This window comes from Streptomyces sp. NPDC088766 (assembly GCF_044750845.1).
GTDB lineage: Bacteria > Actinomycetota > Actinomycetes > Streptomycetales > Streptomycetaceae > Streptomyces.
The window spans coordinates 1-56,189 of sequence record NZ_JBIVKQ010000022.1; the positions used below are offsets into that span (position 1 = coordinate 1).

The following is a 56,189-nucleotide window of genomic DNA, read 5'->3' on the forward strand; positions in this document are numbered from 1 at the left end:
CTCATCCTTACGGTGGAGCCGCCGATCTCCAGGGCGACCTTCTGCGCGGTCGGCGCCCAGACGGCCAGGGTGGGACGGCCGTCGCGGAACGTCGGACCCAGGCCGGCCCTGGTCGCGCCCGCGTAGAGGTCGTCGAGGACGCCCGCGGTCTGCACGCCCGTGGCGGCGAGCACCGCGCCGTTCACCGCCCGCTGGGAGGCGACGACCTGGCCGCGCAGGGCCTCGCGGACGCGGTCGCGGTCACGTGGGTCGACGGTCCAGGCGGTGTAGTCCTTCAGGTGCGGGAACTTCGCCTTCTGGGCGTCGGTGAGGGTGCTCTTCGCAAGCCGCAGCCAGCGCTGGTCGGCGCCGGTGAGCGCGCCGTCCTTCACCGTGACCGAGCCGGTGCGCGAGTACAGCAGCTGAGTGGAGGCGGCGGCGTCGGAGCCGTTCCAGGCGACCGTGTTCCGGTCGATCCAGACCGCCTTGGAGGTGGTGAGGTCGAGGGCTGCGGCGGAGCCGGCCGGCTGCGGAAGGAGGTACTTCTCCTGGCCGTTCAGCAGCCACACCTCGTGGCCGTTCGCCGTGAGGTCGAGCGACCGGTCGGTGGGCAGGTCCTTCTCGTCGCCCTTGTGGAGGATGTAGCTGAGGCTGGTGGCGCCCTCGGTGAGCGGCACCTCGAAGACCGCGCCGTAGCTGTCGGTCCGCGCCGGCTTCAGCGGGTTCGACCACTCGGTGGGGTTCGCGGCGCCCGTCCAGGTGTGCAGGCCCCAGCCGTCGTAGTTCCCGTCGGCCCGGTGGTAGTGCAGGACGGCCTTGCTCCTGTCCTGCGCCGGGTACGCGGGCCGTTCGGTGAGGACGGTCTCCTTGCCCTGCTCGATCCAGATCTCACCGGTCTTCGTGACGTCGATCGTGCGGTCGGCGGAGACGTCCTTGTTGCCCTGTCCGTCGATGACGAGGAAGCCCACGCCGGACGCGCCCGGCTTCAGCTTGACGTAGGCGAAGGCGCCGTACGCGTCGCGGCCGGTGAAGGGGTGGCTGTCGGGCCAGTTCGTGGACTCGCCGTCGGCGAGGTCGCCCCAGGCGTACAGGCCCCAGTCCGCGTAGTCGCCGTCGGTGCGCTTGTAGTGGACGACCGCGTAGTCGCGGGAGGAGGCGGTGGGGATCTCGGGGGCGGGCGGGGTGCCGGTGGCGGAGGCGGCGGTCGCGCTCGCCGTGCGACCGGCGGAGTCGATCACCACGGCCTTGTAGCGCAGGGCGGTGCCGGGGGGCACGTCCTCGCCGACGACCTGGGTGACCTTGTAGGGGGCGTGGTCGGCGGAGCCCAGCGTCCGCCACTTCCCGTTGCCCACCTGGGCGGCGAAGACGACGCGGTTGAGCCCGCCGCCGTCCACGTCGGCGCTCAGCTCGACCGTGCCGGTGGCGCCGGCGGCCGGGGCCCGGAGGGTGACGGTGGGCTTCGTGGCCGGCGCGGCGGGCTTCCCGGCCGCCTTGAGGACGATCGCCGAGCCGGCCGGGACGGTCACGGTGATCTTCTTGCCGGCGTCGGAGGTGACGGTCGCGGAGGTGCCGTGGATCCCGTGGAAGGCCGTGCCCGCCGAACCGGTCGCGAAGGTCGCCGACTCGGCCTCGTCCGCGTTGTTGAAGGCGACGACGTACTCGGTGCCGGTCTTCGCGTCCGTGCGGGAGAAGGCGTAGACGCCCGCGCCGTCGGCGGCGTACCGCTCGGTCTGGATGCCGTCGGTGAGGGCCGGGTTGGCCTTGCGGAGCGCCGCGAGGGTGCTGATCTGCCGGTAGAGCGGGGCGCCGGTGTCGTAGGCGTCGCTCGCGTGGGTGCGGTCGGTGCCGATCCGGTCGTCGTCGAGGTAGTCGGCGGTCTTCGAGGCGAACATCGTCTGGCGGGCGTCCTTGTCGCCGCCGGCGCCGGTGAAGCCCTGCTCGTCGCCGTAGTAGACGACGGGGTTGCCGCGGCTGAGGAACATCAGCTCGTTGGCGAGCTTGTCCTTGGCGAGGAGTTCGGCGTCCGTGGCCTTCGGGTCGTCCTGGGTCAGGAAGGTGCCGAAGCGGCCCATGTCGTGGTTGCCGAGGAAGGTCACCTGCTCGTAGGCGTTGGCCTTGTCGGTGGTGTACCGGTAGTCGTCACCGAAGACGGAGGCGAGCTTCTTCGCGCTGCCGCCCTGGGAGGCGTACTGGCGGGCCGCCTCCTGGAAGGGGAAGTCGAGGGTGGCGTCGAGGCGGCCCTGGGTGACGTAGGGGGCGGTGACGGCGGTGTCGGCGGAGTAGACCTCGCCGAACATGAAGAAGTCGTCGCGGCCCCGCTTCGCGGCGTAGGCGTCGAGGGCCGTGGCCCACTGCGTCCAGAACTCCATGTTCACGTGCTTGACGGTGTCGATGCGGAAGCCGTCGACACCGAAGTCGCGCACCCAGCGCTGGTAGATCCTCTCCATGCCCCGGACGACCTCGGGACGCTCGGTCCACAGGTCGTCGAGGCCGGAGAAGTCGCCGTACGTCGAGCTCTCGCCGGCGAAGGTCGAGTCACCCCGGTTGTGGTACATCGTGGGGTCGTTGAGCCAGGAGGGGACCTTGAGGTTCTTCTTCGCCGAGGGCACGACGGGCGTGCGGGGGAAGGAACCGGCGTCGGTCCCGGGGAAGTCACCGGTGTCCGCGTGGTCGGCGTCGTCGAAGGGCTCGCCGTCCTTCGTCAGGTACGGGAAGGCACCCTTGGCGAGGTAGCCGTAGGACTTCTCCTCGTAGTCGACGACGTCGGCGGTGTGGTTGGTGATGACGTCGAAGAAGACCTTCATCCCCTTGGCGTGCGCCTTGTCGATGAGGGTCTCCAGGTCCTCGTTGGTGCCGAAGTGCGGGTCGACCTGGGTGAAGTCGGTGATCCAGTAGCCGTGGTAGCCGGCCGAGGCGTCCTTCCCGGTGCCCTGGACGGGCTGGTTCTTGAAGATGGGCGCCATCCACAGGGCGGTGGTGCCGAGCCCCTTGATGTAGTCGAGGCGCTGGGTGAGGCCCTTGAGGTCGCCGCCCTGGTAGAAGCCCTTGTCGGTGGGGTCGTAGCCGGTGGCGAGACGGGAACCGGTCAGGCCGCCCTTGTCGTTGGCGGTGTCGCCGTTGGCGAAACGGTCCGGCAGGACGAAGTAGAACTGCTCGCGGGTGAGGTCGTGCCGGGCGGCGGTCTTCGCCAGCGCCGCGTCGGAGGGCGGCGGGGGCGGGGTGGCGGCGCGGGCCGCGAGCGGCTGCACGAGGGCTGCGGCGAGGGCTGCCGCGGTGACCGCGGCGACCCGTCCGGCACGGTGGGTGCGGCGCGTCCCGGGCGCCGGCCATCTCGGTGTCACAGGTGTGAACTCCTTGCGATTACGGCTCATTGGGTCCGACCCCTGCGCCACGGGACGGCTGCGTCGCCGGGCGCCGGCGTGACCGTAACCCTGACGAAAGGCTTACAGCAAGGGTCGTGAAAGACTCGGCAAGAAATTTCACGACCCGTGCTGTCACACGGTCAGGTCACACGGTCAGCAGCTGGACTTGCCCGCGTAGACGGCCAACGCGGTGTTCGCGCCCAGGGTGGCGGTGAGCCGGCCGCTCGAGTCGACCGTCACCGTCGTGTTGTTCTGCACGTTGCAGTACGTCCCGGCAGGCAGCGAGGTCTGGTAGGTCCGGCTCAGGGAACCGCTCTCGTGGTTGATCGCGACGAAGCCCTTGGAGCCCCGGCCGAAGGCGATCGCGTCACCGCCGTTGTCCCACCAGTTCGTCACCGACTGGCCGCGGGTGGCGTTGCGGAAGGCGACCATGCGCTGGATCTCCGGCCAGGCGTGCTGGCACTTCCAGCCGTTCTGCCAGCAGGCGGTCACGGAGCCGCCGTTCGGCGGGCCGGCGTCCGTGTCGGAGAACTCGTAACCGGAGTTGATGTCCGGGGCGCCGTAGGGCCAGGCCAGCATGAAGACGTTGGCCAGGGTGTAGTTGGCGCCGTCCTTGTAGCTGAGCGTGGAGCCGTTGCGCTCGGTGTCGTGGTTGTCGACGAAGACACCGGAGACACCGCTGCTCATGTAGCCCCAGCCCTCGCCGTAGTTCTTCAGGTAGGCGAGGTTCTCGTTGTTGAAGACCCGCTTGAGGTCGTAGGCGTAGCGGAACTCCTGGACGTCGCCGTTGCCGGTGTACTCGGTGGGCTGGACGGCCTCGCCGCTGCCGTAGATGACCTCCTGCTTCCAGTACACCGACGGGTTGCTCAGCCGGGACTTGATGTTCGCGAGGTCGGCGGCCGCGATGTGCTTGGCCCCGTCGACGCGGAAGCCGTCGACGCCGAGGGAGAGCAGGTCGTTCAGGTATTTGGCGATGGCCCCGCGGACGTAGTCCTCGCCGGTGTCGAGGTCGGCGAGACCGACCAGTTCGCAGTTCTGGACGTTCCAGCGGTCCTGGTAGTTGGTGACCTGCGAGGTGCAGTTGTCGAAGTCGTACGAGGAGTACAGGCCGGGGTAGTTGTACTTCGTGTACGACGAGCCGCCGGTGCCGGTGCCGCTGCCCGCGGACATGTGGTTGACGACCGCGTCGGCGACGACCTTCACACCGGCGGCGTGGCAGGTGTTCACCATGTTCTGGAAGGCCGTGCGGTCGCCGAGGCGTCCCGCGATCTTGTAGCTGACCGGCTGGTACGACGTCCACCACTGCGCGCCCTGTATGTGCTCGGCGGGCGGGGAGACCTGCACGTACCCGTAGCCGGCGGGGCCGAGGGTGTTGGTGCACTCCTTGGCGACGGAGGCGAAGTTCCACTCGAAGAGGACGGCGGTGACGTCCTTGGTGCCGGGCGGGGAGGCCTGCGCCAAGGACGGGGTCATGACAAGGGCGGCGGCCGAGAGGGCGAGCGCCCCGGAGAGGGTTCTGCGTGCCATGTGGGGTTCCTTCGACGTTGAAGGTCGCTGAAAGCCGCTGAAGGTTCTTGCTGAAATATTCCAGCAACCTTGCGGTGACGCAGATGTTAAAGGCCCGCTGCCTGAAAAGGCAGCGGGCCGGGAGAAGTTGATGCAAGAAGTTTCACGGGGCCGTCGGGCCGTGGCGGTCCGGACCGCCGGAACGGGGCGGACCGGACCGTCAGGTCGTGCCGGACCGCCAGGTCATGTCGGACCGCAGGCCGTGCCGGACCGTCAGGCCGTGGTGAACCACACCGTCGTGTCCGCCGGAAGCCTCGTCCCGCCGTCCGCCTCGGTCGGCTCACCGCTGGCGAGCAGGACACGGCCGTACGCCGGGACCGTCACCGGCTCACCGGTGGTGTTGGCGACGCACACGAACTCCCCGCGCCGGAACGCCAGGACGCCCTCGGGGGCGCGCAGCCACTCCACCGAGTCGCCCGCGCCGAGGTCAGGCCGGGACCGGCGCAGCGCCAGCGCCGAGCGGTACAGCTCCAGCGTCGAGCCGGGCACGCCCTGCTGCGCCTCGACGCTCAGCTCGCCCCAGCCCCCGGGCTGCGGCAGCCAGCTGCCGCCACCGCCGAAGCCGTACGACGAACCCTCGCGGGTCCACGGGATCGGGACCCGGCAGCCGTCGCGGAAGCCGTCCTGGCCGGCGCCGCGGAAGTACGCCGGGTCCTGGCGGACCTCGTCGGGCAGGTCGACGACGTCCGGCAGCCCCAGTTCCTCGCCCTGGTAGACGTACGCCGAGCCGGGCAGCGCCAGCATCAGCAGGCTGGCCGCGCGGGCGCGCCTGAGCCCCAGGGCGCGGTCGCCCGCCGTGCGGATCTGGGTGCCGAGGCCGGGCGGGTTGGCGAAGCGGGTGGCGTGCCGGGTGACGTCGTGGTTGGAGAGCACCCAGGTGGCCGGGGCACCGACCGGACGCATGGCCTCCAGGGTGCGGTCGACGACCTGGCGCAGCTCCTTGGCGTCCCACTCCGTGGCCAGGTACTGGAAGTTGAAGGCCTGGTGCAGTTCGTCGGGGCGGACGTAGTTGGCGGTCCGCTCGACGGTCGGGGTCCACGCCTCGGCCACGAAGATGCGCTCACCGGCGTACTCGTCGAGGACCAGGCGCCACTGCCGGTAGACCTCGTGCACGCCGTCCTGGTCGAAGAACGGCATGACATCGTTGCCCAGCAGCTTGAGCTGGTCGTGGGAGCCCAGGTCGGGCAGGCCCTCCGCCTTCACCAGACCGTGCGCCACGTCGATGCGGAAGCCGTCGACGCCCATGTCGAGCCAGAACCGCAGGATGGAGCGGAACTCGTCGCCGACGGCCGGGTGTTCCCAGTTGAAGTCGGGCTGTTCGGGCGCGAAGAGGTGCAGGTACCACTCGCCGGGCGTGCCGTCGGGCTCGGTCACCCGGGTCCAGGCCGGGCCGCCGAAGATGGACTCCCAGTCGTTGGGCGGCAGTTCACCGTCCGCGCCCTTGCCGGGGCGGAAGTGGTAGCGGTCGCGCAGTGCGGAACCGGGTCCCTCGGCGAGCGCCCGCTTGAACCACTCGTGCTGGTCGGAGGAGTGGTTGGGGACCAGGTCGACGATGATCCTCAGGCCCAGGCCGTGGGCGTCGCGGATCAGGGCGTCGGCGTCCAGGAGGTTGCCGAACATCGGGTCGACGGCACGGTAGTCGGCGACGTCGTAGCCGGCGTCGGCCTGCGGCGAGGCGTAGAAGGGGCTCAGCCACACGGCGTCCACGCCGAGGTCGCGCAGGTACGGGAGGCGGGAGCGTACACCCTCCAGGTCGCCCATGCCGTCGCCGTTGCTGTCGGCGAAGCTGCGCGGGTACACCTGGTAGATGACCGCGTCCCGCCACCAGTCGCCGCGCTGCGCGACGGTGGCGACGGCCGGGACGGGCCGGGTGGTCGGGGCCGGGGCGGCGGAGTGCTGCTGGCTCATGGCTTCCTCGAGGCGGTGGGGGTCCCCCGCCCGGGCGAGGCCGGGCGGGGGGAGGAGTCGTCGGGTTCGGGCGGTTGTACGGCGGTGGCTGACGAGGCGGCCGCGGTCACAGCGGGGTCGGATGGTGACCGCGGCCGCCTCGGGTCTTCGGTGGGCACGCCCCCCAAGGGGCGCGGGGACGCCGGCCCGCGGCTCTCGCCACGTGGTCCGGCGCCGCGCGGGAGCGGCCGCGAGTGTGCGGCCGGCGGTCGCACGACCGCCCTCCCGGCGCGACGTCACCCCTTCGTGCCGCCCGCGGTCAGACCGGTCACCAGGTTCTTCTGCACGAGGTAGAAGAACGCGGAGACCGGTATCGCGATCAGCACCGCGGTGGCGGCCATCAGGTTGCGCTGTGCGTCGTGCTCGCTGACGAAGCTCTGGAGTCCGACGGCGAGGGTGTACTTCTCGTCGTCCAGCAGGAACGTGGTGGCGAAGGCGACCTCGCCGAAGGCCGTGATGAAGCTGTAGAACGCGGCCACCGCGAGGCCCGGCTTGGCGAGCGGCAGGATCAGCCGCGCGAAGGTGCCGAAGGGGGTCAGCCCGTCGACCCGGCCGGCCTCGTCGATCTCGAACGGGATGGTGTCGAAGTAGCCCTTGAGCAGCCAGGCGCAGTACGGCACCGCGGTCGAGCAGTAGACCAGGATCAGACCGAGGTAGGTGTCGATGAGCTGGAGGTCCGACAGGATCTGGTACATCGGCACCATCAGCACGGCGACCGGGAACATCTGGGTCACCAGCAGCACCCACATGAACTTCCGGTAGCCGGGGAAGCGCATGCGGGAGACCGCGTAGCCGGTGGTGGCGGCGATCAGCACGCCGATCACCGTGGTGCCCAGCGACACGATCAGCGAACTCTTCAGCCAGTCGAAGAAGTTCGTGTCCTGGAGGACGAACGTGTAGTTGTCGAAGGTCATCTTCGACCAGATGCGCCCGGGGTGGAGGTAGTCGTCCTTGTCCGGGCCGAGCGAGAGGTAGACCAGCCAGGCGATCGGGAAGAGCGCGATCAGCGAGGCGGTGACCAGCACGCCGTGCGAGGCGAGCGAGGCGAGGACACCCCGCTTCTCGCGTCCCCGGGCCTTGCCGGGGGCGGCCGCGGGCCGCTCGGTCACGTCGGCGGAGGTCTCGACGGTGGTGGTGCTCATGGGAACTCCTGCCTCAGATCGCGAGCTGCTGCTCGTTGCGGTTCAGCCAGCGGCGGTAGAAAGAGGTGAAGACGATCAGGATGGCCAGCAGCAGGATGCCGTAGGCCGCCGACTGGGCGAAGTCACGCGGCTGCTGTCCGAAGCCGAGGTAGTACGCCCAGGTGACGAGGATCTGGGCGTCCGGCGCGGTGTTGCCGAACAGCAGGAAGATCACGGCGAACTGGTTGAAGGTCCAGATGATGCCGAGGAGGACGACGGTCGAGCTGACCGAGCGCAGGCCGGGCAGGGTGACGTAGCGGAACCGCTGCCAGGCGTTCGCGCCGTCCATCTCGGCGGCCTCGTAGAGCGAGGAGTCGATGGACTGCAGGCCGCCGAGCAGGGAGACCATCATGAACGGCACGCCGCACCAGGTGTTGACCATGATCGCGGCGAACCGCTGCCAGAAGCTGTCCTCCAGCCACAGCGGCGTCGGCAGGTGCAGGCTCTCCAGGGCGGAGTTGATGATGCCGCCGTCGGAGAGCATGAACCGCCAGCCGAAGACGGTGACGAAGGTCGGCACGGCCCAGGGCAGGACCAGGATCAGCCGGTAGAAGGTGCGTCCGCGCAGCTTCTGGTTGAGCAGGAGGGCGAGGCCGAGACCGATGGTGTAGTGCAGGGCGACACAGGCCGCCGTCCAGACGATCGTCCAGATGAAGTGCGACCAGAAGCGGTCGTAGGCGGTCTCGCCCCACAGGATGTCGGCGTAGTTGTCCAGGCCGATGAACTTGTAGGTGGCCTCGATCTCGTTGACGCCGATCGTGCGGGCCGTGTTGAGGCTGTTGGCGTCGGTGAGGGTGAGGTACATGCCGTACCCGAGGGGGTACAGCACGAGGACGCCGAGGACGACCACCACGGGGGCGATCATGACGTAGGCGTACCAGTGCTTCTGGTAACCGTGCTTCAGACGCTGGCCCAGCCCGGGGCGCGGGGCGTCACCGCGGCGCTTGCCGGTCGCGCGGTCGATGGCGACTGTCATGGTTCGACACCTTCTGGAAATTCGAAGATCAGGGGCGGGCTGGGACACAGGCCGGTGGCCGCCGGATCACTCCCCCGTGTTCAGGGTGATCCGGCGGCCACGCGGGGCTCACTTGCTGAAGTCCGGCACCAGCTTGGCGATGGCGGTCTCAGCGGTGCTCAGGCCCTTGTCGAGGGACTCCTTGCCGCCCGCGATCTTGGGCAGTTCGGTGTCCAGGGGGCCCCACAGGGAGCTGTACTCCGGCAGCGCCGGGCGCGGCTGGGCGGCGGACAGCACGGTCTGGTAGCCGGCGATGCCCGGGTCGGCCTTGACCTCGGCGGTGTAGGCGTCGTCGCGCGTCGGCAGCGTGGAGTTCTTCTGCGCGACGGTCGCCTGGGCCTTCGCGGAGGTCATGAACTTGACGAACTTCAGCGCGGCCTTCTGGTGGGCGGCGTCCGAGCCGGCGTAGACCGAGAGGTTGTGGCCGCCGGTCGGGGCGCCGGCCTTGCCGGTGGAGCCGGCCGGGACGGTGGCGATGCCCAGGTTGTTCTTGTCCGTGAAGGCCGAACCCTTGTAGAAGTTCGTGATCTCCCACGGGCCCTGGACGATGGCCGCGACCTTGCCGTTGACGAACGCGTCCTGGATGTGGGCGTAGGCGTCCGCGGTGGTGTCCGCCTTGTGCAGGCCCTTGCCGTCGAACATGCCGAGCCAGGTGCCGTACGCCTTCTTCGCCGCCGCCGAGTTGACGGTGATCTTCTTGGCGTCGACGTCGACGGTGTCGGTGCCCTCGCCGTAGAGGAAGGACTGGGCGTAGTAGGCCTGGGTGGAGCCCCAGTAGCCGTCGACGCCGGTCTTGTCCTTGATCGTGGCGGCGGCCTTCTTCAGGTCGTCCCAGCTCTTGGGCGCCTCGGTGATGCCGGCCTTGGTGAAGAGCGCCTTGTTGTAGACGAGCGCGAGGGTGTCGGTGACGATCGGCACGCCGTACGTCTTGCCCTCGTACTTCGCCTGCTCGATCAGGTTCGACTTGAACTTGTCCTGCTCGGCGAGGGCCTCGGTGCCGTCCAGCGGCAGGAAGAAGCCCTTCTTGGCGAAGGCGGGGGTCCAGCCGACCTCGGAGCGCAGCACGTCCGGGGCGCCCTTGGAACCGGCGGCGGTGTCGAACTTGTTCTGCGCCTGGTCGAACTGGACGTTGACGTACTTGACCTTGACGTCCTTGTTGGCGGCCTCGAACTCCTTGACCAAGGCCTGGTACGTCGGCGCCTCATTGGTGGCGTTGGAGGTGTCCCACCAGGTGATGGTGACCGGACCGTCGGCCGAGTCGCCGCTGTCGTCACTTCCGCCGCAGGCCGTCGCCGCGAGGGCGAGGGACGCCACCAGCGCGGTGGCCGCTATGCCACGCCGCATTGAGTTCTCCTTGAGGGTGAAAGCCCGTGAAGCTCAGGGAGCGGCCCCGTCCGCCGCCCCTGTCGACTTGCCGACCGCGCCATTGCTGCCGTCGGGCGTCCAGAACGTAACAGCGATGTAAGCGTTGCGAAAGACCTTGCAGAAAAGAAGTGCAAGAGATCTCCGAAGTTATTCGGGCGTGACCTCTTGGCGACCGTCATGAGACGCTTGTTTCCTACGGCGGAGCGGCCGAAGACGGCTTGTGCAAGACTCTGCAAGCTCTTGCCATCACTTTCACGAGGGAGCGCGATGACGCAGCAGCCCGGCCGGGGCCGTCCAACAGGTCGCCCACGGCGCCCGTTTGGTGTGCAAGGGGACACCTGGCCGGTACAGTCCAATCCTGTGACCACACGGCTTGCCGACATCGCTGCGCAGGCGGGGGTGAGCGAAGCGACCGTCAGCCGCGTCCTCAACGGGAAGCCCGGCGTCGCCGCCACCACCCGCCAGTCCGTGCTCGCTGCTCTGGACGTCCTGGGCTACGAGCGCCCCGTCCGCCTGCGCCAGCGCAGCGCCGGCCTGGTCGGCCTGATCACGCCCGAGCTGGAGAACCCCATCTTCCCGGCCCTGGCCCAGGTCATCGGCCAGGCGCTGACCCGCCAGGGCTACACCCCGGTGCTCGCCACCCAGACCCCGGGCGGCTCCACCGAGGACGAGCTGACCGAGATGCTGGTGGACCGCGGGGTCGCCGGCATCATCTACGTCTCCGGCCTGCACGCGGACACCACCGCCGACATGCAGCGCTACGAGCAGTTGCGCGCGCAGGGCGTCCCCTTCGTGCTCGTCGACGGCTTCTCCCCCAAGGTGCAGGCGCCGTTCATCTCCCCCGACGACCGGGCGGCGATGGCGCTGGCCGTCACCCACCTCGCGTCCCTGGGCCACACCCGGATCGGCCTGGCCCTCGGCCCGAAGCGCTTCGTGCCGGTGCAGCGCAAGATCGAGGGCTTCGTCCGCGCCATGCAGGAGACCCTCGGGCTGAACGCGGAGACGGTCGAGCAGGACCTGGTCCAGCACTCCCTCTACACCCTGGAGGGCGGCCAGGCCGCCACCATGGCCCTCATCGACCGCGGCTGCACGGCGGTGGTCTGCGCCAGCGACATGATGGCCCTCGGCGCGATAAGGGCGGCCCGCCAGCGCGGCCTGTCCGTCCCCCAGGACATCTCCGTCGTCGGATTCGACGACTCCCCCCTGATCGCCTTCACCGACCCGCCGCTGACGACGGTCCGCAAGCCGGTCCCCGCGATGGGGCAGGCCGCGGTGCGCACCCTGCTGGAGGAGATCGGCGGTACGCCGGCCCCGCACAGCGAGTTCGTGTTCATGCCGGAGCTGGTGGTCCGCGGCTCGACGGCCTCGGCACCCGGGGAGCGAACTCGCCCACAGGACACATGAGTCCGCTTTCGGGGCGGTATGTCCGCCGTGTCCCCGGAGAGGGTTCGAGGTGGGAGAACATGCGGGCCGCATCGGACCAGGGGATGATCGGGGGAGAAGGCTTTTCTGGCAGACTCTGTGTCCATGGGTGAATCGACCGTGACGTCTCTGGAAGGCCATGACCAGGCCGTCCCGGAGCCTGTCACGGCCCCGCAAAGCCCTGGCCGGCTGCAGCGGCTGCGCACTCCGCGCCGTCCGCGCCTCTGGTTCGAGATCCTGTTGATCGCGGTGAGTTACTGGACGTACTCACAGATCCGCAACGCGGTGCCGGAGCAGCGGACCGAGGCCCTGCGCAACGCCAATTGGATCTGGCGGATGGAGCACCACCTGGCCATCGCCGTCGAGGAGTCCGTCAACCACACGGTCAACTCGGTCACCTGGCTCATCGTCGGCATGAACTACTACTACGCCACGCTGCACTTCGTGCTGACCCTGGGCGTCCTGGTCTGGCTCTACCGCCTCCATCCCGGCCGCTACGCGGCCACGCGCCTCGCCCTGTTCGCCACCACGGCCGTGGCCCTGGTCGGCTACTACCTGTATCCGCTGGCCCCGCCCCGCCTGATGAACGGCGGCGTCTTCATCGACACGGTGGTCGTCCACCAGACCTGGGGCTCGATGGCCTCCGGCGACCTCAAGAACATGTCGAACCAGTACGCCGCGATGCCCTCCATGCACATCGGCTGGTCCCTGTGGTGCGGTCTGACACTCTTCGCCCTGGCCACACTCCCCTGGGTGCGCATCCTGGGCCTGCTCTACCCGGTGGCCACCCTGGTCGTCATCGTCGCCACCGCCAACCACTTCTGGCTGGACGCCGTGGGCGGGCTCGTCTGCCTGGCCTTCGGCTACGCGGTGGCCCGCCTCTGGTACGGCGCCCTGCCGCACGCCCTGCCGCGGCACCCACCGCCGAGACCGTAGTCACACGGCGGACACCGTCTCCGCGGTCCGCCGCCCGACGGCACCCGTGCACCGGGCGGGCGGCCCGACGGCCGCCGCCGTGGCCCGGCCCCCGCCCGGCCCGCTCCGGCGGCGTGGTCCCGGCCGTCCCGTTCTCGTCCTCTGCGGCGTCCTCGTCCTCTGCGGCGCCGGGTGACCGCGCAAGCCGTCACCCGCCGTAGAACAGCGCGTCCACGACCTGCCGGGCCAGCCGCCCGGTCCGCCGGTAGTCGTCCAGCATGTCCCCCACATGACCGGGCCCGTACCCCAGGTACCGCCCCACGGCGGCCAGCTCGCGGGGATCGGACGGGAAGGTGTCCCCCGCCCGCCCCCGCACCAGCATCACCGCGTTGCGCACCCTGGTGGCCAGCACCCAGGCCTCGTCCAGCGTCGCCGCGTCCTCCTCCGACAGCAGCCCGCAGTCCCGGGCGGCGGCCAGCGCCCCGCGGGTACGCGTGGTCCGCAGCCCCGCCTCCCGGGCCCCGTACCGCAGCTGCAGCAACTGCACGGTCCACTCGACGTCCGACAGGCCGCCCGGCCCCAGCTTGGTGTGCAGCTTGGGATCGGCCCCTCGCGGCATCCGCTCCGACTCCATCCGCGCCTTCAGCCGCCGGATCTCCCGCACCGCGTCGTCCCCGAGTCCGGCCGGCGGATACCGCAGCGGGTCGATCAGCTCGACGAACCGCCGCCCCAGCTCCTCGTCCCCGGCCACCGGTTCGGCCCGCAGCAGCGCCTGCGACTCCCATCCCAGCGACCACCGCCGGTAGTAGGCCGCGTACGAGTTCAGCGTCCGCACGAGTGGCCCGGACTTGCCCTCCGGGCGCAGGTCGGCGTCGACGAGCAGCGGCGGATCGGCACTGGGCACCTGCAGCAGCCGCCGCATCTCGGCGACGACCGCGTTGGCCGCCCGCCCGGCCTCCTGCTCGTCGGCCCCCTCGCGGGGTTCGTGCACGAACAGCACGTCCGCGTCGGACCCGTAGCCCAGCTCGTGCCCCCCGAACCGCCCCATGCCGATGATCGCGAACCGGGTGGGCAGCGTGTCGCCCCAGCCCTCGCGCACCACGGCCCGCAGGGTGCCGGCCAGGGTGGCCGCGGTGAGGTCGGAGACGGCCCCGCCGACCAGGTCGACGAGGGCGCCCTGGTCGGCCTCGACGGGCTGCGCCTCCGTGCCGTAGGAGGCGACGATGTCCGCGGCGGCCGTGCGGAACAGCTCCCGGCGCCGCACCCCGCGCGCCGCGGTGACCCCCTGCACGGCACCGTCCGCGCGGCCGACCGCGGCGAGGATCTCCTGCTCCAGATGGGCCCGGCCGCGCGGCGCCAGCCCGCCCCCGTCGCCGTCCCCGAGCAGCCCGACGGCCTCGGGCGCCCGCATCAGCAGATCGGGCGCGAGCCGCCCCGCCGACAGGACCCGTGCCAGGTTCTCCGCGGCCGCGCCCTCGTCGCGCAGCAGCCGCAGGTACCAGGGCGTCTTCCCCAGCGCGTCGGACACCTTGCGGAAGTTGAGCAGTCCGGCGTCGGGATCGGCGGAGTCGGCGAACCAGCCGAGCAGCACCGGCAGCAGCGTCCGCTGGATCGCCGCCTTGCGGGTCACCCCGGACGCCAGCGCCTCCAGGTGCCGCAGGGCCGCGGCCGGGTCGGCGTAGCCGAGCGCGACGAGCCGCTCGCGGGCGGCCGCGGTGCTCAGCCGCGCCTCGCCGGAGGGGAGCTGGGCCACCGCGTCCAGCAGCGGCCGGTAGAACAGCTTCTCGTGCAGCCGCCGTACGACGGCGGCGTGCCGCTTCCACTCGCGGTTCAGCTCGGCCACCGGGTCGGTCCGCAGCCCGAGCGACCGTCCGAGCCGCCGCTGGTCGCCCTCGGCCTCGGGGACGAGGTGGGTGCGGCGCAGCCGGTGGAGCTGGATCCGGTGCTCCATGGACCGCAGGAACCGGTAGGCGGCGTCGAGCTGGACGGCGTCGGCCCGCCCGACGTAGCCGCCGGTGGCGAGCGCCTGCAACGCGTCCAGGGTGGTGCCGCTGCGCAGCGACGCGTCGGCCCGCCCGTGCACCAGCTGGAGCAGCTGTACGGCGAACTCGACGTCCCGCAGCCCGCCCGGCCCGAGCTTGAGCTCGCGCTCGACCTCGGCGACGGGGATGTTCTCGACGACCCGCCGCCGCATCTTCTGGACGTCGGCGACGAAGTTCTCCCGCTCGGCGGCCTGCCACACCAGCGGCTCGACGGCGGCGACGTACTCCGCGCCCAGGGCGAGGTCACCGGCGACCGGGCGGGCCTTCAGCAGGGCCTGGAACTCCCAGGTCTTGGCCCAGCGCCGGTAGTAGGCGAGATGGCTGCTGAGCGTCCGCACCAGGGGGCCGTTGCGGCCCTCGGGCCGCAGGTTGGCGTCGACGGGCCAGATGGACCCCTCGACGGTGGTCTCCGAGCAGATCCGCATCATGTGCGAGGCGAGCTTGGTGGCGGCGCGCAGCGCCTTGCCCTCGTCGGCCCCGTCGAGGGCCTCGCCCACGAAGATGACGTCGACGTCGGAGACGTAGTTCAGCTCGTGTCCGCCGCACTTGCCCATCGCGATCACCGCGAGCCGGCACAGCGCGGCGTCGTCGGGGGCGGCGGCCCGGGCGAGACCGAGGGCGGACCGGAGTGTGGCGGTGGCCAGATCGGCCAGTTCGGCGGCGGTCTCGGCCAGATCGGTGGTCCCGCACACGTCGCGGGCGGCGATGGACAGCAGGCAGCGCCGGTAGGCGATCCGCAGCGAGACCGGTTCGTCGGCGCCGGCGAGTCCGCGTTCGAACTCCTCCACCCCGGGGTGCAGGTCGCTCGGCTCGTAGGTGACCAGGACCTCCCAGTCCCGGGGGTGCCGGGCGAGGTGGTCGGCGAGGGCGGCGGAGGCGCCGAGAACCCCGAGCAGCCGGTCGCGCAGCGGCTTGGCGGCTATCACGGTGTCGATCAGCTCGCGCCGGGCGCCCGCACCGGGCTGCGCCTCCAGCAGCCGGACGAGTCCCCGGAGGGCGAGGTCGGGATCGGCGGTGCGGCCGAGGGCCTCCAGCAGCACGGGGTCGTCGCGCACCGGGGACAGCTCGGCGCCGTCCAGGAGGCGTTCGGCGGCGGAGGGATCGGTGAACCCGTGCCGCAGCAGTCGCGTGAAGGTGCTGCTTCTGCGCCCCGGCCCCGTCATCCCCGGCCTCCTCGACTCCGATCAAGGTCGTACGGGCTCGAGCCTAACCCGCGTCGGCACGGTGGCGCCCCGGCCGGGTTTCGGGTTGGGTGAGGGGCAGCCGCGTGTCTCCGGGCTGCTCCGGGGCGGCCGTACGGCATGCACGACAGTCGCGACGAAGGAGTCACTCCATGGACATGACCCTCGAAGTCATCCTGTTACCGGTGTCCGACGTGGACCGGGCCAAGGAGTTCTACCGGGACAAGGTCGGCTTCCACGTGGACCTCGACGGCGAGGTGATGGACGGCGTACGGATCGTGCAGCTCACGCCGCCCGGCTCGGGCTGTTCGATCGCCCTGGTGGACGGGCTCCAGGTCCCGACGGGCACTCCGAGTCCGGGGACGTACCACGGGATGCAGCTGTGCGTGACGGACGCGAAGGTGGCCTACGAGGAGCTGACCGCCCGCGGCCTGGAGGTGAGCGAGCCGCAGCAGTTCGCCCCGCGGGACGGCGCCACCTTGATGTACTTCAAGGACCCCGACGGCAACGGCTGGGCGATCCAGGAGTACCGCCGCCGCGCGACGGAACCCCTGCACCAGGTCCTCGCGGACCTGGCCGGACGGCGCGCGCAGTAGCTCCCGCCGCGCACGGCCGGGGGCCGGTGGCTGCCCGTCGGCCACCGGCCACCGGCCCCCGGCCGTTCGACGCACCGCGCCGAGCAGGTCACAGCACCGGCAGGTTCTTCCGCAGCTCGAAGGCGGTGACCTCGGAGCGGTACTCCTCCCACTCCGACTTCTTGTTGCGCAGGAAGAAGTCGAAGACGTGCTCGCCGAGGGTCTCGGCGACCAGGTCGCTGCGCTCCATCAGGGTCAGGGCCTCGCCGAGGTTCTGCGGGAGGGGCTCGATGCCCATCGCGCGGCGCTCGGCGTCGGAGAGGGCCCACACGTCGTCCTCGGCGCCCGGCGGCAGCTCGTAGCCCTCCTCGACGCCCTTGAGGCCGGCGGCCAGCAGCATGGCGTAGGCCAGGTAGGGGTTGGTGCCGGAGTCGAGGGAGCGGACCTCGATGCGGGCCGAGCCGGTCTTGCCGGGCTTGTACATCGGGACGCGGACCAGGGCCGAGCGGTTGTTGTGACCCCAGCAGATGTACGAGGGGGCCTCGCCGCCGGCGCCGGCGGTGCGCTCGGAGCCGCCCCAGATGCGCTTGTAGGAGTTGACCCACTGGTTGGTCACGGCCGAGATCTCCGCCGCGTGCTTCAGCAGGCCCGCGATGAAGGAGCGGCCGACCTTGGAGAGCTGGTACTCCGAACCGGACTCGTAGAAGGCGTTGCGGTCGCCCTCGAAGAGGGAGAGGTGGGTGTGCATGCCGGAGCCGGGGTGCTCGGAGAACGGCTTCGGCATGAAGGTCGCCTGGACGCCCTGTTCCAGCGCGACCTGCTTCATCACCAGGCGGAACGTCATGATGTTGTCGGCCGTGGAGAGCGCGTCGGCGTACCGCAGGTCGATCTCCTGCTGGCCGGGGGCGCCCTCGTGGTGGGAGAACTCGACCGAGATGCCCATCGACTCCAGCATGGTGATCGCCTGGCGGCGGAAGTCCATGCCGATGTTCTGCGGGGTGTGGTCGAAGTAGCCGGAGTTGTCGGCGGGGGTGGGGCGCGAGCCGTCGAGGGGGCGGTCCTTCAGCAGGAAGAACTCGATCTCGGGGTGGGTGTAGAAGGTGAAGCCCAGGTCGGAGGCGCGGGCGAGGGCGCGCTTGAGGACGTACCGCGGGTCGGCGAAGGACGGGGAGCCGTCCGGCATGAGGATGTCGCAGAACATGCGGGCGGTGCCGGGGGCCTCCGCGCGCCAGGGGAGGACCTGGAAGGTGGACGGGTCCGGCTTGGCGATCATGTCGGACTCGTACACCCGGGCGAAGCCCTCGATGGCGGAGCCGTCGAAGCCGATGCCTTCATCGAAGGCCTGTTCGAGTTCGGCCGGGGCCACGGCGACGGACTTGAGGAAGCCCAGCACGTCCGTGAACCACAGGCGTACGAACCGGATGTCGCGCTCCTCCAACGTCCGGAGCACGAACTCCTGCTGCTTGTCCATCTTCCGCTTCCCCATCCTTGCCGGTCAGGCCGCCTGTCTCCCGCATCGCGGGAGGCGGTCGGGCACCTGAGCATCCCACCACAACACCATTTCATGCGCGTTGCGCACCTTGATCGTGAGACCGACCCCGGGGTGAACGCCTCGCGTGCGGCAGGTGTACCGCTCCCCGCCCATCTTGCCTGTTCGCACCGACATCCGTAACGCCCGGCCCCCCTTCAGCCCGGCCTCCGGCAAGTCAATCCGCGTCCAGGAGATCGTCGAGATCCAAGAGATCGTCGAGCGCGTCCCCGGGACCGACGACGTCGTCACCTTCCGGCCGTGCCCGGTGGACGGCGGCGGCCTGACGACGGCCGGCACGCCGGAGGACGAGGACGACGTCGAGGCGGGCGCCCGTCTATCTGACCGCGGTGAGGGTGGCGTAGACGACGACGTTGCCCTGGTATCCGGTGCGCTTGGTGTAACCGCCGCCGCAGGTGATCACGCGTAGTTCGGCCCGGCCGGAACTGCCGTAGACCTTGTCGTCGGGGAATCGGTCCTTGTCGTAGAGCTCCACGGCGTCGACGGTGAAAACGGCCGTGCGCCGGTCGGCCCGGTCGATCTCGACCGTGTTGCCCTTGGCGACGAAGCCGAGGCGGTAGAAGACCCCGGGGGCGCCGGTGGGCAGGTCCACGTGCCCCGCGGTGACGGCCGTCCCGACGGATCCGGGAGACGTGCCCCCGCCGTACCAGCCGGCGAGGCCGGGGGCGTCGGCCGGTGGGGGCCGCAGCGCCCCCGACGCGTCGAGGTCCAGCTTGCTCAACGGCGCGTCCACGCCGATCGCGGGAATCCGCAGCCGCAGCGGCGGCGAGGGCGGCAGCGGCTGAACGGTGGGGCCTGCCGCAGGTGCGGTGCCGCCGGCGGGGGAAGCCGCCGGGGTGGTGCCGCCGGCGGGCGGAGTTGCCGGGGCGGAGAAGGCCTGGCCCTCCGAAGGCTGCGGCGGCTGTCCGTCGCGCAGCGCACCGGCCACCAGCAGCGCGCCTGCCACCAGGGTCCAGGCCAGGAGTCTGGTCGAAGGGACGTACGAGGGCGAGGAAGCGGGGGCGGGGGCGGGGGTGGGGGTGGGGTCGGGGTGCCCGGGGGTCATCGTGTTCGAGCCTCTCGCTGACGACCGGGGGATGGAGAGACGATCGGCCGTGCCGTGCGGCTCCCGGTGCGGGACGTACCGGGAGCCGGTGCGACGACGCGCGGGTGGTCAGGTGCGGTTCGCGGGCGAGCGGCGACGTGCACGCACCAGCCAGCCCGCGGCGCCCGCGGCCAACAGCCCTCCGCCGAGAGCGAGCTGGGAAGCGGCGCTGTCGCTGCTCCCGAAACCGGCCTCGACGGCACCGTTGGGCCGGCCCGCCGTCAGCTCGTACGACTCCGTGAGCTTGATCCGCGGCGGGCATTTGACGGTGACGGTGTCGGTGGTGGCCCCGGTCCCCTCCGGCACCGTGAACCGGCCGGTGAGGACGCCCTTGCGCTTCCCTTCGAAGAGGTGGAACGCCCCTGCCAGCTCGGACTCGCCCTTGCCGTAGGTCACGTCCGCGCCGCAGGCGTCGGTGCTGACGGTGACCGTGGAGCCGGAAGAACCCGCCCGCGAGCGGATGTGGAGACTCGAGTCGTCGGCTGCGGCCACCGGAATCTGCAGCGTCAGGGCACCGACCATCAGTCCGATACCGACACCGACGTGTGTGTTGCGCAAGGAGTCCTCCAGTGAAATCGTGTCCGGTTTGCCCGTATGGCACCCTTTTTCTTTTCCACTGATGAAACGATCAACGCCAGGCAGCTTGCGCAACGTGGCAGTTGGACACGTGTTTCACCCGGCAGGCGTATGCGTCGCCTCGCCACGAGCGTGTCTCCGGCCACCCGGAGCGGAGTCGACACGGGGGGCCGCGCGGGGGGCGCGGGGGCCGCGGGGCGGACCCGGCAGGCGGCCCCGCCGGACCCGTCAGCTCCGCCCGGAGATCCCCAGCAGCAGCGGGCCCGTCGGGGCCGCGACGATGTCGGAGACCGTGATCGGGTCCAGTGAGGCGTAGAAGGCCTCCTGGGCCCGGCGCAGGGCGCCGCGCAGGCGGCAGCCGCCGCTCAGGGGGCATGGGGTGGCGCCCTCGCAGTCGACGACGTCGCCGTCGCCCTCGAAGGCGCGGACCACGGCGCCCACCGACGCCGTACGGCCCTTCTCCGTCAGGGCCAGGCCGCCGCCCCGGCCGCGACGGGCCTCCAGGAGGCCCATGTGCCGGAGTTCCGCGACGACCTTGGCCGCGTGGGTGTAGGGGACCTCCATGGCGGCGGCCACGTCCCGGGTCGTCGGAGTGGTCCCGCCCACCACCGCGAGCCGCATCAGCACGCGCAGTGCCAGGTCGGTGGATCGCAAGAGCCGCATGGAGTGAAGGGTAGAGGAGGCGCGCACATAATGCGCATCCCAGCTTCCGATTATGCGGGCTGGCCCGGCACCGCTCGCACCCGTCCTTGGCCGTGACCTGCCTACGGGTTCACCCGGTTGTCGCACTACGATCAGTGGAACCGAACGACTCGAACAACGCCCGGACACCGCGACCGCCCGCGGACCCCGCACGCACCGCACGCACCGCACGCACCGACCGTTCCGCTCCCCCTTTCCCAGAAGGACAGGCCTCATGGGTTCCGCCAACAAGAACACCAGCGCGGCGCGCCAGGCGCGCATAGAGGAGATGCGCCGTGCCGAGCGGTCGCGCGAGCGGCGCAACCGGGTCCTGACGATCACGGTGAGCACCCTCGTGGTGGCCGCCCTCGTCGTCGGCACCGTGCTGCTCGTGCGGTCGCAGTCGGACGACACCCCCTCCGCCGACGCCAAGACCTCGGGCAGCTTCGTCACCGGCTCGGACGGCGTGAAGACGTGGAAGGGCACGCTGGGCCGCAACCACGTCACCAAGTCGGTCGCCTACCCGATGGAGCCGCCGGTCGGCGGTGACCACAACCAGGTGTGGATGAACTGCAACGGGGACGTCTACACCGAGGCCCTGAACAACATGAACGCGGTGCACTCGCTGGAGCACGGCGCGGTCTGGGTGACGTACAGCAGCAAGGCGCCGAAGGCCGACGTGGACGCGCTGGCGGCGAAGGTGAAGAAGACGCCGTACACGCTGATGAGCCCGGACGACAAGCAGGCCGATCCGATCGTGCTGACCGCCTGGGGGCACCAGCGGACGGTGACCGGGGCGAGCGACCCGAACGTGGACAAGTTCTTCGAGAAGTACGTGCAGGGCGAGCAGACCCCGGAGCCGGGCGCCGCGTGCACGGGCGGTCTGTCGAAGTGAGGTACGCGGGAGTCGCCGTGGCCGCCGCCGGGGTACTGGTCGCGGCCGGGGCGATCAGTTACTCCGTGGCCGGGGACAACGGCTCCGAGGTGCCCTCCGCCGCGTCCGCGGACGCCGGTTTCGCCCGGGACATGGCGGTGCACCACCAGCAGGCCGTCGAGATGTCGTACATCGTGCGCGACCGCACGAAGGACGAGGAGGTGCGGCGGCTCGCCTACGACATCGCGCAGACGCAGGCCAACCAGCGCGGCATGCTGATCGGCTGGCTCGACCTGTGGAAGCTGCCCAAGGTGTCCTCCGACGAGCCGATGGCCTGGATGGACATGGCCGGCATGGCCTCCGGCGAGGACGGGGCGCTGATGCCGGGCATGGCCACCGACGCCGAGATGAAGAAGCTCGGCGAACTGAACGGCAGGCAGGCCGAGATCTTCTACCTCCAGCTGATGACGGACCACCACCGGGGCGGCGTCCACATGGCCGAGGGCTGTGCCGACAAGTGCACGGTGGGCGTGGAGAAGCGGCTCGCGCAGGGCATGGTCGAGGCGCAGCAGTCGGAGATCGAGCTGATGGCCGACATGCTCACGGCACGGGGGGCCGCACCGCGTCCGTAGGGCACGGGCCGCCCGCCGGGAGACCGGCTCCCGAGGTGTTTCGCGGCAGGAACCCCGGGGACGCGTGGCGCGTGCGGTACGGGCCCCGGAGAACAGCTCCCAGAGGGGCGCGGGAACACGGATCCCGCGCCCCTCGCGGCGTGCGTGGGGCGGCCCTGCACCCCCGTACCCCCCATCGCGTCGCTCTGACGATTACACTGCCCGTGTGTCCGGAATCCGCCCTGTGCCGGCAGGACCCCGTGCGCTCGTCCGCCGTGCCCGCCCCCTTCACCCGAGGAAGCTCCGTTGAACTTCTGGTCGATCTACCAGCACGGCTTCGCGCGCGTCGCCGCGTGCACGGGCCACACCGTCATCGCCGACCCGCACGCCAACGCCGAGGCGGTGCTGCGCCAGGCCCGCCGGTGCGCCGACGAGGGGGTCGCCGTCACCGTGTTCCCCGAGCTGGTGCTGTGCGGCTACTCCATCGAGGACCTGCTGCTCCAGGACGCGCTGCTCGACCAGGTCGAGGAGGCGCTGGAGGAGGTGGTGGCGGGATCGGCGGACCTGCTGCCGGTCCTGGTCGTCGGTGCCCCGCTGCGCCACCGCAACCGGGTCTACAACTGCGCGGTGCTCGTGCACCGCGGCCGGGTGCTCGGCGTCGTGCCCAAGTCGTACCCGCCGAACTACCGCGAGTTCTACGAGCGCCGGCAGATCGCCGGGGGCGACGACGAACGCGGCGGGACGATCCGGGTCGGCGGCCGGGCCGTGCCGTTCGGCGTGGACCTGCTGTTCGAGGCGGCGGACGTCCCCGGGCTGGTGCTGCACGCCGAGGTCTGCGAGGACATGTGGGTCCCGGTGCCGCCGAGCGCCGAGGCCGCCCTGGCGGGCGCGACCGTCCTCGTCAACCTCTCGGGCAGCCCGATCACGGTCGGCAGGGCCGAGGACCGAAAGCTGCTGTGCCGCTCCGCGTCCTCCCGCTGCCTCGCCGCGTACGTCTACGCGGCGGCCGGGCTGGGCGAGTCGACCACCGACCTGTCCTGGGACGGGCAGACCCTGATCTACGAGAACGGGATGCTGCTGGCGGAGTCCGACCGCTTCGCGCTCGACGAGAGCCACGCGGTGGCCGACGTGGACCTCGACCTGCTCCGGCAGGAGCGGATGCGGATGGGCACGTTCGACGAGAACCGGCGTACGCACGCCGCACGGACCGGCGACTTCCGGACGGTGTCCTTCACGCTCGCCCCGCCGGCCGCCGACCTGGGGCTGCGCCGGCGCGTCGAACGGTTCCCGTTCGTGCCCGCCGACGCCGAGCGGCTCGCCCTGGACTGCTACGAGGCGTACAACATCCAGGTCGCCGGCCTCCAGCAGCGGCTGGCCTCGATCGGCGGCCCGAAGGTCGTCATCGGGGTGTCCGGGGGCCTCGACTCCACGCACGCGCTGATCGTCGCCGCCCGCGCGATGGACCGCGCGGGCCGGCCGCGCAGCGACATCCTGGCCTGGACCCTGCCCGGCTTCGCCACCAGCGACCACACCAAGGGCAACGCCCACCAGCTGATGCGGGCCCTCGGGGTCACGGCGGCCGAGCTGGACATCACGCCGACCGCACGGCTGATGCTGAAGGAGATGGGCCACCCCTTCGCCTCGGGCGAGCCGGTGTACGACGTCACCTTCGAGAACGTGCAGGCGGGCCTGCGCACCGACTACCTGTTCCGGCTCGCCAACCAGCGCGGCGGCATCGTGCTGGGCACCGGCGACCTGTCGGAACTGGCGCTCGGCTGGTCCACGTACGGCGTGGGCGACCAGATGAGCCACTACAACGTCAACTCGGGCGTGCCGAAGACGCTGATGCAGCACCTGATCCGCTGGGTCGTCAGCAGCGGCCAGTTCGACGAGGAGACCGGGAAGGTGCTGACCGCGATCCTCGACACCGAGATCAGCCCGGAGCTGGTGCCGGGCGAGGAGATGCAGTCCACCGAGTCCAGGATCGGCCCGTACGCGCTGCACGACTTCACCCTCTTCCAGGTGCTGCGCCACGGCTTCCGGCCCTCGAAGATCGCCTTCCTCGCCTGGCACGCCTGGCACGACGCGGAGGGCGGCGCCTGGCCCCCGAACTTCCCCGAGGCCAAGCGGGTGGCGTACGACCTGCCGGAGATCCGGCGCTGGCTGGAGGTCTTCTGCCGCCGCTTCTTCGCCTTCGCGCAGTTCAAGCGCTCGGCCATGCCGAACGGGCCGAAGGTCTCGGCCGGCGGTTCGCTGTCCCCGCGCGGCGACTGGCGCGCCCCGTCCGACAGTACGGCCGAGGCCTGGCTGCGCGACCTCGCCCGCGTCGACGAGGCGGTGGCGGAAGGCTGACCGCGCCCTGGTGAGGGACCGGGCGCCGGGGACTGCTCCCCGGCGCCCGGTTCAGCCCTTGAGCGTTCAGCCCTTGAGCGACGCGACGAAGGGCGCCCAGGCGGCGGCGCCGACGACGAGGGCGGGGCCGTGGGGGACCTTGGAGTCCCGGACGGGGACGAGGCCGGGGAAGTCGGTGGCTACTTCGACGCAGTTACCGCCGCTCGCGTTGCTATAGCTGGACTTCTGCCATAGGGCGTCACTCAAGTCGATTGGCTTCTTTGCCATTTCGGTAGTCCCCTGCCGCTGCCTTGATCATGGCCAGGGACGCCTCCGGTGACAGCGCGACGGCCCTGAGCCGATCGTACGACCTGCGGTACTCCTGTACGAGCGCAATATCGTCGACGGTGTCGCCGCTGTGCAGCGCCTCTGTATAGAAGAGTGGTGGGGCGTCCGAGAAGGTCATGATCATGGCCGAGCCGGTCATGAAGGGGTGTGCTACACACTTCCGCGGTAGAACTTGCGAAGTGATTCGGCGGCGCTCCACCAACTCCACGATCCGATCCATCTGTTCGGCCATCCCTTCGGCCTCCAGAAGGGGGTCGCTGATCAGCGACTCATGCAGGATCACCCAGTACTCCGGAGTGCGGTGATCCGCCTCGAAGAGGTCGGCGCGCGCCATTCGGGCGCCGACCTTCTCCTCCACCTCGGCATCGGCGGACAACGGGAGACCCGCCAGGATGACGGCCCGCGCGTAGGCCGGGGTTTGCAGCAGTCCCGGGATCAGCATCGGGCACCACTCCTCGATGGTCGTGGCGTGTTTCTCCGCCTCCAGGACCTTCTCGAAGTACTCGGCGTGCCCGGCCCGCCGCGCCTTCCGCACGTCCTCACAGTGCCGTTCGAAGAACCCGTCGGTCCCCAGCACCTGGTCCACGTGCCGCGCCAGGTCCAACGGCATGCGGCGTTCGCCGCGTTCGATGTCGCTGAGGTAGGTCTTGCCGTAGAAGCTGCCCTGGAGCATCGCCTCCAGCGAGAGTCCCGCGGCCTCCCGCTTCCACCTCAACTCCTTGCCGTAGAACGTCGGGACGCTCATCGAGCCGTCGATGTCCTTGCGCCGTGCCACTCGCACACCTTCCGCCGTGCCGGTCGCGGACGCGCGACCTCTTCCACCGTAGCCAGCACGGCGACATTCTGTGAGGAGTTCGTCACACACCGCACAGAAGGTGGCCGCTCCCATGCCCGACCGCTCCCCCACCGCCTACGACGTCACCCTCTGCGTCGAGAACCTGCGTACCGCCCTCGCCCTGCACGGCGTCACGCTGCCGTCCCTGCGGGCGAACCTGCCGAGCCTCGCCGGTGCGTGCCCGCCGCCCGCCGGCCTCGTCGCGCTCGGGAACTGCGACACCGCCACGGCCCACGCGCTCGCGACCGCCCTGCGCGGGGCGGCGACCGGGCGATGACCTTCGAAGTCACCCTGCTCGCCACGCCGAAGTCCGTGCCCGAACTGCGCCACCACCTGCGCGCCCTCGACTTCGACGTCCTGCTGTGCGCGACGGAGTTGCTGACGAACGTCATCGACCACCTCGGTGAGGGCACCCCGGTGACGGTCCGCGTCACCGGCACACCCCACGGCCACACCCGCGTCGAGGTCACCGACCCCGACGCGCGCGCCCTCCCCGTCCTGCTGTCGGCCGCCGGCACCGCCGAGTCCGGCCGCGGCCTGGCCCTGGTCGACGCGCTGGCCCGGCGCTGGGGCGTGGAGCAGGGGGCGGACCACAAGACGGTCTGGTGCGAACTGGCCTTACCGGGACGCCGGTCGGAGGCGCCGGTCCTGGAGGGCCCTGCCGGGGCCGCGACTTCGGCAGGGGCCTGAGGGCGTCCGGAATTGTGGCCTCCACCATGGCGAACACAGGTTCGGCCTGATGAGATCACCGGATGCTCGGTCTACTCCTGCGCGTTCTGCCCTTCTGGGTCCGCGAACCCCTGCTCATCGCCCTCGGGTCCGTCCTCGGCGTGCGCATCACGTACCTCGCCGTCCACGATCACGACCGGGTCGCGGCCGGTCTCGGCGCGGCGTTCCTCGTGTTCACCGCGATACGCGTCCGCATGGTGGTCCGGGCGCTGCGGGCGCGCCGGAACCCGGCTCCGGCGGCCGCCGCGGACGCGGCGCCGACCGACGCCGTCGCCCGGGCCTGGGCACAGGCACAGGTGGTGGCACCGGCACAGGTACCGGTGCCGCCACCGGCCGGAGCCGTCCCGTCTCCCGGCCCGGCCACCGCGGGGAAGGCGCCCAACCCGTGGGGCCAGGCCGTCGCGGCCGTGGCCGTGTTCGGAGTACTCGGGGCCGCGCTGTGGCTAGCCCCCGACGTGCTGCCGGCCGACGACGAGACACCGCGGCCCGCCTCGTGTTCGGACACGGAGGACGAGGAACTGCCGGCGGTCTACGAGAAGACGCCCCGGCCCGTGACCGGTGACCAGCTGTGCGAGGCACTGAACCGGCCCGACCTGGCACAGCTCCTCGGAACGCCCGCGGAGATCGCGACCTCGGCCTCCGGCAGCAACAACACCGCCGCCCTGACGGACGGGAAGGTGGCCGAGCCGGAGGCCAGGGTCTCGTTCGACACGTACACCGTGACCCTCTCGGCCACGTACAACGACCTGTCGACCGCCCAGTACGCGAAGCTGGTGAAGATCGCGGGTGACGAGGACGAGAAGGACCTCAGGACGCTCACGGTCCTCGGCCGGCCCGCGCTCCTCTCCTCGGAGCACACCATGAAGTTCGAGATCAGCCTCGGGAGCGAGGGGTCCAGCGGGCCGGTGCAGCAGGGCCCCCTGGCCAGGACGCTGTCCGTGGCGCTCGACGGCAAGGACCGGGGCGGCTCCTACGACCTCACCGTGTGGAGCGAGTCCGGAGCCCTCCCCACCGACCAGGCCCTCCTCGGCATCGCCGGGAAGGTCCTTCCGGCGATCCCCGAACGGAGTGGCCGCTGAGGCGTCCGGGACATCCGCGCCGTTCGGGACGTCCCGCCGCCGGCCTCGGCCGGGCCCGGCGAGGACGCGTCACGGGGGTCCGGCGGGGCGAACCCCCGGTTCAGTGGTGCAGCACGCCCGACCGCTCAGGCGTGTGGGTGGCGACCACGCGGCCCGCCCGGGCGGACTCCCGGCGCCGGTCCACCGCGTACGCCACTGCGGCCACCCCGAGGCCCAGGGCCGCCAGCACCGCACCCGCCAGCGCGGGCGACGTCACGCCGAAGCCCACCGTGAGGGCCAGGCCGCCGATCCAGGCGCCGCCGGCGTTGGCCAGGTTGAACGCGGCCTGGTTGGCGGAGGAGGCCAGCGACGGGCCCGCGGCCGCCTTCTCCATCACCGTCATGGTGAGCGGCGAACCCGTCACGAACGCCGCCACGCCCAGCAGGAGCACGGCCAGCGCACCGCCCCACGCCGTCGTCATCAACAGCGGGAACAGGGCCAGGACGACCACCAGGGAGGTCAGGCCGCCGAACAGGGTCGGACGCATCGCGTGGTCGGCGAGCCGCCCGCCCAGCAGGTTGCCGATCGTCGCGCCGACGCCGAACAGCGCCAGCAGCAGGGTCACGCTGGAGTCGGCGTAGCCGGCGGCGTCCGTCAGCATCGGCGTGATGTAGCTGTAGGCGGAGAACAGCGCGCCGAAGCCGGCGACCGTCGTGCCCAGCGCCAGCCACACCGGCAGCGAGCGCAGGGCGGCCAGTTCGCCGCGCAGGCCGGTCGTGGGGGCGGCGACCCGGTCGCGCGGGATCAGCAGGGCCAGCGACATCATCGCCACCATGCCGATCGCGCTCACGCCCAGGAAGGTCGCCCGCCAGCCGAGGTGCTGGCCCATGAGGGTGGCGACCGGGACACCCGCCACGTTGGCCACCGTCAGGCCGAGGAACATCAGCGACACCGAGCGCGCCTTGCGCTCGGGCGCGACCATGTTCGTGGCGACCACCGCGCCCACGCCGAAGAAGGCGCCGTGCGGGAGGCCGCTGAGGAAGCGGGCGGCGAGCAGGGAGTCGTTGCCGGGCGCGAACGCGGACAGCGCGTTGCCGGCCACGAACAGCCCCATCAGGGACATGAGGACCGTGCGGCGGGACATCCGCGCCGTGACGGCCGCGAGCAGCGGGGCGCCGATGACGACGCCGAGCGCGTAGGCGGAGACCAGGTGCCCGGCGGCCGGGAGGGAGATGCCGAGGTCGTCGGCGACGTCGGGCAGCAGGCCCATCATCACGAACTCGGTGGTGCCGATGCCGAAGGCACCCACGGCAAGGGCGAGGAGGGCCAGGGGCATGGAAGAGCCTGTGCCTTTCAGGAGAGAGTTCCGTCCATCGTATGTTCAGTTACGGAACAAAGCCTCTCCCGCCCGGTATTCCGGCAGGTTACGGTGTGGTGACCTTCACACGAGCCGCGACCGGCAGGTGGTCGCTGCTCGTCCGCGGCAGCGTCCACGAGGTGACCGGCTCCACGCCCGTCACCATGATCTGGTCGATCCGCGCCATCGGGAACGACGCGGGCCAGCTGAAGCCGAACCCGCTGCCCGCGGCGCCCTGCGCGGAGCGCATCTGCGACGTCACGCCGTTGAGCGAGCGGTCGTTCATCGTGCCGTTGAGGTCGCCGAGCAGGATCTTGCGGCTCAGCGGGTCGGCGGCGATGGCCTCGCCCAGCGCGTCGGCGCTCTTGTCGCGCTGCCGGGCGGTGAACCCGGCCTGGAGCTTCACGCGGACCGAGGGGAGGTGGGCGACGTAGAAGCCGACCGGGCCCTGTGGCGTGGTCACCGTGGCGCGCATGGCGCGGACCCAGCCCAGCTTGATGTCGACGGCCGCCACGTGGCTCAGCGGGTACTTGCTCCACAGCCCGACGGTGCCCTGCACGGAGTGGTACCGGTACGTCGCCGCGAGCGCCTTCTCGTACACCGGCACCGCCGACTCGGTCAGCTCCTCCAGGGCCACGACGTCCGCGCCGGAGGCGGCCACGTCGCGGGCGGTGCCGGAGGGGTCGGCGTTGCCGGCGTTGACGTTGTGCGTGGCGACCGTGAGGTCGCCGCCGCTGCCGGTCTTGTCGCCGAGCAGCCCGCCGAAGAGGTTCAGCCAGACCACGGCCGGCAGCACCAGGGCGATCAGCGCGGTCGCCGACCTGCGCACGAACGCCGGCAGCAACAACAGCGGGACGAAGACCCCGAGCCACGGCAGGAACGTCTCGGTGAGGCTGCCGAGGTTGCCGAACCGGTTGGGGATGCGCGCGTGCAGCAGCATCACCAGGGCGAGCAGCAGCGCGAGCGCGGCGACGACGAGGCCGCGGCGCCAGATCCGCGGATCACCGCGCCAGCCGGCCGACAGGCGTCCGGCCAGCCGTACGAGCAGACTCCGGAGCCGGGCTCCCCGACGCTCGGGACCCGAGCCGCCGTTGTCCGTCTCCGTCACATACGCCTGCTGCGCCATACCGTCGCCTCACTACCTGCCGTGCACACCGTCTCTCCCCCGTGCGTACGACCCTAGGGGATGAACGGCCCGGTTCCCGCCGTCCCATGACGGCCCGACGGGCACGAGGACGAACGGAGTGCCGCCGCGGGTTCCGATCGCGGCCCGTCAGGGGTGGTCTGTGACGAAACGCGCACATTCGGGCGAGCCCGGCGGAGAACTGACGGTCCGTGCGCCGGTGGGGGAAACGCCGGACCGCGCAGGGGGGAGGGCGCCGACGGGCCGCAGGCCTTCGAGCAGCGTGTCGACGATCCGTTCCGGGAGTCCCTCGGTGAGGTCGGCGTCGGGCCGCAGGACGGAACGGACCAGCATGGGCCCGATGAACAGGTCGTTGACCAGCTCGACGTCGAGGTCGGCGCGGAGTTCGCCGGTGCGCTGACCGCGCCGCAGCACCTCGACGCCCAGTCGGCGCCGGGGCGCGACGACCGCGTTGTGGTACGCCTCCCAGATCCTGGGGCTGCTCTTCATCTGGGCCTGGGCGGTGCGCAGGATCGCCGAGGAACGGTTGGCCAGTCCGCGCCGGCGCAGCCACTCCAGCAGCGCGACGAGGTCGTCGCGCATGGAGGTGCCGGGGAGTTCGGGCTCGTCCGGCTCGATGGTCCGCAGGGCGTCGACGAACAGCTCCTCCTTGCCGCTCCACCGGCGGTAGATGGCCGCCTTGCCGACCCCGGCGGTGCGGGCGATCCGCTCGATGGACAGCTCGCCGAGCGGCACCCCCTCCTCCAGGAGCTTCATCGTCCCCTCGAGGATGGCCCGTTCGACGGCCTCGCTGCGCGGCCGTCCCCTGACGGGGTGCGCGGGCCGCCGCGCGGCGGCCCCGTTGTCGGCAGAGGTCTCGGCAGAACTCACGACCGTCCTTTCGTCACGCTCGCAGCATTCTCGCCCAGGGAGTCCGGGAGGCGGCCGCGCCCCGCACGGCCGCCCCCGGTCTACGAGTCGGTGCGCACCAGCTCGCCCACGCCCTCCGCCTCCTCCGGCTCCTTCGACCGGCCCGGCAGGAACACCGCCACGACGACCGCGCCCACGAGCGCGATCCCGGCCCCGCACAGCGCGGTGACGTGCATGGCGTGCAGGAACGCGTCGTTGGCCGGGCCGACCAGGGCCTCGCCGCGCGGGCCGAGCTTCGCCGCGACGCCCAGGGTCGCCTCGATGGACTCCCCCGCCGTGCCGCGCAGCCCGGCCGGCACCGCGCCGAGGTCGCCCTCGATGCCGTTGCGGTACGCCGTCGACAGCACGGAGCCGAGGACGGCGATGCCGAGCGCGCCGCCGACCTGGCGGAAGGTGTTGCTGAGCGCGGACGCGGACCCGGCCTTCTCGCGGGGCAGCGCCTGCATGATCACGACACTGGTCGGGGTCATGATGTGGGCCATTCCGGCGCCCATGAGGAAGAAGACGACCTCCAGCAGCCAGATCGGCGTGTCCTGGTCCAGGGTGGCGAAAGCGACCAGGGTCGCCGCGATGAGGAGCATGCCGCCCGTGGTCGTGGCCTTGTTGCCGAAGCGGTCCACGACCAGCCGGGCCCGCGGTGCGAAGACCAGCTGGGCGACGGCCAGCGGCAGCATCAGCAGACCGGTCTGGAGCGGGGAGTAGCCGCGCACGCTCTGGGTGTAGAAGACGGAGAAGAAGGTCACGCCCATCAGCGCGAAGAAGACCAGCGCGATGACGCCGATCGCGGCCGAGAACACCTTGTTGCGGAAGTAGCCGACGTCGATGGACGGATGGCTGCTGCGCTTCTCGAACATCACGAACCCGGTGAGGACCACGAGTCCGGCGGCGATCGTCGCCAGGACGGTCGGGTCGGTGAAGTCGGCCAGCTCGCCGCCCTTGATGATGCCGTAGACGAGCAGGACCAGGCCGACGACGGACAGGACGACGCCGACGGGGTCGATCCGGCCGGGGGCGGGGTCGCGCGAGTCCGGCACCAGCCACACCATCAGCACGATGGCGGTGATCACGATCGGCACGTTGACGAGGAAGACCGACCCCCACCAGAAGTGGTCGAGGAGGAGGCCGCCGGTGATGGGCCCGATGGCGATGGCGAGGCCGACGCCGCCGGCCCAGACGCCGATCGCCTTGGGCTGCTCCTCGCGCTCGAAGACGTTCATCAGGACGGCGAGGGTCGCGGGCATCACGAAGGCGGCGCCGAGGGCCATCAGGGCGCGGAAGACGATGAGCTGGGCGGGCGAGCCGGACTCCGCGGCGAGCGCGGAGCCGATGCCGAAGACCGCGAGGCCGCCGAGCAGGACCTTCTTGCGGCCCAGCCGGTCGCCCAGCAGACCCGCGGAGAACAGCAGGCCCGCGAAGACGAGCGTGTAGGAGTTGATGGCCCACTCCAGCTCGCTCTGGGTGGCGCCGAGGCCGACCGGGGCCGGGGTGGAGATGGTCTTGATCGCGACGTTCAGGATCGAGTTGTCGAGCACCACGATCAGCAGGCTCAGCATCAGCACGCCGAGGATCGCCCAGCGGCGCCGGTGCACCGTTTCCGGTATCCGGGGGGTCGCGGGGACGGCAGGAGTGGTCATGTACCCGAGGGTAGGCCCATTCCGATACGGGACCGTCTCGTATCGGATTCTCTTACTGAGGTTTTACCCACAGGGGGTGCTCTGGCCCTCCCTGGCACGAGGTGCCACCATGGATGTGGTCCGGGGACGCCGTGAGGGCGCCTCGAGATGACGTGAGGAGCCGTTGCAATGACGCAGCTTTCGGCTGCCCAGACGAAGCCTTCCGACGGCAGCAAGGCGCTGTACGGGGGCAAGGGCACACGCCGTATCACCGTCCGCGACATCGCCGCCGCCAAGGAGCGGGGCGAGAAGTGGCCCATGCTCACCGCGTACGACGCGATGACCGCATCCGTCTTCGACGAGGCCGGGATCCCCGTGATGCTCGTCGGCGACTCGGCGGGCAACTGCCACCTCGGGTACGAGACCACCGTGCCCGTCACCCTGGACGAGATGACCATGCTGTCGGCCGCGGTCGTACGGGGCACCAGCCGGGCCCTGATCGTCGGCGACCTGCCCTTCGGGTCGTACCAGGAGGGCCCCGTGCAGGCGCTGCGCAGCGCGACCCGGCTGGTCAAGGAGGCCGGGGTCGGTGCCGTGAAGCTGGAGGGCGGCGAGCGGTCGCACCGGCAGATCGAGCTGCTCGTCGAGTCCGGCATCCCGGTCATGGCCCACATCGGGCTCACCCCGCAGTCCGTGAACGCCATGGGGTACCGCGTCCAGGGCCGTGGCGAGGAGGCCGCCGCGCAGCTGCTGCGGGACGCGAAGGCCGTCCAGGACGCGGGGGCGTTCGCCGTCGTGCTGGAGCTGGTGCCGGCGGAACTGGCGGCCGAGGTCACGCGCGTGCTGCACATCCCCACGGTCGGGATCGGGGCCGGGGCACAGACGGACGCGCAGGTGCTGGTCTGGACGGACATGATGGGGCTGACCGGCGGCCGCGTGCCGAAGTTCGTGAAGCAGTACGCCGACCTGCGCAAGGTCATGGGCGACGCGGCGAAGGCGTTCGCGGAGGACGTCGTCGGCGGAACGTTCCCGCTGGAGGAGCACTCCGTCCACTGAGCCGTTCCCGGCCCCCACTGAGCCATCCCGGCACCACGGGCAGCCCGCCGATCGTCCCCGTCGGCGGGCTGCCCCCTTTCGTCTCTCGCCCCCGCCGCCCCTTCCCGACCCGACCCCCGGGGGCCGCGCCCCCCGGACCCCCGTCGGCGCTCCGCGCCTCCTCCTCAAACGCCGGACGGGCTGAGATGTCCGGCCAGCGTGTCGGTGCGCTGTCGGGGCTGTCGGCCGGGTGTAGGCGGTCTGTCGGTGAGGGCTGACACCTTCGGTGGCATGACACGCATCGACATGAACCCCGGCGGCGCGGACCGCGCCGTCACCGTGCGGGGGCTGGTCAAGCACTACGGGGAGACCAAGGCACTGGACGGGGTCGACCTCGACGTGCGGGAGGGCACCGTCATGGGGGTGCTCGGGCCGAACGGCGCCGGCAAGACCACCCTCGTGCGGATCCTGTCCACACTGCTCGTCCCCGACGCCGGCCGGGCGACCGTCGCCGGCCACGACGTCGTCCGCCAGCCCCGCCGGCTCCGCCGCGTCATCGGCCTGACCGGCCAGTACGCCTCCGTGGACGAGAAGCTCGCCGGCTGGGAGAACCTGTACCTCATCGGCCGGCTGCTCGACCTGCCCCGCAAGGAGGCCCGGTCCCGCGCCGACGAGCTGCTGGAGCGGTTCTCGCTCACGGAGGCGGCCCGGCGTCCGGCGGGGACGTACTCCGGCGGCATGCGACGGCGGCTCGACCTCGCCGCGTCGATGATCGGCCGGCCCGCCGTCCTCTTCCTCGACGAGCCGACCACCGGCCTCGACCCCCGCACCCGCAACGAGGTGTGGACCGAGGTGAAGTCGATGGTCGGCGAGGGGGTGACCGTGCTGCTGACCACCCAGTACATGGAGGAGGCCGAGCAGCTCGCCTCCGAGCTGACCGTCGTCGACCGGGGCAAGGTCATCGCCACGGGCGGCATCGAGGAGCTGAAGGCACGCGTGGGCGGGCGGACCCTGCGGGTGCGCCCGGCCGATCCGGTGCACCTGCGCCCGCTGGCCCGCGCGCTGGACGAGATGGGCATCACCGGTCTCGCCTCGACCGTCGTGGACACCGAGCGCGGCTCGGTGCTGGTGCCGGTGCTGAGCGACGAACAGCTCACCGCCGTGGTCGGCGCGGTCACCGCACGCGGTTTCACGCTCTCCTCCATCACCACCGAACTGCCCAGCCTGGACGAGGTGTTCCTGTCCCTCACCGGTCACCGTGCCGGTGCGCCGCAGGGCACCGTCCCCGCCGACACGTCCCTCGAGGAGGTCGCCGTATGAGCGCCGCCACCCCACTCGCCCCGGCCGGCCTCCAGGGCGCCGACGCGCCCGTCCCGCTGCGGGCCCACCTGCGGCACACAGGCGCGCTGGTGCGCCGCAACCTGCTGTGGATCCGGCAGGACCCGGAGTCGATGTTCGACGCGATCCTGTTCCCGGTCGTCTTCACCCTGCTGTTCGTGTACGTCTTCGGCGGCTCCATCGGCCAGTCGCTGGGCGGCGGCCAGGAGGAGTACGTCCAGTACGTCATCCCCGGCCTGCTGGCCATGATGGGGATGAACATGGCGCAGGGCGTGGGCACCGGGTTCAACCAGGACTTCAACTCCGGTGTCATGGACCGCTTCCGGTCCCTGCCGATCGGGCGCGGCTCGGTGCTGTTCGCGAAGATCACGGTCGAGCTGATGCGGATGCTGTTCGCGACGGTGGTGCTGGTGGTCGTCGCGGTGCTGGTCGGCTTCGAGATCACCAGCTGGCCCGGACTGCTGGCCTCCGTGGCGCTCTCCGCGACCTTCGGGTTCGCGCTGATGTGGGTGTTCCTCACGCTCGGCGTGGTGATGAAGAACGCGCAGTCCGTGCAGGCGATGGGCTTCCTGGTGCTGATGCCCCTCCAGTTCGGCTCGTCGATCTTCGCGCCGACCGCCTCGATGCCGGGCTGGCTGCGCAACTTCACCGAGTTCAATCCCCTGTCGGGCCTCGCGGACGCCGCGCGCGGGCTGATGATCGGCGGTCCGGTCGCCCACGGTCTGTGGGTGACGCTGGCCTGGTCGGTGGGGCTCACCGCGGTGATGGCGCCGGTCGCGATCCACAAGTTCCGCACCAAGAGCTGACCGGTGCCTCACACCAGGGCGGCGGCCTCCTCGTAGGAGAGACCGCCGCCCTCGGCGTGGCCGGCGGTGTACGCCTCCTCGCCGAGCGCGGCACGGACCCGGGCGTGGGCCAGTTCCCGGCACGCGGACTCCAGGCGCGGCGAGACGTGCCGGGGCGGCAGCAGGCCGTCGGCGGCGCCGAGGCAGCGGGCGGCGGCCTCGGCGCGGGCGCCGTCGGCTTCGGCTTCGGCTTCGGCTTCGGCGTCGGTCCGCCCGGTGCCGGTGAGGGCGATCGCGGCGATGGTCAGGCAGAGGGAGCGCAGGTGCGGGGCGATGGCCGTGGACAGCGGGTCGTTCGCCCGGCCCAGGGCGTCGCGAATGGTGACCAGGGCCTGCTCGTAGCGCTCGTCCACGGTGTCCAGCCAGGCCTCCGCGCCGAGGATCAGGGCGTCGAAGACGACGAAGTGCGCGAGGCCGAACTCCTTGCGCAGCAGCCGTAGCTGCTCGCGGGCCTCGGTGGTGCGGCCGGTCAGGGCGAGGTGGCCGGAGAGGAAGAGCCGGGCGGCGGGCATGGCCTCGTTGACGGTGCCGTCGATGCGGTCGACGACATCGCGCAGGATGCGTTCGCCGCGCTCCTCCTCGCCGCCCTCCAGCAGCGCGCTGCCCAGCCGGGCCGCCAGGACCGCCGCCTGGCTGCGGGCGTCGAGTTCCTCGGCGTGGACCATGGCCGCCTCGTAGTCGGCGGCGGCCAGGCGGTAGGCGCCCGTCCGCTCGTGGGCCTCGGCGCGCGCGGAGAGGGCCTCGGCGGTGCCCCAGGCGTCGCCGAGGCGGCGGAAGATCTCCAGGGACTCGTCGGCGTCCCGGGTCGCGTCGCCCGCCCAGTCGGAGCGGTTCGCGAGCACGTTGGCGCGCATCTGGAGGCAGACGGCCAGCTCCCACTCGTAGCCGGGGGTCTCGCGGGCGGTGCGGATGCTGGCGTCGATGATGACGCGGATGCGTTCCATGTCGCCGGTGAGCATGACGGCGTAGAACCAGAGCAGGCCGGGGGTGCGGCAGGTCTGCGGGAGGCCGGGGGCGTAGGTGTCGGTGATCACCCTGAGTTTGGCCTGGGCGGCCGGGTTCTGCCAGGCGTCCAGCTCGGTGTCCATGCAGGCGAAATGGGCGAGGTGGACACCGCGCCGGGCCTCCGCGAGGACCTCGCCGGTCATCGGCGGCGGGGCGTCGATGCAGGGTTTCCAGACGGCGGCGGCGGGGCGTAGCGGACCGGCGAAGGGGTCGGGGCCGAGGGACATCACCTCGCGGCACCAGGTGCGGGCCTCGATGCGCAGGTCGCGCATCTGCCAGTACGTGACGAGGGACAGGACGAGGCAGAGCGCCTCCTGCTCGTCGCGCTCGGCGACGGCGCGGCGCAGCGCGGTGCGCAGGTTCTCGTACTCGAGCTGGAACCGGTCGATGGCGGCGCGCTGTCCCCGGCCGCGCAGCGACGGCTCGGTGGTGCGGGCGAGTTCGCGGTAGTACGTCAGATGCGCGCGCTCGGCGCGGGGGCGGGTGCCGGACTCGTCGAGGCGGACGGCGGCGTACTCGGCGACGGTCTCCAGGAGCCGGTAGCGCATGGTGCCGTCGGGGGCGGGGGCGGCCACGACGAGGGACTTGTCGACGAGGGAGCCGAGCGCGTCGAGGGCGGCCGGACCGCAGACGGCCTCGGCGGCGGCGAGGTCGCAGCCGCGGGCGAAGACCGACAGCCGGCCGAGGACCTCGCGCTCGTCCTCGTCGAGCAGGTCCCAGGACCAGTCGACGACGGCCCGCAGGGTCTGCTGACGGGGCAGGACGGTACGGCTGCCGGAGGTCAGCAGCCGGAAGCGGTCGTCGAGCCGGTCCGCGATCTGGCGGGGGGACAGCATGCGCAGCCGGGCGGCGGCCAGTTCGATGGCGAGCGGCAGGCCGTCCAGGCGGCGGCAGATCTCGGCGCAGGCCTCGGGGTCGTCGTCGACGCGGAAGCCGGGGCGGGCGGCCGCCCCGCGCTCGGCGAGCAGCCGCAGCGCGGCCGGCTCGGGCAGGGGCTCCACGGGCCGCAGCAGCTCGCCGGGCACGCCGAGGGGTTCGTGGCTGGTGGCGAGGACGGTCAGCTCCGGGCAGCGCTCGAGCAGGTGCTCGACCAGGCGGGCGGCGCTCTCGACGACGTGCTCGCAGTTGTCGAGGACGATCAGCATGCGGCGGCGGGCGCAGTGCTCGACGAGGCGCTCCAGGGGGTCGTCGTGCCGTTCGGCGACCGCCACCCGCAGCTCCTCGGCGCCGGCGCCGTAGAGCACGGTCTCGCGGGCCCCGACGGCGGTGAGGACGGCCTGCGGTACGGCGTCGGGGTCGGCGACCGGCGCCAGTTCGGCGAGCCACACACCGTCCCGGGCGGCCTCCCCCGCGGTCTCGGCGGCCTCCTGCGACAGCCGCGTCTTGCCGGCCCCGCCGGGCCCGAGCAGCGTGACCAGCCGGGCACCGTCCAGGTCCCCCTGGATGGCCGCGATGTCGCCTTCCCGCCCGACGAAGGAGGTGAGCCGGGCGCGGAGGTTGCCGGGGGGCGGGCCGGGACGGGCGGGCGCCGAGCCGGGGTGGGTGAAGGCCGGGGCCTGATGGACGGAGGCCGGGCCGGGATCGGAGAAGGCCGGGCCGGGGTGGGGGAAGGCCGGGCCAGGACGCACCGAGGCTTGGCCGGAATCGGCGGAAGCCGGCCCGGGATACACGGAGCCCCGGCCGGAATCGGCGGAAGCCGGCCCGGGATACGCGGAGCCCCGGCCGGAATCGGCGGCAGCCGGGGCCGGACGGACGAAAGCCGGGGCGGGATGGGGAGAGGCCGGGCCGGGACGGCTGGAGGCCGGGCCGCGATAGGCCGAAGCCCGACCGGAATCGGCGGAAGCCGGCCCGGGATACACGGAGCCCCGGCCGGAATCGGCGGCAGCCGGGGCCTGAGAGGCGGCAGCCGGGGCCGGGCGGGTCGCCGGGGGCGGCAGTTCGGCCGGGGTGAGGAGTTCCGCGTGGAGGGCGCGGAGTTCGGGGCCGGGGTCGGAGCCGAGGCGGGTGGCGAGCAGGCGGCGTACGGACTCGTAGGCGGCCAGGGCCTCGGCGGTGCGGCCCGTGTCGCGCAGGGCACGCAGGCGCAGGGCCTGGAGGGGCTCGTCCAGGGGGTGGGCGTCGCACAGGGCGGTCAGCTCGGGCAGGGACCGCCCGGCGTGGCCGAGGGCGAGGGCCGCGGTGTGACGGGCGCGTATCGCGTCCAGGCGGCGGACCTCCCGGCGGGCCGCCTCGGCGGTGCGGTCGGGCAGGTCGGCGAGGGCCGGTCCCTGCCAGAGGGCGAGGGCGTCGTCGAGCAGTGCGGCCGCCCCGGCGGGGTCGCCGTCGGCGAGCGCGCGCAGTCCCATGTCGGTCAGCCGCTCGAAACGGTGCAGGTCGACGGCGTCGGGCGGGGCGGTGAGCCGGTAGCCGCCGTCCGCCGAGGCGACGGCGTCCGCGCCGAGGGCCCGGCGCAGCCGGCCGACCAGCGCCTGCAGCGCGGCGGGCGCGTCGGCGGGCGGCTCGCCGCCGGCCCACACCTCCTCCACCAGCAGCCCCGCGGGCACGCTGCGGCCGGCCCGCAGCGCCAGCACGGTCAGCAGGGCGCGCAGCCGCGCCCCGCCGACGGCGGCGGGGGTGCCGTCGGTCCGGAGTGCCTGGGTGGTGCCGAGGATGCGGTAGCGCACGGGGTCATTCTCTCCGGCGGGGGCGGCCGGGGTCACGGCGCCCGGGCCGGTGGCGCGCCCGGGAGGATCGCCCCGCTCCGCCCGGAACCGACGACCGGTCGCGAGACGTTTCCCCCTCGGGCCCGGTACGGTCGGGCAGCCGGACACCCGGTCCCGACATCGCACCCCAGGAGCGTCCGCCGATGACCACCGCCCTCTCCCACCACAGCGACCGGCGGATCAGCCCCGTCTTCCTCGGGATACTGGCCGTCACGGCGGTCACCGGCTGGGCCACCTGGACCGGTTTCGCCGAGCAGCCCGGTGTGGCGGTGTTCCTGTTCGTGACCGGCGCCTGGATCGTCTCGCTCTGCCTGCACGAGTACGCGCACGCGCGCACCGCCCTGCACAGCGGTGACATCTCGGTCGGCGCGAAGGGGTATCTGACGCTCAATCCCCTCAAGTACACGCACGCGCTGCTGAGCATCGTGCTGCCGGTGCTGTTCGTGATCATGGGCGGGATCGGTCTGCCGGGCGGCGCCGTCTTCATCGAGCGCGGCCGGATCCGGGGGCGCTGGCGGCACAGCCTGATCTCGGCGGCGGGCCCGCTGACGAACGTGCTGTTCGCCGTCGTGTGCACCGCCCCGTTCTGGCTGGACGCGCTGGACGGCGTGCCGGCCGACTTCCGGTTCGCGCTCGCGTTCCTCGCCCTCCTCCAGGTCACGGCGGCGATCCTGAACTTCCTGCCGGTGCCGGGCCTGGACGGCTACGGCGTCATCGAGCCCTGGCTGTCGTACGGCGTGAAGCGGCAGGTGGAGCCGTTCGCGCCGTTCGGGCTGCTGTTCGTGTTCGCGCTGCTGTGGGTGCCGGCGGTCAACGGCGTCTTCTTCGACGCGGTCGACTCGGTGCTGGGCGGTCTCGGCATCGGTGACTTCGAGACCTACTGCGGCCAGGCGCTGTACCGCTTCTGGCAGGGCACCCCGGAGATCTGCTCCGTCAGCCCGTGACGGACCGGCGGACCTTCTCGCGCTTGACGTAGTACCAGGTCATGTTGGACGACAGCCCGGCCAGCAGCACCCACACGACGCCCAGGAAGCTGCCCTGGACGAAGGAGACGACCGCCGCCGCGACCGCGAGGAGGCAGACGATCAGGGAGTAGACGGCGAGACGGGGCATGGGGCTGGCTCCTGTCGGGGGACACTGCTGCACTGCGGGTACGGCCGGTCGCGTGGCGGGCCGTACGGCCGGTGCCGTCCAGTGTCCCCCATCCGCTCAGACGTCGGTGACGCGGAGCCCGGCGTGCGCCTTGTAGCGGCGGTTGACGGAGATCAGGTTGGCGACCAGGGACTCGACCTGGTGGGCGTTGCGCAGCCGCCCGGCGAAGACGCCCCGCATGCCGGGGATGCGGCCGGCCAGGGCCTGCACGATCTCCACGTCGGCGCGCTCCTCGCCCAGCACCATCACGTCGGTGTCGATCTCGTCGATGTCCGGGTCCTGGAGGAGGACCGCCGACAGGTGGTGGAAGGCGGCCGTGACGCGCGAGCCGGGCAGCAGGGCGGCGGCCTGCTCGGCGGCGCTGCCCTCCTCCGGCTTCAGCGCGTAGGCGCCCTTCTTGTCGAAGCCGAGCGGGTTGACGCAGTCGACGACGAGTTTGCCCGTCAGTTCCTCGCGCAGCGACTCCAGGGTCTTGCCGTGGCCCTCCCACGGCACGGCGACGATGACGATGTCGCTGCGGCGGGCGGTCTCGGCGTTGTCGGCGCCCTCGACGCCGTGCCCGAGTTCCTCGGCGGCGGCCTGCGCGCGGTCGGCGGCACGCGAGCCGATGATCACCTTCTGGCCGGCCCTGGCGAGGCGGTGGGCGAGTCCCTTGCCCTGCGGCCCGGTCCCGCCGAGCACGCCGACGACCAGCCCCGAGACGTCGGGAAGATCCCACGGGTCCTTGGCGGGGGCGTTGTGTGCACTGTCGCTAGAGGTCATGGGCCGACTTTACGTGCGCGGGGTCCGTCCCACCGGGTGGGGTGGCGGCCCCCGCGGCCGCCGGGCGGGTCCCCGGGTCGGGGGAATCGGCGGCGAACGCCCGGCCTCGGGCGCTCGGTCGGGGCAGGATGCGGTGGTATGGACGCCGTACGGGTCGCGCTGCTGCGCGACGTGCTCGCCGGGACGCAGTGGCTCGGGGCCACCCGCAGGTTCGCCGGGGTGCTGCGGGGGTCGGTGGTGTCGCACGGGGGCGGGCTGCTGCTGGTGGGCACCGCCGCGTACGAGCCGTGGCACCTGGCTGCCCACCTGGTCGACGAGGCCGCCTGGTCCGGTACGCCGGAGCTGGCCCCCACGCTGGTGCGGCACGGCGCCCGTCCCTGGGACCCGGCGCATCTCGCGGTGGGCCTCGGCCGCATCGAGGCGGCCCGGCGGGGCGAGACCCTGCTGGTGGTGGCGCCGGAGGGGGACGCACCCCTGCTGGAGCGGGTGTCGGACGCCCGGCGGACCGGGGTGACCGTGCTGGTCCTGGGCCCCGGCGGGGGCGAGCTGACGGACCTGGCCCACGAGACGCTGGCCGTGCCGGACGGCTCGGAGCTGGACCTGGACACGGTGCAGCACCTGGTGAGCGCGGCGGCGGGCGAGCGGACGGTGCCCTCCCCGAGGGGCCCCCGCCGCCTGCGCGACCGGCTGTCCCGGCTGGCGGAGTCCCTGACGGCGCCGCCCCCGGCGCCCTGGTGAGGCGAGGGGGCCGGGGGCGGGTCCGGTCAGTCGTCGTCCGCGGCGCCCGCCGGGGCGTCGTGCCACTTGGGGTCGTTCTCCCACTGCAGGTTGCGCTCCCGGGCCGTCTGCATGGCGTGCTCGGCCTCCGCGCGGCCGGCGTAGGGGCCGAAACGGTCCTTGGCCGGGCACTCGGGCCCTTCCTCGACCTTCTTGTGTTCCAGGCAGTAGTACCACTCGCCCGGCTTGCCGACCGTGCGCTTCTTGAACAGGGCCATGACCAGCTCCTCTCGCCACCGTCATGTTCCCCCATGGCCGCTGGTTAGACTCGCCGGTATGTCTGGCCAGTCGCTGCTCGCGCCCGGGGAGCTGTCCCCCACCCGTTCCGTGCCCGGAAACATCCGCCGTCCCGAGTACGTCGGCAGGCCCGCGCCCACCCCGTACACCGGGCCCGAGGTGCAGACCCCCGAGACGGTGGAGGCGATGCGCGTCGCCGGTCGGATCGCCGCGCGGGCGATGGCGGCGGCCGCCGAGCGGATCGCGCCGGGCGTCACCACCGACGAACTGGACAGGGTGGCGCACGAGTACATGTGCGACCACGGCGCCTACCCCTCGACGCTGGGCTACCGCGGTTTCCCCAAGTCCCTGTGCACGTCCGTCAACGAGGTGATCTGCCACGGCATCCCGGACTCGACGGTGCTGCGGGACGGCGACATCGTCAACCTGGACGTGACGGCGTACATCGGCGGGGTGCACGGCGACAACAACGCGACGTATCCGGTGGGTGACGTCGACGAGGAGAGCCGGCTGCTGGTGGAGCGGACCCGGGAGGCGCTGGACCGGGCGATCAAGGCGGTCCGGCCGGGCCGGCAGATCAACGTCATCGGCCGGGTCATCGAGTCGTACGCCAGGCGGTTCGGGTACGGCGTCGTGCGGGACTTCACCGGGCACGGCATCAACTCGTCGTTCCACTCCGGACTGATCATCCCCCACTACGACAGCCCGCACGCGACGACCGTGATCCAGCCCGGCATGACGTTCACGATCGAGCCGATGCTGACGCTCGGGACGCACGAGTACGACATGTGGGACGACGGCTGGACGGTCGTGACGAAGGACCGCAGGCGGACGGCCCAGTTCGAGCACACGCTGGTGGTGACGGACACCGGAGCGGAGATCCTCACGCTGCCCTGAGCCCGCCGCACTCCGCCCTGAGCCCGCCGCACCCCTGCGCCGAAGCCCGCCCCCCTTCCCGAGGGGGGCGGGCTTTCCGCCGTCCGGGAGGGTTCTTGCCGGCGAACTGCCGCAAAGGTTGCCGACAGGAAGTCGGCAAAACATTGACTTAGGTATGCCTAACCATGAGACTCGGTCCATGGACTCCTTCTCGACAGTCATCCGGACCGCGTCCCACGAGCAGCACGTGGAGGCGGAGACCTCCACGTTCATGAGCGACCTGCTCGGCGGCGGGCTCGGCGTCGACGCGTACGCGCGCTACACCGAACAGCTGTGGTTCGTGTACGAGGCGCTGGAGGAGGGGGCCGGGCGGCTGGCGTCGGACCCGGTGGCGGGGCCGTTCATACGGCCGGAGCTGTTGCGGCGGGACGCGCTGGAGCGGGACCTGGCGCATCTGCGGGGTGCCGGATGGCGGGCGGGGCTGTCCGCACTGCCGGCGACGCTGGCGTACGCGGAGCGGGTGCGCGCGTGCGCGCGGTCCTGGCCGGGCGGCTACATCGCCCACCACTACACGCGCTACCTCGGCGACCTCTCCGGCGGGCAGATCATCCGCGACCGGGCCGAGAAGGCGTGGGGCTTCGAGAAGAAGGGCGACGGCGTCCGTTTCTACGTCTTCGAGGAGGTCGGCAACCCGGCCGCCTTCAAGCGGGAGTACCGGGAGCTGCTGGACGCGGTGCGCGCGGACGACCTGGAGAAGCAGCGGATCGTGGCGGAGTGCAGGAAGGCGTTCACCCTGAACACGGGCGTGTTCCGGGCACTGGGCGAGGAGTTCCCGCTGTCGGCGTGAACCGCCGCCCCGGACGGCCGGACGGGCCGGGCCCCCTCGCCTCGTCGCGCGGGGGCCCGGAGCCGTGTCAGTCGCCGAGGCCGTAGTCGACGTCGACGCCGCAGTGGGCGCCGCCCCAGACGATGTCGCTGGAGGACGTGTCGATCCCGCCGAAGTACGGGCTGCAGACGACGTCGCCGCCGTCGTGGCGGTCGGCGGCGACGGCGCCGGTGGCGCCCGCGGCGGTGAGGGCGGCGCCCAGGACGACGGCGGCCAGGGCAGAACGGATGCGCATGGTGCTCCTCTCACGGTGACTGCAAAGTCACCGTGAGTGGTCCCCGTTCACCACCGCGCCACACGCGGGACCACCCGTACGGAGGGCGTGAGCAGGGGCGTGCGTCCGGTCAGCGCTCCAGGAGGACCCGGCCGCCGATCTCCACCCAGCCGTAGGGCTGCGGCGCGGTCAGGATCTGCGACCCCGCTCCCTGGGTGATGTTCAGGGCCCGGCCGAGGAGGTCGGTGAGGAGCAGGGCCGCCGCGCCGGTCGCCTCGTCCTCGTCGATGCCGTCGTCGCGGCCGGGGAAGGCGCGGGCCCGCACCCGTCCCGCGGGCTCGTCCTCCCAGGCCCAGGCGTAGACCCACTCGCCGGGCGGCGGCACGGAGAGGTCGTCGACCTCCGCGGCGGCGGCGTACTGCCGGAGCGTGCGCGGCGGGACCCATTCGGCCCGCGCCTCGATCCAGCTGAACTCCCCGTCCAGGCGGGCGCCCACCGTTCCGGCGGGGGTGACGAGTTCGGGCACGTCGAGCAGCCAGGCCGTGCCCACGCAGGGGTGTCCGGCGAACGGCAGCCGCAGGGTCGGCGTGTAGATGTCGATGACGCCGCGCTCGGGGTCGTCCACGAACACGGTCTCGCTGAAGCCGAGCTTCGCCGCGAGGGCCTGCCGGTCCTCCCGGTCGGGCAGCACCGACCCCTCGCGGATGACGCCCAGTTCGTTGCCGTATCCGCCGTTCGGTGCGCAGAACACGCGGAGCACGTCGTAATCAGTCACCGGGGAATTGAAGCACTGCCCCCGCCCGCGGCGTCGGCCCCGGCCAGGTGGTGGGCGGAAACGAGAGCCCGCGGCCGAGCGAGTGCCGCCTTCGAGTGCGCTTCGACTTCCCTGTGGTTCCCTGTGGACGGACTTGACCGTTCCTTGGGGTGCATTTTGAGACACCGTGACCGGACCGTGCTCTTACAGCGTCCATGAGAGGTGAATCACGGTCCGGACGGGTACGACGCAGGTAAGCCTTCGATAAGTTAGGTAAGCCTCACTGAAACCTGTGACCCTGTCACGTAATTTTTCAGCCACGCTGGGAGCCTTCATGCGCGCCGCCAGACTCTCCGTCGCCACAGCAGCCGCTGCCGTCGCGGCCCTGACCGCCGTCACGGGCTGCACCGAGAAGAGCGACGCCACCGCCGGCGACCGGGTGATCGGCGTGACCGCGACCGACGACGGGTGCAAGACCTCCACCAAGGAGATCGCCGCCGGACACGTCGAACTCGCCATCGAGAACAAGGGCTCCAAGGTCACCGAGGTCTACCTGCTGTTCCCGGACGACCGGGTGGTGACCGAGCGCGAGAACATAGGCCCCGGCACCAAGCAGCGGGTCACCGCCGAGGTGAAGGCCGGCGACTACCTGATCGCCTGCAAGCCGGGCATGAAGGGCGACGGCATCCGCCAGGACCTCAAGGTCACCGGCGGCACCGCGGCCGCCGGGCGCGACCCGCGCCTGGACAAGGCCGTCGCCGCCTACCGGGCCTACTCGCAGCAGCAGGCCGACGAGACGCTGCCCAAGGTCCAGGCCTTCGTGAAGGCGGTCAAGGCCGGAAATGCGGAGGCCGCGAAGAAGGCGTACGCGCTCTCCCGCATCGGCTGGGAACGCACGGAGCCGGTCGCGGAGTCCTTCGGCGACATCGACCCGAAGGTCGACGTCCGCGAGGACGGCCTGGAGGACGGGCAGAAGTTCACCGGCTGGCACCGCCTGGAGAAGGCCCTCTGGCAGGACAAGAAGATCAACGCCGAGGAGAAGGCCCTCGCCGACCAGCTCGTCACCGACCTGACCGACTGGCAGAAGCGGGTCGGCAAGGCCGAGATCACCCCGACCTCCATGGCCAACGGCGCCAAGGAACTCCTCGACGAGGTCGCCACCGGCAAGGTCACCGGCGAGGAGGAGCGCTACTCGCACACCGACCTGGTCGACTTCAAGGCCAACGTCGAGGGCGCCGAGAAGGCGTTCGAGCTGCTCGAGCCGGTCGCGAAGGAGAACGACGCGGCGCTGGTCACCGAGCTGGACAAGCAGTTCACGGCGCTGAACACGCTGCTCGACAAGTACCGCCCGAACGCGTCCTCCTACGAGTTCACCTCGTACGACAAGGTCGGCGCCGCCGACCGCAAGGAGCTGTCGGACGCGGTGAACGCGCTCGCGGAACCGCTCTCCAAGCTCGCCGCCGCCGTAGCCAAGTAGCCGGAGACCCAGCGACATGACGGACACGGACCACACCTCGACCGCGCCCACCCGACGGGCCCTGATCGGCTGGGGCGGAGCGGGCCTCGCGCTCGGCGCCGCCGCGGCCGGCGGCGCGGCCGCGATGACCCGCGCCGGGAACGACGTGGACCCGGCCGGCGCCGCGGCGGGTGCCGCGATCGCCTTCCACGGCGCCCACCAGGCGGGCATCGCCACGCCCGTGCAGGACCGGCTGCACTTCGCCGCGTTCGACGTGAAGACCACCGACCGGGCCGCGTTCGTCCAGCTGTTGAAGGACTGGACGCAGGCCGCCCGGCGGATGACCGAGGGCAAGCCGGTCGGGGAGGGCGCGTACGGCGGGCTCGCCGAGGCGCCGCCGGACGACACCGGCGAGGCGCTGGGCCTCAAGCCGTCCCGGCTGACGCTGACGATCGGCTTCGGGCCGTCCCTGTTCCAGAAGTTCGGGCTCGCCGGACAGCGTCCCGAGGCGCTGGTGGACCTGCCGAAGTTCGCGGGGGACAACCTGGACGCGAACCGCAGCGGCGGCGACCTGTGCGTGCAGGCCTGCGCGGACGACCCGCAGGTCGCGGTGCACGCGATCCGCAACCTGGCCCGCATCGGCATGGGCAAGGTCGTCATCCGCTGGTCGCAGCTCGGCTTCGGCAAGACCTCCTCCACGACGCCCGACGCGCAGACCCCGCGCAACCTGATGGGCTTCAAGGACGGCACCCGCAACATCGCGGGCACCGAGCAGGACCGCCTGGAGAAGTTCGTCTGGGTCGGCGAGAAGGACGGTCCCGCCTGGATGACGGGCGGCTCCTACCTCGTCGCCCGCCGCATCCGCATGCACATCGAGACCTGGGACCGCGCCCCGCTCCAGGAGCAGGAGGACATCTTCGGCCGCGACAAGGGCGAGGGCGCCCCGGTCGGCAAGGCCAAGGAGCGCGACGAACCGTTCCTGAAGGCCATGAAGCCCGACGCGCACGTGCGGCTCGCCCACCCCGACTCCAACCACGGGGCGACGCTGCTGCGCCGCGGCTACTCCTTCACCGACGGCACCGACGGCCTGGGCCGGCTGGACGCGGGCCTGTTCTTCCTCGCCTACCAGCGCGACGTGCGCAAGGGGTTCATCCCCGTCCAGCGCAACCTCGCGACGGACGCGCTCAACGAGTACATCCAGCACGTGGGTTCGGCCGTCTTCGCGATCCCGCCCGGCGTCCGGGACGCGGACGACTGGTGGGGCCGCACCCTGTTCGCCAAGGAGGCCTAGCCCGTGTTCTCCAACTACCTGATCGGACTGCGCGAGGGCCTGGAGGCCAGTCTCGTCGTCTGCATCCTCATCGCCTACCTGGTGAAGACCGGGCGACGCGACGCCCTGAAGCCGGTCTGGACGGGCATCGCCGTCGCGGTGCTGCTCGCGCTGGGCTTCGGCTCCGCCCTCGAATTCGGCTCCCAGGAGCTGACGTTCGAGGCGCAGGAGGCGCTGGGCGGCTCCCTGTCGATCCTGGCCGTCGTCCTGGTGACGTGGATGGTGTTCTGGATGCGGCGCACCGCGCGGCACCTGAAGTCGGAGCTGCACGGCAAACTGGACGCGGCCCTCGCCATGGGCACCGGCGCGCTGGTCGCCACCGCGTTCCTCGCGGTGGGCCGCGAGGGCCTGGAGACGGCCCTGTTCGTGTGGGCGTCCGTGCACGCCGCCGGTGACGGCACCCCGCGCCCGCTGATCGGCGTGGCGCTCGGCCTGGCCACGGCGGTCCTCCTGGGCTGGCTGTTCTACCGCGGCGCCCTGCGCATCAACCTGGCGAAGTTCTTCACCTGGACGGGTGGCATGCTGGTCGTCGTCGCGGCCGGTGTGCTGGCGTACGGCGTCCACGACCTCCAGGAGGCCGACTGGGTGCCGGGCCTGACGGACAAGGCCTTCGACATCAGCGGCACGATCCCGCCGGACAGCTGGTACGGCACGCTGCTGAAGGGCGTGTTCAACTTCCAGCCCGACCCGACGGTCCTCCAAGTCACGGTGTGGCTGCTGTACCTGGTCCCGACCCTCGCGTTCTTCCTCGCCCCGGTAGGGTTCGCCTCCGGGAAGGGGAGGGTGAACGCACCTGATGAGCAGGGAACGCAGCCTGACGACCGGCCGTCCGCGGCGCCGCGGGCGTGACCGGGACGCACTGATCGCCGTCTCGCTCACCGTCGTGACACTGACGGCGAGCGGATGTGTCGTGGTGCACGGGGAGCGCACGGTGCTCCCCGCGGCCACGAAGGCGGAAGCCGCCAAGGCGGTCGAGCGGTTCACGACCGCCTACAACAAGGCCGACGCGGCGTACGACCCCTCCCTCGACGCCGCGTACACCACCGGGGCGCTCGGCGCGATCGACGCGGCACGGCTGAGGGCGGGGCGCGTCAACCACCCGGACGGCAACCCGCAGCACAAGCCGCTGACGCTGACCGACGTGAACTACACCATCCCCGAGAAGCCCGGCTGGCCCCGCTGGTTCGTCGCCGACGCCCGGGCCAACAAGGGCGGGGACGCGCGCTGGGTGCTGGTTTTCACCCGCGGCGGCCGGTCCGAGCCCTGGCAGGCGGCGTACCTCACGCTGGTGGCGCCGGGCGCGCTGCCGGAGTTCCCCAAGGACGAGAACGGCTGGGCCGAGGCCGTGCCGGTGGACAGCGCCGGGCTGACGCGCTCGCCCGCCGGACTCAGCGGTGACTACGCGACGTACCTGAAGGACGGCGGGGACACGTTCGCCGACGGCCCGTACACCAGTGAGCTGCGCTCCACGCGGGCGAAGAACTCCAGCAAGCCGGGCCTGGCCACGCAGTACATCGACGAGCCGCTGACGACCGGCGACTTCGCGCCGCTGGCGCTGCGCACGGCGGACGGCGGGGCCGTGGTGTTCTTCTCCACGCACCACTTCGTGAAGCAGACGGCGGCGGTGGGGGCGGCGGTGCCGGCGCCCAACAAGGACGTCCGGGCGCTGACCACCGGGGAGATCGGGCAGGCGCTGACGATGGAGTTCGTGGCCAACGAGATGGCCGTGGTGCCGGGCGCCTCCGGCGGGGGGAAGGTGTCGCTGGTGAGCCGGGTCGAAGGGCTCACGGCGGCCAAGGGGGAGTAGCGGCGCCGGCCCCGGCTCAGTGGCGGGTGGGCCAGGTCGCCGTCGCCTGGTCCTCGCCCGCGAACTTGGCGCAGGCGTCCGTCAGGTGCTCCAGCAGGGTCAGCGGGTCGGGCAGCGGGTGTTCGGGGCCGCGGAGCCAGTGCACGCACTGGCCGTCGTCGCCGGGGAGGCGGGACGGGGGGACCAGGACGTAGGAGCCCCGGCAGTGCCAGCGCAGGCCGGGGTGCTCGTCCATCGTCTCGGGGTGGCAGTCCAGCTCGCAGGGCCACCATTCGTCCTCGTCCTCGGGGGTGCCGCGGGTGAGGGTGAAGAACAGCATGCGGCCGTCGTCGCTCTCGGCGACCGGGCCGACCTCGACGCCGGCGCCGAGCAGCCGCTCCAGGGCCTCGCGGCCGGCCTCCAGGGGGACGTCGAGGACGTCGTGGGTGGTGCCGGTCGCGGTGACGAAGTTGGCCTCGGGCTGGTGCCGGGCCCAGCGCTCGACCTGGGCGCGGTCGGTGGTGGACTGCGTGTGCCAGGCGAAGGAGACGGGGTGCCGGCCGGGCGTCGGGCAGCCGACGCGGTCGCAGGAGCAGCGGTAGCCGGAGACGGGGTGGGCGGCGGGCGCGAGCGGCAGTCCCGCCGCGGCGGCGGCGAGCAGCAGGTCCTCACGGCCGCCGTCGCCGGCGGCCTCCTTGGAGCGGCGTCCCCGCAGCCACTGGGAGATCCTGCCCTGCCTGCCGGTCCGGCCGCCGAACTCCGCGCTCATCTATCCCCTCGCCTCGCTGTGGTGCGGACAGCATGCCCTATGGTCGCACCATCCGGCGCATCGGGGGTCCGGACCCCCAAAAGGGGCAGGTGGGGCGAGCGGTACCGATGTGGCTCATGAGTACCGGCGGGGTCAGCGGGGTGCGAGGCCGTGCAGCGCGTAGTCGACGAGGGTGTCGGTGTACTCGTAGGAGATCGGGCCCGTGTACTGGAGCCAGCGCTGGGCCAGCGGCGAGACGAAGAACTCCAGGGCGATGCGCGGGTCGACCTCGGGGCGGACCTGGCCGGCCCGCTGGGCGGCGCGCAGCCGGTCGGCGTACAGCCGGAGGTTGGGCTCCAGGAGCTGGGCGGTGAACCGGCGGCCGACCTCCTCGTCGACCACGCCCTCGGCGGCGAGGGCCCGGGACGGCGCCTCGAAGCGGGGGTCGGTCAGCTGGTCGACGGTGGCCCGCAGCACGGCCTTGAGGTCGGCGGCGAGGTCGCCGGTGTCGGGGATGGCGTACGGCTCCCCGCCGGCCTCCCGGGCGGCCTGGGAGCTGAGGTCGAGGAACGCCTCCAGCAGGACGTCGGCCTTCGAGTCCCACCAGCGGTAGATGGTCTGCTTGCCGACGCCGGCCCGGGCGGCGATGCCCTCGACGGTGGTCCTCGGATAGCCGACCTCCGCCACCAGGGCGAGCGCGGCGTCGTAGATCGCACGCCGGGACCGCTCGCTGCGGCGGGTGGTGTCGGGGGCCGGCTTTCCGGGCTGGGTGACCATGGGACGACCGTACCAAGAGCGTGAGACGGGCCGTCTCGCCCACCGGTCCGTCGGCTCCGCCCGCGGGGCCGCTACTCCCCCGGGTACCGCACGCCGATCCGCTCGCGGACGGTGTCCAGGGTCCGCATCACGGCGAGGGTGCCGTCGAGCGGGACGAGCGGGGACTCGGTCTCCCCGGCCCGCAGCGCCCGCATCACCTCACGTGCCTCGTGCCGCATGGTCGCACGGGGTCCGTCGGCCGGGTCGGCGGTGAACTCCTCCGGGTCGCGGCCGGCCCGGTGCAGGACGAAGCGTTCGGGGTGGAAGAAGCCCGCGGGGATGTCGATGCGGCCCCGCGAGCCGGTGACCGACGCGGTGGTGCCCGTGCCGCCGGCCAGGGAGCAGTGCAGGGCGGCCAGCGCGCCGGAGTCCCAGGACAGGGCGGCCACCGTCTGGAGGTCGACGCCCTCGGCGGAGAGCACGGCCTGCGCGGAGACGCTCGTGGGCTCGCCCAGCAGCAGGTGGGCGAAGGAGACCGGGTAGACGCCCAGGTCGAGGAGGGCGCCGCCGCCCTGCGCGGGGTCGCGCAGCCGGTGCGAGGGCGGGAAGGGACCCTCCAGGCCGAAGTCGGCCTGCACGGTCCGCACCTCGCCGATCGCGCCGTCGTCGACGAGGTCCTTCAGGCGGCGGACCAGGGGATTGCAGTACATCCACATGGCTTCCATCAGGAAGCGCCCGTTGTCGCGGGCCAGCTCGACGAGTTCGGCGGCCTCGCGCAGGTTCAGCGTGAACGCCTTCTCGCACAGCACGTTGCGGCCGGCCTCCAGACAGAGCCCGGCGGCGGCGCGGTGCGCGGAGTGCGGGGTGGCCACGTAGACGACATCGATGTCCGCGTCCTTGGCCAGCCTCTCCCAGTCGCCGTACGCCCGGGGTATCCCGAAGCGTTCGGCGAACGCCCGCGCGGAGTCCTCGGTGCGGGACGCGACCGCGACCACCTCCGCGTCCGGCAGATCGATCAGGTCCGCGGTGAACGCGGCGGCTATCCCGCCGGTCGCCAGAATCCCCCACCGCACCGTGTCCGTCGTCATTCGCCCACCCTCGTGCCGTCCCAGCAGTCCGTACGAGCTGAGAGCATAGGTGGCGCAGACGTCGCAGAGGGAGGGGCCACATGCCCGAGGGTGGGGCGATACCGGACGTGCCGAGGGCGGCCGGGGCCGGGCGGGGGGCACCGACGCGGGCGCGGCGCCGGACGGGACTGCTGGTCACCCTGGTGCTGGGCGGGCTGACCGCCACTCCCCCGCTGGCCATGGACATGTACCTGCCGTCGCTGCCCGCGGTCACCGACGCGCTGCGCGCGCCCGCCGCGACCGTGCAGCTCACGCTGACCGCGTGCCTGGCCGGGATGGCGCTGGGGCAGCTGCTGGTCGGCCCGATGAGCGACCGCTGGGGCCGCCGCCGCCCGCTGCTCGTGGGGCTGGCCGTGTACGTCGTGGCGACCGCGCTGTGCGCGCTGGCGCCGACCGTGGAGCTGCTGGTCGCCTTCCGGCTGGCGCAGGGCCTGGCGGGCGCGGCCGGGATCGTGATCGCGCGGGCCATGGTGCGCGACCTGTACGACGGCGTGGCCATGGCCCGCTTCTTCTCCACCCTGATGCTGATCTCGGGCGTCGCCCCGGTGGTGGCGCCGCTGATCGGCGGGCAGATCCTGCGCGTGACGGACTGGCGGGGGGTGTTCGTGGTCCTGACCGCCGTGGGCGTCCTGCTGGCCGCTGTCGTCGCGGCGAGGCTGCCCGAGACGCTCCCGGCCCCCGCGCGGCACTCCGGCGGTGTCGGGGAGGCCCTGCGGTCGATGCGCGGGCTGCTCGCCGACCCGCTTTTCGCCGGCTATCTGCTGACCGGCGGCTTCACGTTCGCCGCGCTGTTCGCGTACATCTCGGCGTCGCCGTTCGTGATCCAGGAGATCTACGGGGCGTCGCCGCAGACGTTCAGCCTGCTGTTCGGCGTGAACTCGGTCGGGCTGGTCGTCGTCGGGCAGATCAACGGCAGGATGCTGGTCGGACGGGTCCGGCTGGAGCGGGTGCTGGCCACCGGCCTCGGCGTCGTGGTGCTGGCGGCGACCGCGCTGCTGCTGATGGCGACGGGCGTGTTCGGCGCGGTGGGACTGGTGCCGGTGGCGGCCGCCCTGTTCGTGCTGATGTCCGCGATGGGCGTGGCCCTGCCCAACGCGCAGACCCTCGCGCTGCTGCGGGTCCGCCACTCCGCCGGGTCCGCCTCCGCGCTCCTCGGAACCACCTCCTTCGCGATCGGCGCGGTCGCCTCCCCGCTCGTCGGTGTCGCCGGCGAGGAGACGGCGGTCCCGATGGCCGTGGTCCAGCTGGTGGCCGCGGTGGTGGCGGTGGCCTGCTTCGTGGGAATGTGCCGTCCCTGGAAGGACACCCAGGACACCCAGGACACGCAGGAGACGCAGGAGACGCAGGACACGCAGGACACGCAGGAGACGGGGGCGCGGGACGAAGGTCCCGGCACGGGGCTTTCCACCCGTGCGAGGTCGGAAGTGGGAGAGGACAGCTGAGCGCACCGAGACTGCGGGTCGACACCCCGGAACGGGCCGGGCTCGACCCCGAGGAACTGCGTCGCCTCGTGCGCGAGGTCCGCGGACTGACCACCGGGGAACGGCCCTGGGCGGCCGGTGTCGTCGTGGTCGCGGGGCGCGGGCCCGTCATCGCCGTGCAGGAGGCGGCGGGCTGGGCGGTCCGCTACGCCCGCTACGACCCCGAGGCCGACGCCGGTGTGGAGCTGCCGCCCGCGTCGCGCGTCCCGACGACCGTCGACACGCCCTTCGACCTCGCGTCCCTCACCAAGCTGTTCACGGCCGTGGCCGCGGTGCAGCAGATCGAGCGCGGCACGCTGGGCATCGACGCGCGCGTGGGGGCGTACCTGCCCGACTTCCGGGCGGCCGCCGCCCACGACATCACCGTGCGCCGGCTCCTCACCCACACCTCGGGGCTGCGGCCCGAGCTGCCCCTGTACGACTGCGCCGACGACGCCGGGCGGCTGGAACTGCTGCGGGAGGAGGCGCCGGCGGGCGAGCCCGGCGCGTACCTCTACTCGGACCTGAACATGCTGCTCCTCCAGCAGCTCCTCGAACGGCTCACCGGCCGGACGCTCGACGTCCTGATCCACGACGGGATCACCCGTCCGCTGGGCATGGCGTCCACCCGCTTCGGGCCGTGCCCCGGCGCGGCCGCCACGGAGGACCAGCGGCGGCCGTGGGCTAAGGCGGACCGGGGGCCGCTGCGGGGCGAGGTGCACGACGAGAACGCGTGGGCGCTGGGCGGGGTGGCGGGTCACGCGGGGCTGTTCTCGACCGGGCGTGATCTCGCGGTGTTCTGCCGGGCGCTGCTGGCGGGGGGCTCGTACGGGCCCGCGCGGATCCTCGGGCCCGACTTCGTGGAGCTGCTGCTGACGCCGCCCGGCCTGGGCTTCGCGGTGGACCAGGCGTGGTTCATGGGGGAGCTGGCGGGGAGGGGGGCGGCGGGGCACACGGGCTTCACCGGGACGTCGCTGGTGCTCGACCCGGCGACGGACACGTTCCTCGTGCTGCTGGCCAACACGGTGCACCCGCGGCGCCGGAAGGCGGACAGCGCGCCCCGCGCGGCGGCGGGCACGCGTCTCAAGCGGGCGGTTTTCGAGTGACCGGGCCGGGTGGTGGGCGGTCACAGGCCGGGGGTCCGGGGCGGGGCCCCCTGGCGGGGTCCGGGGCGGGGCCCCGGGTGGACGTCCGGGCGAGTGGGCCGCGCTTAGAATTCGTGGGTGAACGACCCCGTATCTCCGGCGGACGCCCTCCGTGAGCTGCTCGACGGGCTTCCGGCCCGGCAGGCCGGTCAGGCCGTGGAGCGGCTCATCGCGAACTATCGCGGGGCGACCCCGACCGACGCCCCCATCCTCCGCGACCGCGCGGACGTCGCCGCGTACGCCGCGTACCGCATGCCGGCCACCTTCGAGGCGGTCCGCTCCGCGCTCGGGGCGTTCGCGGACGCCGTGCCGGACTGGACGCCCGGCAGCCATGTCGACGTGGGCGGCGGGACGGGCGCGGCGACCTGGGCGGCCGGCGCGACCTGGCCGGGCCGGCGTCCGGTGACGGTGCTGGACTGGGCGGAGCCCGCCCTGGCCGTCGGCCGCGAACTCGCGGCGTCGAACCCGGCCCTGGAGCAGGTGCGCTGGCAGCGGGCCCGGATCGGCTCGGCGCTGACCCTGGAGGCGACCGACCTGGTCACCGTCTCGTACGTGCTCAACGAGCTGCCCGCCGCCGACCGTGCCGCCCTGGTGGACGCCGCCGCCTCGGCCGCGCAGGCGGTGGTGATCGTCGAGCCGGGCACGCCGGACGGCTACGCCAGGATCATCGAGGCCCGGGACCGGCTGATCGCGGCCGGCTTCCGGATCGCCGCCCCCTGCCCGCACAGCGCCGCCTGCCCGATCGTCCCCGGCGAGGACTGGTGCCACTTCTCGGCGCGGGTGAGCCGTTCGTCCCTGCACCGGCAGGTCAAGGGCGGCTCGCTGCCGTACGAGGACGAGAAGTTCGGCTATGTGGCGGCCGCGCGCTTTCCCGTCACCCCGGCCCCGTCCCGGGTGGTGCGGCGGCCTCAGATCCGCAAGGGCCAGGTGCTCCTCGACCTGTGCGAGGCCGAGGAGCGGCTGACGCGGACGACGGTGACCAAGCGGCACGGCGCCCTCTACAAGGCGGCGCGGGACGCCGACTGGGGCGACGCCTGGCCGCCGGCCTCCTGACTCGGGCGGGCTTGAGCCCCTGGTCGCCGGCCTCGGTGACGAAGGAGGCTGCGGTGGTGACGGGGGCGCCCGGCCGGGTGACGTGGGGGACGGTCCTGAAGTCGGCGCGGGCGAGGTCGCGGCCGGGGGAAGCATTCCGGACGACAGGCCGGACGACCGGACGGACGACGAACCGGACGGCAGGCCGCACGACGGGCAGCTTGACGGGCGGAATGACGGTCCGTCAGCTTCCGCTTGCGCGCACTGCGGGACGCCGGACTCCGCGCGGCCGCCGACGGCCGCACCCCGGGATGCGGGTGAACCCTCAACCTGCACAAGCGGACTTGAACATTCCGCACCATAAGCACCGGTCGGAGAAGTAGGCTCGGAACCTCCTCCACGAGAGCTTCACACTTGGGGGCCGGACTTCCACCGACCACACCGAGGGGGGACGGCAGCCGTTCCGCGGCACCGGATGGGGGTGGACCTCGCGTGATACCCGCGAGGTGCGCACCGG

49 protein-coding genes are annotated in these 56,189 nt (G+C 72.1%); 23 read left to right on the forward strand and 26 right to left on the reverse strand.

All coding sequences use genetic code 11. The features are described from left to right. The 6 genes from ACIP5W_RS26420 to ACIP5W_RS26445 form a co-directional block, all read right to left on the reverse strand. On the reverse strand, positions 1-3,320 hold a 3,320-nt coding region (locus ACIP5W_RS26420; protein ID WP_401478387.1), incomplete at its 3' end, for an alpha-amylase family glycosyl hydrolase. A gap of 174 nt (positions 3,321-3,494) precedes the next feature. Next, positions 3,495-4,868, reverse strand: coding sequence for an alpha-amylase family protein (locus tag ACIP5W_RS26425; protein WP_401478390.1), 1,374 nt, complete (start codon positions 4,866-4,868; stop codon positions 3,495-3,497). A 252-nt stretch (positions 4,869-5,120) separates the two neighbouring features. After that, on the reverse strand, positions 5,121-6,815 hold the full coding sequence (locus tag ACIP5W_RS26430) for a glycoside hydrolase family 13 protein (protein WP_401478393.1): 1,695 nt from the start codon (positions 6,813-6,815) through the stop codon (positions 5,121-5,123). Positions 6,816-7,090: 275 nt separating this feature from the next. Further along, a complete protein-coding gene (locus ACIP5W_RS26435; RefSeq protein WP_401478397.1) occupies positions 7,091-7,996 on the reverse strand; it encodes a sugar ABC transporter permease in 906 nt (301 codons plus the stop codon). A 13-nt stretch (positions 7,997-8,009) separates the two neighbouring features. After that, positions 8,010-9,011 (reverse strand): carbohydrate ABC transporter permease, encoded by a 1,002-nt coding sequence (locus ACIP5W_RS26440; RefSeq protein ID WP_401478400.1) that lies wholly within the window; start codon positions 9,009-9,011, stop codon positions 8,010-8,012. A 108-nt stretch (positions 9,012-9,119) separates the two neighbouring features. Next, on the reverse strand, positions 9,120-10,394 hold the full coding sequence (locus tag ACIP5W_RS26445; RefSeq protein WP_401478403.1) for an extracellular solute-binding protein: 1,275 nt from the start codon (positions 10,392-10,394) through the stop codon (positions 9,120-9,122). Between the two features lie 381 nt (positions 10,395-10,775). On the opposite strand from ACIP5W_RS26445, the gene ACIP5W_RS26450 reads away from it, so the two are divergent. Further along, positions 10,776-11,819: a LacI family DNA-binding transcriptional regulator gene (locus ACIP5W_RS26450; RefSeq protein ID WP_401478406.1), complete on the forward strand. Its 1,044-nt coding sequence runs from the start codon at positions 10,776-10,778 to the stop codon at positions 11,817-11,819. A gap of 123 nt (positions 11,820-11,942) precedes the next feature. After that, a complete protein-coding gene (locus tag ACIP5W_RS26455; RefSeq protein WP_401478409.1) occupies positions 11,943-12,773 on the forward strand; it encodes a phosphatase PAP2 family protein in 831 nt (276 codons plus the stop codon). 187 nt (positions 12,774-12,960) lie between these two features. On the opposite strand, the gene ACIP5W_RS26460 is transcribed toward ACIP5W_RS26455, so the two are convergent. After that, positions 12,961-15,957: a bifunctional [glutamine synthetase] adenylyltransferase/[glutamine synthetase]-adenylyl-L-tyrosine phosphorylase gene (locus ACIP5W_RS26460; RefSeq protein ID WP_401478412.1), complete on the reverse strand. Its 2,997-nt coding sequence runs from the start codon at positions 15,955-15,957 to the stop codon at positions 12,961-12,963. 170 nt (positions 15,958-16,127) lie between these two features. On the opposite strand from ACIP5W_RS26460, the gene ACIP5W_RS26465 reads away from it, so the two are divergent. After that, a complete protein-coding gene (locus ACIP5W_RS26465) occupies positions 16,128-16,571 on the forward strand; it encodes a VOC family protein (RefSeq protein WP_401478415.1) in 444 nt (147 codons plus the stop codon). A gap of 88 nt (positions 16,572-16,659) precedes the next feature. Here the strand turns inward: ACIP5W_RS26465 and glnA are convergent, their stop codons facing one another. The 4 genes from glnA to ACIP5W_RS26485 all read right to left on the reverse strand — a co-directional run bounded on the left by glnA (position 16,660) and on the right by ACIP5W_RS26485 (position 20,422). Beyond that, positions 16,660-18,021 carry a type I glutamate--ammonia ligase gene (glnA, locus tag ACIP5W_RS26470; RefSeq protein ID WP_363087097.1) on the reverse strand — a complete coding sequence of 454 codons (1,362 nt, stop codon included), beginning with the start codon at positions 18,019-18,021 and terminating at the stop codon, positions 16,660-16,662. Between the two features lie 394 nt (positions 18,022-18,415). After that, positions 18,416-19,144, reverse strand: coding sequence for a class F sortase (locus ACIP5W_RS26475; protein WP_401478418.1), 729 nt, complete (start codon positions 19,142-19,144; stop codon positions 18,416-18,418). A gap of 108 nt (positions 19,145-19,252) precedes the next feature. Further along, positions 19,253-19,741, reverse strand: a complete 489-nt coding sequence (locus tag ACIP5W_RS26480; protein ID WP_401478421.1) for a sortase — start codon at positions 19,739-19,741, stop codon at positions 19,253-19,255. 246 nt (positions 19,742-19,987) lie between these two features. Further along, the gene (locus ACIP5W_RS26485) at positions 19,988-20,422 is read right to left on the reverse strand and encodes an RrF2 family transcriptional regulator (protein WP_401478424.1); all 435 of its coding nucleotides are present in this window, start codon (positions 20,420-20,422) and stop codon (positions 19,988-19,990) included. 253 nt (positions 20,423-20,675) lie between these two features. Between ACIP5W_RS26485 and ACIP5W_RS26490 the strand changes: the two genes are divergently transcribed. The 3 genes from ACIP5W_RS26490 to ACIP5W_RS26500 all read left to right on the forward strand — a co-directional run bounded on the left by ACIP5W_RS26490 (position 20,676) and on the right by ACIP5W_RS26500 (position 24,277). Further along, positions 20,676-21,335, forward strand: a complete 660-nt coding sequence (locus tag ACIP5W_RS26490; protein ID WP_401478427.1) for a DUF3105 domain-containing protein — start codon at positions 20,676-20,678, stop codon at positions 21,333-21,335. Further along, positions 21,332-21,946 (forward strand): DUF305 domain-containing protein, encoded by a 615-nt coding sequence (locus tag ACIP5W_RS26495; protein WP_401478430.1) that lies wholly within the window; start codon positions 21,332-21,334, stop codon positions 21,944-21,946. The genes ACIP5W_RS26490 and ACIP5W_RS26495 overlap by 4 nt, the downstream gene beginning before the upstream one ends. A gap of 285 nt (positions 21,947-22,231) precedes the next feature. Beyond that, complete coding sequence (locus ACIP5W_RS26500) at positions 22,232-24,277, forward strand: NAD(+) synthase (protein WP_401478433.1); 2,046 nt, start codon at positions 22,232-22,234, stop codon at positions 24,275-24,277. Positions 24,278-24,343: 66 nt separating this feature from the next. On the opposite strand, the gene ACIP5W_RS26505 is transcribed toward ACIP5W_RS26500, so the two are convergent. Then, on the reverse strand, positions 24,344-24,544 hold the full coding sequence (locus ACIP5W_RS26505) for a DUF397 domain-containing protein (protein WP_401478436.1): 201 nt from the start codon (positions 24,542-24,544) through the stop codon (positions 24,344-24,346). Continuing rightward, complete coding sequence (locus ACIP5W_RS26510) at positions 24,516-25,379, reverse strand: Scr1 family TA system antitoxin-like transcriptional regulator (protein ID WP_401478438.1); 864 nt, start codon at positions 25,377-25,379, stop codon at positions 24,516-24,518. The genes ACIP5W_RS26505 and ACIP5W_RS26510 overlap by 29 nt, the downstream gene beginning before the upstream one ends. Positions 25,380-25,491: 112 nt before the next feature. Here ACIP5W_RS26510 and ACIP5W_RS26515 point away from each other — a divergent pair, with 112 nt between their 5' ends. The 3 genes from ACIP5W_RS26515 to ACIP5W_RS26525 all read left to right on the forward strand — a co-directional run bounded on the left by ACIP5W_RS26515 (position 25,492) and on the right by ACIP5W_RS26525 (position 27,247). After that, a complete protein-coding gene (locus ACIP5W_RS26515) occupies positions 25,492-25,716 on the forward strand; it encodes a hypothetical protein (protein ID WP_401478441.1) in 225 nt (74 codons plus the stop codon). Further along, on the forward strand, positions 25,713-26,129 hold the full coding sequence (locus ACIP5W_RS26520) for an ATP-binding protein (protein ID WP_401478444.1): 417 nt from the start codon (positions 25,713-25,715) through the stop codon (positions 26,127-26,129). The genes ACIP5W_RS26515 and ACIP5W_RS26520 overlap by 4 nt, the downstream gene beginning before the upstream one ends. A gap of 62 nt (positions 26,130-26,191) precedes the next feature. Then, positions 26,192-27,247: a DUF6215 domain-containing protein gene (locus tag ACIP5W_RS26525; RefSeq protein ID WP_401478447.1), complete on the forward strand. Its 1,056-nt coding sequence runs from the start codon at positions 26,192-26,194 to the stop codon at positions 27,245-27,247. Between the two features lie 100 nt (positions 27,248-27,347). Here the strand turns inward: ACIP5W_RS26525 and ACIP5W_RS26530 are convergent, their stop codons facing one another. The 4 genes from ACIP5W_RS26530 to ACIP5W_RS26545 form a co-directional block, all read right to left on the reverse strand. Beyond that, entirely contained in the window at positions 27,348-28,562 is a 1,215-nt protein-coding gene (locus ACIP5W_RS26530) for an MFS transporter (protein ID WP_401478450.1), read from the reverse strand. Between the two features lie 88 nt (positions 28,563-28,650). Then, on the reverse strand, positions 28,651-29,709 hold the full coding sequence (locus tag ACIP5W_RS26535; protein WP_401478453.1) for an endonuclease/exonuclease/phosphatase family protein: 1,059 nt from the start codon (positions 29,707-29,709) through the stop codon (positions 28,651-28,653). A 147-nt stretch (positions 29,710-29,856) separates the two neighbouring features. Continuing rightward, positions 29,857-30,597 (reverse strand): TetR/AcrR family transcriptional regulator, encoded by a 741-nt coding sequence (locus ACIP5W_RS26540; protein ID WP_401478456.1) that lies wholly within the window; start codon positions 30,595-30,597, stop codon positions 29,857-29,859. A gap of 80 nt (positions 30,598-30,677) precedes the next feature. Further along, positions 30,678-32,270 carry an MFS transporter gene (locus ACIP5W_RS26545; protein ID WP_401478459.1) on the reverse strand — a complete coding sequence of 531 codons (1,593 nt, stop codon included), beginning with the start codon at positions 32,268-32,270 and terminating at the stop codon, positions 30,678-30,680. A gap of 168 nt (positions 32,271-32,438) precedes the next feature. Here ACIP5W_RS26545 and panB point away from each other — a divergent pair, with 168 nt between their 5' ends. The 3 genes from panB (at position 32,439) to ACIP5W_RS26560 (ending at position 35,428) form a co-directional block, all read left to right on the forward strand. Continuing rightward, positions 32,439-33,305 (forward strand): 3-methyl-2-oxobutanoate hydroxymethyltransferase, encoded by an 867-nt coding sequence (gene panB / locus ACIP5W_RS26550; protein ID WP_401478462.1) that lies wholly within the window; start codon positions 32,439-32,441, stop codon positions 33,303-33,305. 270 nt (positions 33,306-33,575) lie between these two features. After that, the gene (locus ACIP5W_RS26555) at positions 33,576-34,604 is read left to right on the forward strand and encodes an ATP-binding cassette domain-containing protein (protein WP_401478465.1); all 1,029 of its coding nucleotides are present in this window, start codon (positions 33,576-33,578) and stop codon (positions 34,602-34,604) included. After that, a complete protein-coding gene (locus ACIP5W_RS26560; RefSeq protein ID WP_401478468.1) occupies positions 34,601-35,428 on the forward strand; it encodes an ABC transporter permease in 828 nt (275 codons plus the stop codon). Before ACIP5W_RS26555 ends, ACIP5W_RS26560 begins: the two co-directional genes overlap by 4 nt. 8 nt (positions 35,429-35,436) lie before the next feature. Here ACIP5W_RS26560 and ACIP5W_RS26565 read toward each other — a convergent pair whose 3' ends face one another. Beyond that, positions 35,437-39,135, reverse strand: coding sequence for an AfsR/SARP family transcriptional regulator (locus tag ACIP5W_RS26565; RefSeq protein WP_401478471.1), 3,699 nt, complete (start codon positions 39,133-39,135; stop codon positions 35,437-35,439). A 182-nt stretch (positions 39,136-39,317) separates the two neighbouring features. Here ACIP5W_RS26565 and ACIP5W_RS26570 point away from each other — a divergent pair, with 182 nt between their 5' ends. Beyond that, complete coding sequence (locus ACIP5W_RS26570; RefSeq protein WP_401478474.1) at positions 39,318-40,118, forward strand: site-2 protease family protein; 801 nt, start codon at positions 39,318-39,320, stop codon at positions 40,116-40,118. On the opposite strand, the gene ACIP5W_RS26575 is transcribed toward ACIP5W_RS26570, so the two are convergent. Further along, the gene (locus ACIP5W_RS26575) at positions 40,108-40,287 is read right to left on the reverse strand and encodes a hypothetical protein (protein ID WP_401478477.1); all 180 of its coding nucleotides are present in this window, start codon (positions 40,285-40,287) and stop codon (positions 40,108-40,110) included. The two genes, ACIP5W_RS26570 and ACIP5W_RS26575, sit on opposite strands and share 11 nt — an antisense overlap. A 96-nt stretch (positions 40,288-40,383) precedes the next feature. Next, positions 40,384-41,088: an NADPH-dependent F420 reductase gene (npdG, locus tag ACIP5W_RS26580; protein WP_401478480.1), complete on the reverse strand. Its 705-nt coding sequence runs from the start codon at positions 41,086-41,088 to the stop codon at positions 40,384-40,386. Positions 41,089-41,226: 138 nt separating this feature from the next. Between npdG and ACIP5W_RS26585 the strand changes: the two genes are divergently transcribed. After that, positions 41,227-41,826 carry a hypothetical protein gene (locus ACIP5W_RS26585; protein ID WP_401478482.1) on the forward strand — a complete coding sequence of 200 codons (600 nt, stop codon included), beginning with the start codon at positions 41,227-41,229 and terminating at the stop codon, positions 41,824-41,826. Between the two features lie 26 nt (positions 41,827-41,852). Here the strand turns inward: ACIP5W_RS26585 and ACIP5W_RS26590 are convergent, their stop codons facing one another. Then, positions 41,853-42,083, reverse strand: a complete 231-nt coding sequence (locus ACIP5W_RS26590) for a hypothetical protein (RefSeq protein ID WP_401478485.1) — start codon at positions 42,081-42,083, stop codon at positions 41,853-41,855. A gap of 58 nt (positions 42,084-42,141) precedes the next feature. Between ACIP5W_RS26590 and map the strand changes: the two genes are divergently transcribed. After that, positions 42,142-42,999 carry a type I methionyl aminopeptidase gene (gene map / locus ACIP5W_RS26595; RefSeq protein WP_401478488.1) on the forward strand — a complete coding sequence of 286 codons (858 nt, stop codon included), beginning with the start codon at positions 42,142-42,144 and terminating at the stop codon, positions 42,997-42,999. A 178-nt stretch (positions 43,000-43,177) separates the two neighbouring features. Continuing rightward, entirely contained in the window at positions 43,178-43,825 is a 648-nt protein-coding gene (locus ACIP5W_RS26600; RefSeq protein ID WP_401478491.1) for a heme oxygenase (biliverdin-producing), read from the forward strand. Between the two features lie 67 nt (positions 43,826-43,892). Here ACIP5W_RS26600 and ACIP5W_RS26605 read toward each other — a convergent pair whose 3' ends face one another. Beyond that, positions 43,893-44,099, reverse strand: a complete 207-nt coding sequence (locus ACIP5W_RS26605) for a hypothetical protein (RefSeq protein WP_401478493.1) — start codon at positions 44,097-44,099, stop codon at positions 43,893-43,895. 109 nt (positions 44,100-44,208) lie between these two features. Next, a complete protein-coding gene (locus ACIP5W_RS26610) occupies positions 44,209-44,853 on the reverse strand; it encodes a PhzF family phenazine biosynthesis protein (RefSeq protein ID WP_401478496.1) in 645 nt (214 codons plus the stop codon). Positions 44,854-45,166: 313 nt separating this feature from the next. On the opposite strand from ACIP5W_RS26610, the gene efeO reads away from it, so the two are divergent. From efeO to ACIP5W_RS26630, 4 genes are read left to right on the forward strand one after another with little or no spacing between them, the layout of a single operon-like run. Continuing rightward, positions 45,167-46,309 (forward strand): iron uptake system protein EfeO, encoded by a 1,143-nt coding sequence (efeO, locus tag ACIP5W_RS26615; RefSeq protein WP_401478499.1) that lies wholly within the window; start codon positions 45,167-45,169, stop codon positions 46,307-46,309. Between the two features lie 16 nt (positions 46,310-46,325). Continuing rightward, on the forward strand, positions 46,326-47,579 hold the full coding sequence (gene efeB / locus ACIP5W_RS26620) for an iron uptake transporter deferrochelatase/peroxidase subunit (RefSeq protein WP_401478501.1): 1,254 nt from the start codon (positions 46,326-46,328) through the stop codon (positions 47,577-47,579). Positions 47,580-47,582: 3 nt separating this feature from the next. Then, positions 47,583-48,467, forward strand: coding sequence for an iron uptake transporter permease EfeU (gene efeU / locus ACIP5W_RS26625; RefSeq protein ID WP_392248455.1), 885 nt, complete (start codon positions 47,583-47,585; stop codon positions 48,465-48,467). After that, positions 48,415-49,425: a hypothetical protein gene (locus ACIP5W_RS26630; RefSeq protein ID WP_401478505.1), complete on the forward strand. Its 1,011-nt coding sequence runs from the start codon at positions 48,415-48,417 to the stop codon at positions 49,423-49,425. Before efeU ends, ACIP5W_RS26630 begins: the two co-directional genes overlap by 53 nt. A gap of 16 nt (positions 49,426-49,441) precedes the next feature. Here the strand turns inward: ACIP5W_RS26630 and ACIP5W_RS26635 are convergent, their stop codons facing one another. The 3 genes from ACIP5W_RS26635 to ACIP5W_RS26645 form a co-directional block, all read right to left on the reverse strand. Then, positions 49,442-50,173, reverse strand: a complete 732-nt coding sequence (locus ACIP5W_RS26635; protein ID WP_401478507.1) for a bifunctional DNA primase/polymerase — start codon at positions 50,171-50,173, stop codon at positions 49,442-49,444. A 132-nt stretch (positions 50,174-50,305) separates the two neighbouring features. Next, on the reverse strand, positions 50,306-50,929 hold the full coding sequence (locus ACIP5W_RS26640) for a TetR/AcrR family transcriptional regulator (RefSeq protein ID WP_401478510.1): 624 nt from the start codon (positions 50,927-50,929) through the stop codon (positions 50,306-50,308). A 71-nt stretch (positions 50,930-51,000) separates the two neighbouring features. Next, positions 51,001-51,996, reverse strand: a complete 996-nt coding sequence (locus ACIP5W_RS26645; RefSeq protein ID WP_401478513.1) for a Gfo/Idh/MocA family protein — start codon at positions 51,994-51,996, stop codon at positions 51,001-51,003. Positions 51,997-52,076: 80 nt separating this feature from the next. Between ACIP5W_RS26645 and ACIP5W_RS26650 the strand changes: the two genes are divergently transcribed. The 3 genes from ACIP5W_RS26650 (at position 52,077) to ACIP5W_RS26660 (ending at position 55,693) form a co-directional block, all read left to right on the forward strand. Then, entirely contained in the window at positions 52,077-53,477 is a 1,401-nt protein-coding gene (locus ACIP5W_RS26650; protein WP_401478516.1) for a multidrug effflux MFS transporter, read from the forward strand. Next, a complete protein-coding gene (locus ACIP5W_RS26655) occupies positions 53,474-54,601 on the forward strand; it encodes a serine hydrolase domain-containing protein (RefSeq protein WP_401478717.1) in 1,128 nt (375 codons plus the stop codon). The genes ACIP5W_RS26650 and ACIP5W_RS26655 overlap by 4 nt, the downstream gene beginning before the upstream one ends. 117 nt (positions 54,602-54,718) lie before the next feature. Then, positions 54,719-55,693 (forward strand): small ribosomal subunit Rsm22 family protein, encoded by a 975-nt coding sequence (locus ACIP5W_RS26660; RefSeq protein WP_401478519.1) that lies wholly within the window; start codon positions 54,719-54,721, stop codon positions 55,691-55,693. Positions 55,694-56,189 lie beyond the last annotated feature (496 nt).

Excerpts from the sequence above, each read along its gene's own strand:
- ACIP5W_RS26640 (WP_401478510.1), bottom strand. The coding sequence starts at position 50,929 with ATGGTCACCCAGCCCGGAAAGCCGGCCCCCGACACCACCCGCCGCAGC.
- map (WP_401478488.1), top strand. The coding sequence starts at position 42,142 with ATGTCTGGCCAGTCGCTGCTCGCGCCCGGGGAGCTGTCCCCCACCCGT.
- ACIP5W_RS26545 (WP_401478459.1), bottom strand. The coding sequence starts at position 32,270 with ATGACCACTCCTGCCGTCCCCGCGACCCCCCGGATACCGGAAACGGTG.
- ACIP5W_RS26525 (WP_401478447.1), top strand. The coding sequence starts at position 26,192 with ATGCTCGGTCTACTCCTGCGCGTTCTGCCCTTCTGGGTCCGCGAACCC.
- ACIP5W_RS26505 (WP_401478436.1), bottom strand. The coding sequence starts at position 24,544 with ATGGCAAAGAAGCCAATCGACTTGAGTGACGCCCTATGGCAGAAGTCC.
- ACIP5W_RS26455 (WP_401478409.1), top strand. The coding sequence starts at position 11,943 with ATGGGTGAATCGACCGTGACGTCTCTGGAAGGCCATGACCAGGCCGTC.
- ACIP5W_RS26645 (WP_401478513.1), bottom strand. The coding sequence starts at position 51,996 with ATGACGACGGACACGGTGCGGTGGGGGATTCTGGCGACCGGCGGGATA.
- ACIP5W_RS26600 (WP_401478491.1), top strand. The coding sequence starts at position 43,178 with ATGGACTCCTTCTCGACAGTCATCCGGACCGCGTCCCACGAGCAGCAC.
- ACIP5W_RS26650 (WP_401478516.1), top strand. The coding sequence starts at position 52,077 with ATGCCCGAGGGTGGGGCGATACCGGACGTGCCGAGGGCGGCCGGGGCC.
- panB (WP_401478462.1), top strand. The coding sequence starts at position 32,439 with ATGACGCAGCTTTCGGCTGCCCAGACGAAGCCTTCCGACGGCAGCAAG.
- ACIP5W_RS26520 (WP_401478444.1), top strand. The coding sequence starts at position 25,713 with ATGACCTTCGAAGTCACCCTGCTCGCCACGCCGAAGTCCGTGCCCGAA.
- ACIP5W_RS26535 (WP_401478453.1), bottom strand. The coding sequence starts at position 29,709 with ATGGCGCAGCAGGCGTATGTGACGGAGACGGACAACGGCGGCTCGGGT.
- ACIP5W_RS26475 (WP_401478418.1), bottom strand. The coding sequence starts at position 19,144 with ATGACCCCCGGGCACCCCGACCCCACCCCCACCCCCGCCCCCGCCCCC.
- efeO (WP_401478499.1), top strand. The coding sequence starts at position 45,167 with ATGCGCGCCGCCAGACTCTCCGTCGCCACAGCAGCCGCTGCCGTCGCG.
- ACIP5W_RS26585 (WP_401478482.1), top strand. The coding sequence starts at position 41,227 with ATGGACGCCGTACGGGTCGCGCTGCTGCGCGACGTGCTCGCCGGGACG.
- ACIP5W_RS26590 (WP_401478485.1), bottom strand. The coding sequence starts at position 42,083 with ATGGCCCTGTTCAAGAAGCGCACGGTCGGCAAGCCGGGCGAGTGGTAC.
- ACIP5W_RS26530 (WP_401478450.1), bottom strand. The coding sequence starts at position 28,562 with ATGCCCCTGGCCCTCCTCGCCCTTGCCGTGGGTGCCTTCGGCATCGGC.
- ACIP5W_RS26430 (WP_401478393.1), bottom strand. The coding sequence starts at position 6,815 with ATGAGCCAGCAGCACTCCGCCGCCCCGGCCCCGACCACCCGGCCCGTC.
- ACIP5W_RS26560 (WP_401478468.1), top strand. The coding sequence starts at position 34,601 with ATGAGCGCCGCCACCCCACTCGCCCCGGCCGGCCTCCAGGGCGCCGAC.
- npdG (WP_401478480.1), bottom strand. The coding sequence starts at position 41,088 with ATGACCTCTAGCGACAGTGCACACAACGCCCCCGCCAAGGACCCGTGG.
- ACIP5W_RS26570 (WP_401478474.1), top strand. The coding sequence starts at position 39,318 with ATGACCACCGCCCTCTCCCACCACAGCGACCGGCGGATCAGCCCCGTC.
- ACIP5W_RS26435 (WP_401478397.1), bottom strand. The coding sequence starts at position 7,996 with ATGAGCACCACCACCGTCGAGACCTCCGCCGACGTGACCGAGCGGCCC.
- ACIP5W_RS26605 (WP_401478493.1), bottom strand. The coding sequence starts at position 44,099 with ATGCGCATCCGTTCTGCCCTGGCCGCCGTCGTCCTGGGCGCCGCCCTC.
- efeB (WP_401478501.1), top strand. The coding sequence starts at position 46,326 with ATGACGGACACGGACCACACCTCGACCGCGCCCACCCGACGGGCCCTG.
- ACIP5W_RS26515 (WP_401478441.1), top strand. The coding sequence starts at position 25,492 with ATGCCCGACCGCTCCCCCACCGCCTACGACGTCACCCTCTGCGTCGAG.
- ACIP5W_RS26460 (WP_401478412.1), bottom strand. The coding sequence starts at position 15,957 with ATGACGGGGCCGGGGCGCAGAAGCAGCACCTTCACGCGACTGCTGCGG.
- ACIP5W_RS26425 (WP_401478390.1), bottom strand. The coding sequence starts at position 4,868 with ATGGCACGCAGAACCCTCTCCGGGGCGCTCGCCCTCTCGGCCGCCGCC.
- ACIP5W_RS26575 (WP_401478477.1), bottom strand. The coding sequence starts at position 40,287 with ATGCCCCGTCTCGCCGTCTACTCCCTGATCGTCTGCCTCCTCGCGGTC.
- ACIP5W_RS26555 (WP_401478465.1), top strand. The coding sequence starts at position 33,576 with ATGACACGCATCGACATGAACCCCGGCGGCGCGGACCGCGCCGTCACC.
- ACIP5W_RS26635 (WP_401478507.1), bottom strand. The coding sequence starts at position 50,173 with ATGAGCGCGGAGTTCGGCGGCCGGACCGGCAGGCAGGGCAGGATCTCC.
- ACIP5W_RS26440 (WP_401478400.1), bottom strand. The coding sequence starts at position 9,011 with ATGACAGTCGCCATCGACCGCGCGACCGGCAAGCGCCGCGGTGACGCC.
- ACIP5W_RS26485 (WP_401478424.1), bottom strand. The coding sequence starts at position 20,422 with ATGCGGCTCTTGCGATCCACCGACCTGGCACTGCGCGTGCTGATGCGG.
- ACIP5W_RS26445 (WP_401478403.1), bottom strand. The coding sequence starts at position 10,394 with ATGCGGCGTGGCATAGCGGCCACCGCGCTGGTGGCGTCCCTCGCCCTC.
- ACIP5W_RS26490 (WP_401478427.1), top strand. The coding sequence starts at position 20,676 with ATGGGTTCCGCCAACAAGAACACCAGCGCGGCGCGCCAGGCGCGCATA.
- ACIP5W_RS26465 (WP_401478415.1), top strand. The coding sequence starts at position 16,128 with ATGGACATGACCCTCGAAGTCATCCTGTTACCGGTGTCCGACGTGGAC.
- ACIP5W_RS26630 (WP_401478505.1), top strand. The coding sequence starts at position 48,415 with ATGAGCAGGGAACGCAGCCTGACGACCGGCCGTCCGCGGCGCCGCGGG.
- glnA (WP_363087097.1), bottom strand. The coding sequence starts at position 18,021 with ATGGACAAGCAGCAGGAGTTCGTGCTCCGGACGTTGGAGGAGCGCGAC.